Genomic DNA, 43,852 nt, shown 5'->3' on the forward strand with positions numbered 1-43,852 from the left:
ACTGGCCGCATGCTGTCGGCCCATGTGCCCAATTGCGGCGGAACCACCCATGGGTATTTCGAATAGTGCTCCCAAATACCGTCCATGCGTTCCATGAATTCGTCATGCAATGGATGGTCCGGATTCAGCGATTCCGCCGACAGCACGGTGAACAGCTGCACCATCATGCGCCGGCGCGAATTGTGTTTCACCAGGTAGCGCAAGTACGCGGGGAAATGCGGCGCGGACGGGTCGCTGCCCGGCATGCCCGAAGAGAAGAAGTCCTCCGGCGTGCCGGTCTGTCCGTAGTATTCGTCGAACACCAACGCCAGCATTGTGTCTTTGTTGTCGACGTATCGTAGCACGCCTTGTTTGGAGATGCCGACCCGATCGGCCACGTCTTGGATCGAAATGCCGTTGTATCCGCGTTCGCTGATGAGCTGCACTGCCGCATCCAGTACTTCCGCACGACGCTCCTGCGGCGATTTGCGGGTACGTTTCGAAGTCTCTTCCTCTGCCATGGTTCCGAGTCTAATGCCCTTTGCTTCGATTGCCGTTGATTGACGGCGCCGATGACATGTCATCGTGGGGTGTATCTGACCGCATCCATCCGTGACGCCATACGCGGGTCAGGTCCCATGCCTCGAGATTGCCGCCGTTGCGCGGATCTCGCGGCGGTTTTCCCTCACCACTGCCCGGTTTCGCGGAGCGTGCAAGCTGGTAGCTCCAATAGATCTGTCCTGCTGATGCGTTCCATGCCGCGCGTTGCAACCGTGACACTTGGCGGTATGCGTCCGCCCGGTTTTGGCTGCGCGGGGCCCACCGGTTCTCCACGCACCACTCGCCCACAAGCACGGGGATATGGCGGGCCGCCGAACGGATGGCGATGCCGCGCGCGCCCACCAGCATCCGGTACAGCCATGGCAGGTGCCGCGATTGCAGGTACAGTCGGCTCGCTGGCCCCGCGAACAACGGCTCCTCCATCGCGATGAGATATTGATGGGTGTCGAGCATGACGTTGCGCATGCCGGCGCGACGGAACCAATCGCCCCAGCGGAGTAGTCGGAAGCCGTCATGGAATACGATTACGGTTTCCGGACGCAGTACGGCGCGCAATCGGATGTAGGCGTCGCGGTAGAAGCGCTTCAGAAAGCGCAGTGGGATATGCGTGCTGCCGGAGGCTTCGCGGGGGTTCTTCGCCGTGTTCGTCGAGCCATGGAACACCGACCAGCTCACTGGTTCGTTGAGCACTTCGATGCTGTGCAGGGCCGGTTCGTCGCGGTATCGGTGAGCCAATCGTTCCAGCACGCCCAGCGCGTATTCCACCAAGTCCGGATTCTGCGCCCATTTGCATACGCCCGTCAGGCCGCCGTTGTCGAAACCATTCTGTGAACCGGGCACGGTGTGCAGGTCGAGCATGATCTTCAGCCCCGTCTCCCGCGCCCAACGGAACGCACGGTCGAGGTATGCGACGCAACCCGGATGCCCAGGCCAGTCGCCGAAGATGAAATACGGCACTGGGATGCGCACGAGATTGAGCCCATGGTCGGCGATGATGCGGAAATCCTCCAGGGTGATGTAGGTGTCGCGGTGCCGACGTAGCCCCTCGGCAAGATTCCGTTCGGACCAGAGAGCGCCATGTGTGCGGTGCATCCAAATTTCGTCATCTTCGGCAGTGCGGACGAACGGTTCCGGATCCATCCATTTCTCCAGCACCAGCCAGTTGCCGAGGTTCACGCCGTCGATTCGCTCGTCGATGCCCAGCACCATGCGTCTCACCGCCTTTCCACGCGGGGTTTCGCCCGACTTGCCGTTTCCGCCCATTCAAAAACTAAACAGCCCAAGCCCAAAACCCTATTCAGCCCAATGAGCCAAGGAACCGCACGATATCCGCAACGTTCCTTGGCCCATTGTATGCGTCCCGCAAGCGGCCACACGGCCGATCGGAATCGGATTATGGCCGGATCAGGGTCGTTGAATGATTGTGGTGGCCGGGCGGTCGGGATCAGTCGACGGGCTTCTCATAGCCTTCACGGGTCTCCCACTCCAAGCTGACGATGTACTTCTTGCCACATTCAAAACCACTTCGAGATCACATTCAGTCAGCCTCGGCCAACCAAAAAAATTCGAAAAGCAGTTTTACTCTTGGAAGACGTCCGGATGCTTCGGATCGCCCGGCTCGTCGGCGAGAACGCCCTCGAGTCCCAGGAACTCCTGCCAGAATTCGAGCGAATTGCCGTATGGGGAGGCTTGGCGTCCGCGCGCCTGCAGATTCGCCTTCGCTTCGAACACGTCCTCCTCGCGAATGCCGTCGAAGTAGCTTTCCAAACGTTCGAGATTCGCCGGATCATAGAACAATGAGCCGATGATTTCCGTAAGGCGTTCCGCACGAGCCACCGGCAGCGAATCCCAATGACGGAATTCGATGAAGTTCTTCAATCGCACGTCGTTGAAATGGGTGGAGATCACATGGTTGATCTCGTACGCGTTGAGCTCGCGGTCCGGATACACGTCGTTCGCGTTCTCATAGAACGCCGGATGGTGCAGATCGGTGCCGGGCACCGCCAATGCCTCCGGAGTGTGCGTCAAATCGGCGAACATCATCGGCGTGGACAGCACGTCCACCGCGTAATCCTCCCAGCCGAAACGCGGATCGAACAGTCCCGGGATGACGTTCGTACGCTGGAAATCGAGATAATCCCACATACGCTGGCGCAGCAGCGGATACGGATTCTCACGACCTTCGAAATACGGAGTGTTGCGGAAGAACCATGCCAGAATCGGGCCGACGATCGTGCCGAGACGCAGCTTGGTGATAGCGTCCTTTTCCGAAACGTAGTCGATGCTGACCTGCGTCGAAGCGGAGCATCGCATCATGCACGGACCGAATTGGCCGACGCGGCCGAGATAGGCGGTCATCGCCTTGTAACGATCCTTCGGATTCACGGGAATGTCGACGTAGCTGGATTTCGGCTGGTAGCCGTAATTCACCAGTCGGAAGCCGAGCTCGCCGAGAATCGGGTCGACCTCCCTGCAGAACGTGCCGTAGATCCGGGAAAGCTCCTCCGGCTTGTGCAGGATGCCAATCGACGTCTCCAATTGTCCGCCTGGTTCCAGCGAAACGGAGATGCCTTCGCGCGCGAGACCGACCAGACGTCCGTTCTCCCAGTATTCCTTGTTTTCGTCGTAATACGGGCGGATGCGGTTGAGCAGCGCCTCGATGCCGTTTTCCTCGTAATAGTTCACGGCGGTGTCGTCGCTGTTGTGCACTGGAAGATGTTCGATTTCCACACCGAAACCACCGGTGCCACGATCCCGGCAACCGGATTCGAAGAATTTGACCAAGCTTTCCACATGCTTCGGGTTCGGCTCGGTGAGCAGATGCGCATAAGTGATTTTCGGCGTTGTCATAGTGGTCATCCTAACGAAGATCGGTATCCGCAACGCAGACGTCGCTATACGGAAAATCGATAACCGCCCATCACTCCCCGTCGGTTCGTTCGCATGCTTTCTGCCAAACCGACGGTGAGCGACCTCTCAGCGTCGGTTTGGCAGCATGATTGATACCAAACCGACGCTTGCACGCCCCTCAGCGTCGGTTTGGCGGAAAGTTGGCGATTAGGCGGCTTTTTCGCTGTCGCGCGCGGTTTCAGCGGCGCTCTTGGCCTCCTCGGCGGCGCGGGCCGCCTTTTTGGCGGCGGAAATCATCAGCTTGATGCGGTTGAGCTGGTTCGCTTCGGATGCGCCCGGATCGTAGTCGATGGACACGATGTTGGCTTCCGGGTACAGTCGGCGGATCTTGCCGAACATGCCACGGCCCGTCACATGGTTCGGCAGGCAGGCGAACGGCTGCGCGCACACCACGTTCGGGCAGCCCGATTCGATGAGCTCAAGAATCTCGGCGGTCAGCAGCCAGCCCTCGCCGGCCTGCACGCCCACGGATGTCACCTCGCCGGCCTTCTTGACCAGTTCCGGCATCGGCAGATCCTGCGAGAACTTGCCATGCGCCAAACTGATCGCCTCGCGTACCGGCGCGTTGTACAGGTCAAGCCCCTTGCGCATCAGCGCATAGCCGAGCTTGTTGCCGCCCATGCCGAGGTAATGCTCGTTCCAATCGGAAATGTACGGACGGGTGGTCATGAATTCCATGATGCCCGGCACCACGGCCTCGCAATCCTGCGATTCGATGACGTCCACCACGTGGTTGTTGGCGTCCGGCTGGTACTTGACGAGAATCTCGCCGACCACGCCGACGCGCACCTTGCGGGGCTCGTCCTTCAGCGGCAGCGCGTCGAACGACTTGACGATCTCCTTGACAAGCGTCGGATACGGCAGGTATCCCTTGCCGATGAACTTGCGCGCGGTCTTGGAATGGCCGTGGTGTTCGAGCGTCTCGCGCACGATGGTGTCCCACGTATGGTACAGCTTGTTCGCGCTACCCGGCGTCACCTCGTACGGGCGCACACGGTACAGGCACTTCATCAGCAGATCGCCGATGATCAATGCCTTGATGGCGCGGTGCAGCAGCGCCGGCGTGGCTTTGAAGCCAGGATTGTCCTCGATGCCCTGCGTGGAGATGGCGATCACCGGGATCTGCGGATAGCCGGCATCCACCAGCGCCTTGCGGATCAGGCCGAAGTAGTTGGTGGCACGGCACATGCCACCGGTCTGCGTGATCGCAAGCGCGGTGTGGTCCGGATCGTATTTGCCTTCCAGAATCGCGTCCACCAGCTGGCCGATGACCATGATGGCCGGGTAGCAGGCGTCGTTGTTCACGTATTTGAGGCCGGTTTCGACGTCCTCTCGGCTGGCATGCTTGAGGATGTCGAACTTGTAGCCGCCGGAACGAATCACGGATTCCACCAGCGAGAAGTGGATCGGGCTCATCTGCGGGGCCACGATGGTGTAGTCCTTCATGTCCTTGCCGAACGGGATGCGGTTCGCATACTTGGACATGGCGGCCGTGTTGTGGGCGGATCCGCCATTGCCGGCCGCGCGCTTGGATGCGGCGGTGACCGCTTCGGTGAGTTTCGGATTGGCTTTCATGACGGTGTCGAGCATGACCTGACGTCCCGGAGTCGGCGCCTCGGAACCGGTCTTGCGGAATCCACCGTTCTTCTTGTTGCGCTCACGCTCTTCGACGGCCGCCTTGAGCGAGCGCAGACGAATCTTCGCCGCACCTAGGTTGGAGACCTCGTCGATCTTGAGCATGGTGTACACATCGGCCTTATCCGCCAGAATCTCGGACACCTGGTCGGTGGTGATGGCGTCGAGGCCGCATCCGAAGGAGTTGAGCTGTACGAGTTCGAGTCCCGGATAGGACGCCACGAAGTTGGCCGCCGCGTACAGACGCGCGTGGTAGGCCCACTGGTTGGTGACGCGCAGCGGCATTTTGGTGACCTTGCGGTCGTCGACGTGGCGGAAGCCGTTGGCGTTCTTCTTGCGCGGGTCCTCTTCGCCTTCGGCGAGGAATTCGCTCAGGTTGAGCTTCTCCCCCGGCTGCAGCTCGCAGATGGAATCCTCGGAAAGCACCACCATGCCGAGCGCGCAGATGGTTTCCGGAATGCCGTGGTTGATCTCCGGGTCGACGTGGTATGGACGGCCAGCCAGCACGATGCCCTTGCAATCGTGCTCCTTCATATAGGCAAGGGCCTTCAGGCCTTCCATCTGCACGTCATGCTTGAACACCTCGTTTTCGGCGTAGGCGGCCTTGACCGCGGTCTCGGCCTCCTCGCGGGTCACGTTGGCCCAGGCGAATTCCTCGACGATGCGGTCCACCATGAGCTCATGGTTGGCCATGTTGAAGTACGGGCGCATGTAGCGCACGCCTTCCTCGCGCAGTTCGGGCATGTTCGCGCCGATGACCACAGGATAGTTGGCCACCACCGGGCAGTTGTAGTGGTTGTCGGTGTTGGGTACGAAGTCCTCCTCGTAGCTGACGCACGGGTAGAAGATCGTCTTGATACCCTTGTTGAGCAGCCACTTGATGTGGCCGTGCACGAGTTTGGCCGGGTAGCAGATGTTTTCGGAGGCGATCGATTCGATGCCGGTTTCGAACAGTTCGTGCGAGCTGCGGCCGGAAATCATCACCTTGAAGCCGAGCGAGGTGAGCAGCGTGAACCAGAACGGGTAGTTCTCGTACATGTTGAGCACACGCGGGATACCAATTTCGCCGCGGGTGGCCTTCTTGTCGGTCAAACGACGGTAGGCGAAGCAGCGCTTGTACTTGTAGTCGTACAGGTTGGGCCTGTCGGAACGCTGCTTTTTGGAGTCGCCGCCGCGTTCGCAGCGGTTGCCGGTCACGTAGCGGGAGCCATCCTGGAATGTGGTGATGGTGAGCTTGCAGTGGTTCTGGCACAGCTTGCACACGTCGCGTTCGGTGGTCATGGACAGGTTGTCGAGTTCGCTGCCGGACACAGTGGCGGACGCGGTGTGCGTGACGCCGTCGATGGTGACGGTATTACCTTCGGCTGCGTTCGCGTCGCCGTCATCAAGGCCTTCGGCGACGTCGGTGTAGTGCATGCGCGCGGTCAGAGCTGCGCCGTACGCGCCCATCAGGCCGGCGATGTTCGGACGGGTCACCTGGCGTTCGGTGAGCAGCTCGAAGGCGCGCAGCACGGCGTCGTTGAGGAAGGTGCCACCCTGCACCACCACGGTGTCGCCCAGCTCGCCGGAGTCGCGCAGCTTGATCACCTTGTACAGCGCGTTGCGCACCACGGAATAGCACAGGCCGGCCGCGATGTCCTCCATCGTGGCGCCTTCCTTCTGCGCCTGCTTGACGGAGGAGTTCATGAACACGGTGCAACGTGAGCCCAGATCGACCGGGTGCGTGGAGTTGAGCGCGGCCTGCGTGAATTCCTCGATCGTCAATCCCATGGACTGCGCGAACGTCTGCAGGAACGAACCGCAGCCGGACGAGCAGGCCTCGTTGACGGCGATCGAATCGATCACACCGTCGGAAATCGCCAGATACTTCATATCCTGGCCGCCGATGTCGATGACGGCTGTGACGCCAGGCGAAACCATTTCGGCGCCACGGTAGTGGGCCATGGTCTCCACCACGCCCTCGTCCAGATGCAGGCCGGTGGTGATGAGGCCTTCGCCGTATCCGGTGGCGCAGGAACGTGCGATCCACGCGCCTTCCGGCAGCTGGCTTTGAATCTGCTTGACGATGTTGACGGCGGCCGTCAGCGGGCTGCCTTCGTTAGTCGCGTACGACGACCATACGATTTCGCGGTCGTCGTTGACGAGCGTCGCCTTGATGGTGGTCGATCCCGCGTCGATGCCCAGGAAGTGCGGGCCTTGCGCGCCTTCCAACGTGCCGATGTGCACATGTTCGCGATGGTGGCGCTCGTCGAACGCCTCGCGGTCCGCTTCGGTCGGGAATAGCGGCGGCATGGTGGGGGTGTTCGCCGGCAGGTTCTTCAAATCCTCCAGGCTTTTGAGGATGTCGGCGCAGGTGCGCGCCTCAAAATGCTGCCCCTCTTCGAGCTGATCAGGCTCGCCGGCCAGCAGCGCGGATCCGAACGCCACATACAGGTGGGCGTCGGTCGGCACGATGAATTCGTCGACTTTGCCTTCGAGCGCGCGGTGGAACGCCTCGCGCAGTTCGGACATGAAGAACAGCGGGCCGCCGAGGAAGATGACGGTGCCGTGGATCGGACGGCCGGAGGCCAGGCCTGCGATGGTCTGGGTGGCCACGGCCGTGAAGATGGATGCGGCCAGATCGGGTTTGGCCGCGCCGTCGTTGATGAGCGGCTGAAGATCGGTTTTGGCGAACACGCCGCAGCGGGAGGCGATCGGATACAACGTCTCGTAATGCTTGGCCATCTCGTTGAGGCCTGCCGCATCGGTGTCGAGCAGAGTGGCCATCTGGTCGATGAACGCGCCCGTACCACCTGCGCAGGAGCCGTTCATGCGCTGTTCAGGGGTGGGCTTCAGGTAGGTGATCTTGGCGTCTTCGCCGCCGAGCTCGATGATCACGTCGGCCTGCGGATATTCCTCGTCGATGGCGCGGGTTTCCGCGATGACCTCCTGTACGAACGGCACGTGGAGGTTGTCGGCCAGAGCGAGGCCGCCGGAACCGGTGATGGCCAGGCGGATCGGTTCGTCGCCACGACCAAGGGATTCCAGCTCCTTGTGGATGTCTTCCAGCAGGCCCGCCACCGTGGCGCGTACATTGGCGTGGTGGCGCCGGTAATCGGAGAAGAGCACGGCATCAAGGGAGTCGGTCTGATCAAGCACCACGGCCTTCACTGTGGTGGAACCGATATCAAGACCCACACGCAACGGTTTCGCGTCACAGGTTTTGACCGCAGTGTCTGCTGCTTCGACCATGTAATGTACCTCTATCGTTCTCGTCCGCCGGATCGCGTTCATACCAGTATGGAAGCGGTAGAAACGCCCTCTCCCCGGTTATCCAAGCATGTAATCGTAGTCTGTGCCCACGCCTAATCGCGCCCGGCGATGAATGATTCGCACGACACGGCGCATAATTAGACAACGAATTTAGTCAGCATGCATAATTTTCGTCCCGAATCGACCATATCCGCATCCGAAGTCCGGCCGCCCGCCGACGAAGCTCAGGAAGCCGCGCCCTCCCCCGCCGAGCGGTCCTTGCCGTAGATCTCGGGAATGAATCTGGTCTGATCGTGCAGCTTCTCCCAAATCACGACCTCGCCGCGTTCCAGCGACTTGGGCACGTCGATGATGCGCTGGTTGCTGCTGCCTCGGAACTGAAGCAGCGAATCGTGCAGGTCCTTGATATACCGGCCATCCACAAGGATGTCGATCTGTTCGAGCAGCTCGCGTTTGTCAGGGGTCTCACCGTCGCGCATGAGCTCCTCCCACGTGTATCCGGTCCAGCACCAGATGTCCTTGGCATGGCCGAAACGCTCGCGGATCCTATGCGCGAGCGGCAGCAGCACGCCGGTGTTGAGCAGCGGCTCGCCGCCGAGGAACGTGATGCCCTGCACGTACGGCAGGCTCAGATCGCTCATGATCTGCGCCTCAAGCCGGTCGTTGTATTCATGACCCGCGCGGAAATCCCATATCGAGGTGTTGTAGCAGTCCTCGCAATGGAACGGACATCCGGACACGTACAACGAGCATCGGATGCCTTCGCCGTCGGTCATGAGGAACCGTTTGTAATCGGCGATCATGTTGCGGCTCATGGCGTTCGTCCACTGACCAGCCTTGGGATTGCTGGAACGGTTCGTCGGAATGAACGGCCCGCGTCCGGTTTCGCCCGACGCGAAATCCCGGCGGACCACGGAAGAATCGGCGCTGCTTACCATGCGTTGCTCCTGTTGTTCTTTGTTGTATGTGCGATTTGACCGCGACGACCTGCGATGGAATTCCCTACGATCGCATCGAGATCGCGGAAAACCGCTACGGACACACGAAGAGGGCGGATCAGCTCCGTCCTCTTCATCGTTATTCCGTTATCTTTTCCGTCATCACATGACGACCGGCTTACTTGGTCTCCTCGAACCACTCGCGTTCGGAGCCGTCATCAAGGGTGACATGGCCGGTCTCGCCGCTCATGTGCTTGACCCTGTGCGCGATCTCCTCATGACGGCCATGAACCATCGGACGCTGCACCGGATTGCCCAGATAACCGCAGGTGCGCTTGGTCACGTTGCAGCGGTCCGGATCGGAATTGCCGCATTCCGGGCACTTGAAGCCCTCCTCGGTCGGCTCGAAATCACCTTCGAACCCGCATTCGTAGCAGCGGTCGATCGGCGTGTTCGTGCCGAGATAGCCGATGCCGATGTTGTAGGCGTAGTCCCACACCGCCTCGAGCGCCTTCGGATTGGCCTGCAGGCACGGGAACTCGCAGTAGTTGATGAAGCCGCCGGACGCATAGTACGGGAAGTCCTTCTCGTAGTCGAGCTTCTCCATCGGCGTGGGCTGCAGCCATACCGGATAGTGGAAGGAGTTGGTATAGAAGTCGTGGTCGGTGACGCCCTCCACCTTGCCGAACTTCTCATGGTCCATGCGGTTGAAGCGGTCGGTGAGCGATTCGGCCGGGGTCGAGTACACGGAATAGTGGTAGCCTTCCGCTGCGCTCCAATCCTTGCACAGCTGGTTCATGCGCTTGACGATGGACAGGGCGAACTCCTTGCCTTCCGGATCCCAGCTGTGGTCGCGCATCCAGTCCTTGCCATAGAACACGCTGGTCGCCTCATACAGGCCGATGTAGCCGAGGGACACGGTGGCGCGTTCGTTGCGGAACAGCTGGTCGACGCTGTCGTTGGCACCGAGGCGGCCGAAGGCTCCGAAGCGGAACAGGGTCGGCGCGTTGACCGGAGTGGCCTGCTTGCAGCGCATGATGCGGAACTGCAGCGCCTGGTGCGCGACGGCCATGCGCTCGTCGAAGATCTTCCAGAAGCGGTCCTTGTCTCCATGGGATTCCAGCGCGATGCGCGGAATGTTCACGGTGACCACGCCAAGGTTCATGCGGCCGTCCTCGACGTCCTTGCCCGTCTTTGGATCGGTCCAGCCCTGCAGGAAGGAACGGCATCCCATCGGGGCCTTGAAGGAGCCGGTGATCTTCACGATGTTCTCATAAAAGATGACGTCCGGATACATGCGCTTGGTGGCGCATTCGAGGGCCAGCTGCTTCATGTCGTAGTTCGGGTCGCCCGGATCCGCGTTCACGCCATGCTTGATGGTGAACACGAGTTTCGGGAAGATGGCGGTGTGGTGCTCGGAGCCGAGGCCGCGGATGCGGTTGAGGAAGATGGCGCGCTGGATCTCGCGGGCGAACCAGTCGGTGCCGAGGCCGAAGCCGACGGTGACGAATGGCGTCTGGCCGTTGGACACACGATTGGAGTTGATCTGGTATTCCATGGTCTGCATGGCATCGTAGATGGCCTTGCGGGTCTGAATCTTCGCCCAGATCTCGCGCAGCTGCTGCAGACGGTCCGCGCCCTTGCTGAACGGCTCGTCCATAGGCAGCGCCGGACGGTCCTTTTCGAAGTGCAGACGCTTCGGCTCGACCTCCTTGGCCATGCGCACCTGACGTTCCGCGATTTCGATCGGCAGATCGTCCGGCATGATCTCATGGGCCTGCTCGAGGAACTTGTCGTAGTCCTTCTTGGCGTACGGCACGAAGTTCTCGTCGGCGCGGTTCGCGGTCTGGCCGCCGTACTGGCTGGAAGCCACATCCTTCATGATCTGCGTGATCTGTGTGGCCGCGATGGAGATGCTGTTCGGCGAGCCCATCGGGGCGTTGCCCAAGGTGAATCCGTTGGCGAGCATGTCCCAGTAGTTCGGCAGCGAGCAGTTGGACTGCGCGGTGAACGGCGAGTAATCGGCGTCATGGAAATGGATGTCGCCCTTCATGTGGGCGTTGGACACCGCGTCCGGCAGCATGGAGAAGGCGGAGGCCTTGGAGACCGCGCCCGCCAGCAGGTCGCGCTGGGTGGAGTAGACGTTGGAATCCTTGTTGGCGTTCTCGCGCACCAGAGCTTCGTCCCTATCCACCAGGCGGCGCACCGCCTCGTTGATGTCCGTGGCCTTGGCCCGTTCGATGTCCTTGTTCAGACGGTAGTTGGTGTAGGTGCGGGCCACGTCGTACAGATGATCCTCGATCAGACCATGCTCGACCAGATTCTGGATGTCCTCGATCTTCGCCGGACCGTTGTAGCGATCCTTGATTTCGGCTTCGACCTGATTGGCGAGGTCGCGGACCAGCCGCTCCTCCTGAGGACCGATCTTCTTGTCGAGGTCAGCGAAGGCGGACTTCACCGCGCTGATGATGTTGATCGGATCGAAATCCACCACGCGTCCATCGCGTTTTTCGACAAGCACCTTGACTGTTGCCGGCGTAGTCGCCGTTGCGGTTGCGACGCCATCCAGAGTCTGGGTTTCCATGTATTTTTCCTTTCCGGGTCGGTCCCATCCGACCAGGTTTCATGCCTCTTCCGCATGCCAGTTCCTTTGTACAGATGGACACTGTACACCAAGGTCGGCACTAAATATAGTATCGCCACGCCGCCAGAGAAACTATATATTCCATTTTCGGCGCAATTCCGCCATTCTTGGGATTCTGTGACAAAGCTAACGACTGAGACACGGAGTGTCGTTTTGACAGCATCCGTCCGAAACGCTATTTTTCCTCAAGGCGCATCCACAACACTCGAACATATGTTCCATTTGTCCGCAAGATGATGGAATCTTGACCTATGACTTGGAATCCGAATTACGCCCCGACGATGCACCCGCCGCAGACGGCATCGAAGCCCCTGCCACGCCTCGCCGGCGAAACCACGGCGGACAATCCATGGCCGGTGAGCCTTCTGAGCGAGAAATTCCACACCGCGGTCGAACGGTGGCCCTCCGTATGGGTGGCCGGCCAGATCACGCAGATCAACACCCGCCGCCAGGGAAGCGCCTACATCACGCTTCGCGACGACCATCAGGACATCGCGATGGAGGTCAACGGCTTCGGCCAGTTCGCCGCGGCCGCGGCGTCGTTCGTGCAAGGCGACCGCGTCATCATCCACGGCAAGCCGAACGTGTGGATGAAGCGCACGTCATTGTCGCTGCGCGGCGACGCCATCATCGCCGCGGGCGCCGGCGGCAGCCTGAAGGCCATGATCGATGAGCTGCGCAAGAAGCTCAAGGGCGAGGGACTGTTCGACGCCGACCGCAAGAAGCCGTTGCCGGAATTCCCACATTGCATCGGCCTGATCTGCGCGCCGCAGGCGCGTGCGGAGGGCGATGTCATCACCAACGTCCAGCTTCGCTGGCCCGTCGTCGATTTCAAAGTGGTGCATGTGCACGTGCAGGGCGATCAATGCCCGTCGGATGTGGTGGCGGCTATCCGGCAGCTGAACGCCGATCCGGACGTGGATGTGATCATCGTGGCGCGTGGCGGCGGCGCATTCGAAGATCTGATCGGCTTCTCCGACGAGAACGTGGTGCGCGCTGCAGCAGCGGCGAACACTCCCCTGATCTCCGCCATCGGACATGAGGACGATTGGACCCTGCTCGACCTGGCGGCCGACGTGCGCGCCTCCACGCCGACCGACGCGGCGAAGAAGGTCGTGCCGGACGTGCGCGAGCAGATGCAGCTGATCCAGGTGAATCTGGATCGCATGCGCATGCGTATCGACGCCACCGTCTCCAACGAGGCCAGGCTGATCGAAGGCTATGCGAACCGTCCAAGCCTTACCCATCCGCTCACCATGCTGGAGCCGCATCAACGCTTCCTTGACGACGCGCGCGCACGCATGCGCATCGGACTGACACGCATCGTGGACGACGCAAGCCTCACCATCGAAAAGGCACACGCCTCGTTGACCGCGTTGAGCCCGCAGTCCACGCTCGACCGCGGATACGCGGTGGTGCAGAGCGCCGACGGACATGTGATCGACGACGCGTCCTGCGTGAAAGCGGGCGACCAGCTGACCATGACGCTGAAGCACGGCATCGTCGTGTCCGAAGTGAAAACCGTGAAATAGCAAGCAAGCAGCACAAGGAGAAAACCATGGCCAATGAAACGAACGAAGCGACCCCGGCATCCAGCCTGACCGACAAGGAGCGCGAGGCGATCGCGCAGATGCCCTATGAGGAGGCGAGGGACAAACTCATCCAGGCCGTGCAGTCGCTGGAGGCGGGCGGTCTGAACCTTGACCAGTCCATGCGCCAGTGGGAGATCGGCGAGGCGCTCGCCAAGCGCGCACAAAGCCTGCTCGGCGAGGTGCGTGCGAAGCTCGACGCGGCGCAGGCCGAGCAAGCCACCGCGGCCAACACGGCGGGAACGCAGGACAATCTCGCCTGAAAGCGCGATGCGCCGATTCCGGACATCCGCCATGTCGAGTCCGCATTGTGTGTACAATGGTGACTCGTTGCCTCAGTAGCTCAGTGGATAGAGCACTTCTCTCCTAAAGAAGGTGTCGTAGGTTCGATTCCTATCTGGGGCACTTTTTCATATCCGCACCAAGCTCACCATCGTCGTTTCCGGCTCACACCCTATATGACAAAGACGGTGGGGATGACGCCGCCCCAACCGCGGAATCATCCCCACCACCATATCATCGTGCATCGCGACCGGTCACAGACGGATCTTCTGCACCGCATCCTTTAATGCGTCGACCTTGTCGGTTTTCTCCCACGTGTAGTCGGGGTCGTCGTGGCCGAAATGCCCGTAGGCCGCGGTCTTGTAATAGATCGGACGTTCCAGATCGAGCTGGTCGATGATGGAGAGCAGACGGAAGTCGATCACCTGCTCCACCGCTTTCTGGATGATCTCGCGCGGCACCTGTTCCGTGCCATACGTCTCCACGTCGATCGATACGGGAGCGCCCTGCCCGAGGATGAAGCCAAGCGTCACCTGCGCGCGGTGCGCGAGTCCCGCGGCCACGATGTTCTTCGCCGCCCAACGAGCCGCATACGCTTCGGAACGGTCGGCCTTGTGCGGATCCTTGCCGGAGAACGCGCCGCCACCGTGGGAGCCGATGCCACCGTACGTGTCGACCACCACCTTGCGTCCCGTCAGGCCCGCGTCGGAATGTGGTCCGCCTTGGATGAACGGCGTGCGGTTGATGACAATCCTTGCCCTGGAATAGTCGAGACCGAATTCGTCAAGCACCGGTTCGAGCACCTGCTCGCGCACCTGGCTGCGTACATCCTCCAGCGCGATGTCCGGGGAATGCTGGGTGGAGATCAGCACCGCGGCGAACCGCAGCGCGCGGCTCAGATCCTCGTTGTACTCGACGACGACTTCGGTTTTGCCGTCCGGGCGAAGCTGCGGGATGATGCCGTTCTTGCGCACATATGCGAGCCGCTGCGCCAGTTTGGTGGCCGCGACGTACGGCAGCGGCAGATATTCCGCGGTCTCATCGGTCGCATAGCCGACGACGAGACCCTGATCGCCCACGAACGTGTCGTAGATGTGTTCCTTCTCCTCCTCGCTCGACGCGTCCTCCTGACCGAAGTCGCCCAGATCGGACGAGAAATCGCGTGGCCACACATTGTTGATGACGCCCGCGCCACGGGGATCGAGGCCGCTGTCGGCATCCGTGTAGCCGATCTCCTCGGCGGCCTTGCGCGCTATCTCCCCATGGTTCAGCGTGAACGGCGCCGAAATCTCGCCCTGCAGCGAGATGAGCCCCTCCTTCACCACCGTTTCGACGGCGACGCGGGCGTCCGGCTCCTTGGCGAGGTATGCGTCGACGATGGCGTCGGAGATCTTGTCCGCGACCTTGTCGGGGTGGCCTTCGGTGACGGATTCGGAAATGAGATAACGAGACATGATGGAAACCTTTCTTTTTCGGGCCGGCCGTCCATGGCGAAGACCCGGATCATACGGATATGAATGATGTTCTGAGATTTGGATTGCGGATCGAGAATGATGGAATCGGACGCACGTCAGCGTTCCGCAACGGGCTTGGTGGCGATGATGGCCACGTAATTGCCTTGCGTATATCCGGGAATGGGATCCTCGACGGCATCGTTCTGGAATGTGGAGTTCGCCAGCACCGTCTGCCTGAACCGCAGGTCGGTGAATCCGATGCGTTCGAGCAGGTCGATATAGAACGTCGTCACATGCCAGTTCGGCTTGTATGTGGGCACGCCTCCCTGCGCGATGTCGAAGAACGCGGTGCCCGAAAGCAGGTCGGCATATGGGCTTCGGTCGAGTTCCGGATGATTGAGCACCGTCAGCAGCAGAATGCCGAGCGTGCTTTCCTTGGGCACGTCCGAAAGGATGAGCCGGCCGCCGGGACGCAGGGCGTCGTAGTTTTTACGAAACGTAGATTCCAGGTTTTCATCGTCGATGAAACCGTGGCTGGAACCGTTGTAATAAATAGTGTCGAACGATTCCGGCTCGTAGGGATATTCCTCGGCGATGCCCTTCCACGCGTGGAAGCCCTTTTCCAGGATGGCCGGGAACAACGCGTCCGACGGCTCCACGATCTCGTCAACGGTGAACCCGTACCGCTCGCGCAGAGCCTCCTCGACGTCTCCGGTTCCGGCGCCGATCGAAAGCGTGCGTCCGGGAACCTTCGTGGTCAGAGCGGCCCACAGCAGACGCAAACGCGATTCCGTGACGTTCGGACGTTCCGTATAGTGGCGTTCGAAACGATGGTATTCGAATCCGTCGTTGGCACCATCAGTAGTCATTGCAATATTCCTTACCGAATTAAAAATGCGCAGCAAAGCCATTAAAAAACGCATAGCAAAGCTTATTAAAAACGCATATAACATACGAATTAAAAGATGAATCATGCATTGCGAACAGGAGGAGAACCTCCCACGCAATCAGCGAAAACGGCACCGCGTCCGACGTATCGAGCCCCGCACGCATTTCGGGAAGCCGGAGGCAGACACCACGAATCAGCGGTGCCGGAAAAGGTCACACCAAGTGAAACCCTAGCGGATCATGGGCTCCATAGACATCATGCCCATACAGGAATCCGTCATACAACACATTCGCTTGCTTCCTGCGTTGGAAATCATCATCGTACGAGACATGCTACCGGACTCCTTTCTGGAATATCGATTATGTGAACGGGCATCCAACTTTTCCAGCCCGAAATCGACGATAACAGACCGAAAGACGCAACACAAGCGATTTATCATAATTTCTTTTTATAAGGAATCATCTTTCCTGCTTTTCACAAGGAATTGATAAGACAATATAATTTTTAATATTGGCGAAAACGGCGGGCAATACCTTCAGACGTGCTATCATCCATCACACCGGCTCATCCAACAACCGTTCCAGTCCTTTTCGATTCAATCTCGATTCAATTTCGATTCCCATCATCGCCGCGGAGCCATACCTTATCGTCGAACCGCGGCCCATTGAAAGGACTTTCCATCATGAGCGACAATCAGCAGACTTTCACGCAGGCATCCGGACGGACGGCATCGGACGCGGGCGCGTCATTCTCATCACTCGCCCTGCACTCGGGCTACAACCCGGCGGAGCACCACAATTCCAGCAGCGTTCCCATCTATGCGACGGCCGCGTACGCGTTGCGCGATGAGGAGCATGCCACGCAGATCGCTTCGTTCGAACTCGTCGACGACATCTACACGCGCATCTCCAATCCGACGACCGGCATACTCGAAAAGCGCCTGGCGGCCCTTCATGGCGTGGAGGGCGCGGTGGCGACATCCTCCGGTCTCGCGGCGCTCAGCGACACGATCCTCAACATCGCGGCGGGCGGCGGACGGATACTGACCTCGTATCGTCTCTACGGAGGCACGGTCGCGGCGTTCTCCAACATCCTGCCGGATTACGGCATCGATATCGACATAGCCCGGAATCCGGACGACCCGCGGTCCTGGGAGGAGGCAATTCGCCCCGACACCAAGGCCCTGCTCGTGGAAAGCGTCTCGAATCCCCTGAACGCCGTCGCGGATCTCGAATCGCTCGCCAAAGTCGCGCACCGGCATGGTATCGTCCTCATAGTGGACAACACGGTCGCCACGCCCTATCTGCTCAATCCCTTCGATTTCGGGGCCGACATCGTGGCGTATTCGACCACGAAGGCCATCAACGGCCATGGCAATGCGATCGGCGGCATCGTGTTGGAGAACGGCACGTTCGACTACGCGAACAACGAACGCTATCCGCAGTTCTCGCGCAAGGCGTGGTTCTTCAAGACGCGCGACGGAAGGGAGCGCAGCGTGCTGGAGATCGCTCCGAACACGCCGTTCACGACGAGGCTGAGGGCATTCCTCGTCACGCTGCTTGGCTCGTCGCCCAGCCCGTTCAACAGCTATCTGACGCTGATCGGCCTGGAGACGCTGACCGCGCGCCTCGACAAGGAGCTTGAGACCGCGCAAGCCGTGGCGCGCTATCTCGACGGCGACCCCCGCGTGGGAAGGGTGTACCATCCGGACGCGAACGGCTATGGCTATCAGGATTGGGCGCGGAAATACCTCAAGAGGAGCGGCAGCACGATAATCACGTTCGATCTGGACACGGTGGAGCACAAGCGCGCCACGCTCGACGCTTTGAAACTGTTCAGCCTGCAGGCCAATCTCGGCGATTCGAAGTCCCTGGCGGTCGACCCGTTCGTCGTCACCCATCCGGAGCTGACGCTTGACGAGCTCGCCGCAGCGGGTATCCATGACGGTGCGATCCGCCTGTCCATCGGTCTGGAGGAGCCCGCCGATCTGATCGCGGATCTCCGGCAGGCGCTGGACCGGGTATACGGCCCGGTGGAGGATTAGTCCGCGGCCGGCTCGGAACAAGAACCAGACAAGGATCAGACGCAATCCGGACGCGGGCTAGTCGATGCGCACGATCGCCAGCAGCGCCTTGTGGTCGCTGCCATCCACCTTGACCGTGCGCACCTGCCCGGCCCGCATGCCGGAATCCAGCACGATATGGTCGATTCCGGCGAACGTCGGCACGTAGTCGATATTCGCCGGCCAACTGAATTTCAATCCGTCCGCGGCCTGTCGTGCTGCGTCGGAGAAACGCGTTCCCAGGAAATTGCGGAACGGCGTGTGATCGTAGGTCGCGTTGAAATCGCCCATGAAAATATACCGGCGTCCGGTATCGAAACGAAGCTTCGCCAGTTCGTCAAGCGACCGTTTCCACTGCTGCCAGTAGCCGTCCGTCGGCGACGTGGTGTGCACGGACACGAAACGCACCTGCGTGCTCCCTCCGTTGAACGCGACGGTCGCGCCGGGCATGAAGGACGCGCTCGAATCGACGTCATCGTCGGACGGATCGAGCAGCGGGCTCGCCGACCATATTCCGTTGCCATACACGCCGTCCGAGCTGGCCACCTGCGAATACGGCAGATAGGCGGCGATGCCGGCGCTGTTCAAGGCGTTCACGAAATCGTCGGTCGTCTCCTGCAGCGCCAGCACCTCAACATGCTCGCTGCGCACCAGATCCACGATCTCACGCGCGTCCGCACGTCCCTTGTACACGTTGCACGTCATCAGCCGGGCGTAACCGTCGTCCGTGCTGACGTTCTCGCCGGACACCGCCGCGACCGCCGCACGTGGCAGTTGCGCAGATCCACAGAAGAACGGATACTGCCAGAACACCTGCAACGCGATCGCCAGAACGGCCACCACCGTGGACACCACGCGTTTGGAGACGACGGCACAGACCAATGCGATCACGGCAAGCAGGGTAAACCACGGCACCAGGGAAACGACCACCGGCATGTACGGCAGCGCCTGCAACTCCTCCGGCAGGATGTGCGTGGCGGTTCCCAGCAGCGCCGCAAGGGAGAAGACGAAGGCGATCACTGCGCAGATGAAGTTGCGCACGCGGTGCTTCTTTCCTTGTTTCAGCGTGCGCAACGGCTTGACGGGCTTCGTCGCGGATGTTTTGGCCGTTTTTCTCGCGGCACCGGTTTTCGATGCGGACACTCTGGCCGTTCCGCCGCCTTTGCCCGCCGCGGCGCCCTGTGATTTGCGCACCTTTGCCTGAGACATGCTTTTCCCAACCTTCCGAATTTCGCGTCCGCGATGTTTATGGCGCGGAGGCGCTCAGTCGTCGAGACCGAGCTCGTGACGGATGCCGTCGATGATGATGCGGCTGGCGGTGGTACCGCGTTCCCGCGCGTTCTCCTGCAGCATCATCTTCAGGTCGGACGGGATTTTAAAACTCATGAGCACGCGTTCGCCGTTGCCATTGCCATTGCCACGCCTGCGGGTGTCCTGCACGCTGGTCAGCGACGCGGCGACCGCGGCCTTCGCTCCGCCATTCGGTTTTCTGATGGCCATCAGGCGATCGCCTCCTCAAGTTCGAGGTACACGTCCTCGTATCCGTTGAGATTGCTGGGGAACGCATGGCCGATGACCTTCTGCATGCCCACGCGTTTGGGCACGGAGGCGTCGAAGACGCTGACTCCTCTCTCCCTGATGAGGTTGACCGCGTTGCCCGCCAGTTTGTTGTTCTCCACCTTGAGCAGCAGCAGCGCGTACGGCTTGCCGGCAGCGTCGAGGCTTTCGGCGGTTTCGAGCGCATGGCTCAGTTCGAACGGCCCCTGCGTGGCGGGGACGATGACGAAATCGGCAACGTCGCAGGCCACGTCCACGACGTTGCCCGCCGGCGGGCAGTCGATGATGACGAGCTCGTTGTCGGGCATGGTTTTGCGCAGTCTTTTCAGCTTGCCGATATTGGCGGAGTCCACGGCGAACGGCATAGACTCGCCGGCGTCCTCGGCGTCGCCGGCCCATGTGGTGGCGTCGCCCTGGGGGTCGGTGTCCAGCACGGATACGTTGCGGCCGTGCCGTGCGGCGGCGGTGGCCAGAGCCATGGCGGTGGTGGTTTTGCCGCTGCCGCCTTTCAGGTTGATGACCGAAATGATCATGGGCTTTCCTTCGTTCCGACGATGGGTTGATTACATAAATCGTATATACGTTTTATATATCATGCCGGTGACCTCGCCATGGCTTCCACAACCTGCGGTCAATTCCCGATTCGGTTTTCGGAAGGACAGGGCTTTAAAAGGTTCCATCAGCCGGTTCCATATGGCATACGAAAAATCCCGAGGAGCTTGGCTCGACTCGGGATTTGAAAAGAGTAAACGCGGCGACTTGCTACTCTCCCACACCCTCTCGAGTGCAGTACCATCGCCGTGCTAGGCCTTAGCTTCCGGGTTCGGAATGGGACCGGGCGTCTCACCTAGGCTATGATCACCGCAAGAGGAAACAATACGCGCATGGTCTCCAATCGCCAAATTACGGCGTGTCGCACGACGTGCCGGTCAACGATCGGCCAGCAATCGCCGGTAATGATGCGAACCACCATGCCGGTGCGCTACAGTCGAGGCAACGCTTCCATCAGCAACGAAAGAAGGCCAGCAATGACGATCGCCTCCTGCGGTTCCGTTTCCGCAACCACATTGGGTCTACCGAATTCCACTGCGATTCCCGCCGAAAAAGCGACGCTGCCAAAAGGACTTTTCGTGGCGAAGATTCCGGTTTCCGCCAAGACGAAACAGCGTCTGGCAAATGATATCGAAACGATCACCATGCTGTCGCTGCTGCAGGCGCGCAACACGGGACTCGCCGCCGGCACGCGGATTCCCGAAATATTGGTGATCGGACTGCGATTGCGCGGTACGAACGCCGCCGTTCCGACGGACATCGTCGAATTGATCGCCATGCAGCGCAAGTCGGGCATGCTGTTCGCCTGCGTGCGCGATGCCGATTTCGAAGGCACGACGCGTCAGGAATGCGCGTTCGCCGTGCGCCGGTCCCTGCCGGCCCGCGCGGGGCATACGACCACGTCCAAGATATTCGTTTCCGACTGGAAGCCCGCCGGCGAGGCCACGCTAGAGGCCGCGGATCCGGCGGTCGATTCCGTGGATGCATTGTGGGAATCGTTCTGTTCGCAGGTAATTCTGGACGACCCCTCCCCCGTCGATTTGGACGCGCGTCTCGCGCGGCGCATGCAGATCGCACGGCTCACCACGCAGATCGACAAGCTCACGCGCGACCACCAGCGCGCCAAGGACGCCGAACAGCGCAACGAGATCTACGCGAAGCTGCACAGGATGAGGAAACAGCTGGAGGAATTGCAGGTGCAGTGAAACGGATTGCACGTCCGAATCCGCGTATCCGCGAATCCGCCGATACATCCCGCAAAATATGAAGGCGCCCACCCTCAAAAGGAGGATGGGCGCCCAATGGCCGCAACGCAGGAAACGATTGCAGCGGCGTGGAAAAGCTCAGCAGAGAATCTCAGCCGATTGAACGACGGGACGTTTCCACACCGAGGATGCCGGTGACCAGCATGGCAATCACCGCGACGATCGAAATCGCGACGAACACGGAATTCGTGCCAATCGCAACAAGCATCCAGCCGACGATCATCGGCATCAGCACGTTCAGCAGCTTCGCCACGGCATTGGCGAAGCCGACGCAGCGGAAACGCACCTTGGTGGCGAACAGTTCAGGAGCATACACGGCCACCACGGAGGCCATCAGCACATACAGGCACATCGTCAGCAGGAAGCCGCAGATGATCGCGCCGACCGTGGTCGTCTGCGCGGCATAGGCGAGGCCGAACACCGCGGTCAATCCGAATGCCGGCACGATGACCTTCTTACGTCCGATGTGGTCGAGCAGGATGGAACCGATGAGGCAGCCGACAGGGGCGCCGCACATCATCAGTGTGCTCGTCCATAGCGAGCTGGACAGATTGATGCCACGCTTGACGAGAATCGTCGGCACCCAGGAAGTGAACGCATACGAGCACACGTTCGTGGCGGCGACGGCCACCACAGCCACCAACAGGCAGATTCCCAGCGAATGGTTGCGACGTTCGCGCGCGCTCATGGAGGTCACATCCACAGCGGACTCGTCGGAACGCGCAGCGACCTCGTCGTATTCGGAGCCGTTGGCCTCAAGTTGGCGGACGATCGCGTCGGCCGCCTCGTAACGTCCGTGCACGGCAAGCCAACGCGGCGATTCCGGCACGTCACGACGCAGCCACCAGATCACGGCAGCGATGATGCCGATGCCGACGAACAGCGGACGCCACGACCAGCGCGGAATGATCCACGCGCACAACAGCATGGCGACCGGCACGCCGCAGTTCGCCACCAAGGACACAATCGCGCACCAACGTCCGCGGCGTTCGACCGGCGCGAATTCGTTGACCATGGCGAAACCCGTCACGATCTCAGCACCCAGGCCGAGACCCGCGCCGAGGCGGCACAGGGACAGCACGGACATATTCGGCGCGAACGCGCCAAGGAACGTGAATCCGCCGAACAGCAGCAGATTGATCTGGTAGGCGACGCGACGCCCCTTCAAATCGCCGATGAAACCGGCCAGCAGCGAGCCAATCAGCAATCCCAGAAAACCAGCTGACATGAACGTTGAATTCTGCGCCACCGTCGACCAATGCGTGGACAGGGAGCTGTACGCCACGGCCGATCCAATATACACATCAATGGAATCCATCAGCATACCCGCCGCCACCAGCGCGACGATCTTGTGGAACATACGCGTCTCCTTCGCGTAATCCACACGACGGGTAATCTCCTCGACTTGCCTCTCCTGAGCGGCGGACAATCCCTCCGCCACCGACGAGGACCTACGCTTCACATTCTGCACAGCCTGTGCGGTCATGATGCAATACCTCTTGTAATTATGCTCTTCTTCACCCGTTTAAGACGGTGAGGGCAGCCCCATTGTGTAGGACTGCCCTCATCATCGATCAAACGAATCCAAGAATTCGCAAGGAAGGGGTGTCGTGCACCCGTTCCCACTGAGACGGCACCATAAGCGCGCGCCTCCCGAGACAGACGGGAATGACCACAATGTGACCATTCCGGCGGAATGCTCCGGAAAGACGCAGATCAGCCGCGCAGCTTGGCCACGAAATCGCCGATCCTCTTCAAACCTTCGCGCAACGCCTCACGGGAGGCCGCGTACGACAGGCGCACGTGCGTATCGGCGGTCGCCTCGCCGAAATCGCGTCCCGGGGTCAGCGCCACATGCGCCTCCTTCAACGCGCGTTCGCAGAACGTCCACGCGTCGAGACCGGTGCTGAAGATGTTGAAATACGCGTAGAACGCGCCGTTGGGCTCGACCTCCAACGGCAGTCCGATCTCGGACAGGCCGTCCACCACGATGCGACGGCGTTCCAGCAGCTCCTGACGGCGCTCCTCGCATACGGCAAGCGTTTCCGGAGTGAAGCAGGCGAGCGCCGCATGCTGGGTCGGCGTGTGCGCGCACAGGAAGAAGTTGGTGGCGAGGTCGTCCATGGCCTCAAGCGCGTATTCGGGCACGACCATCCAGCCGAGCCTCCAGCCGGTCATGCCGAAGAACTTGGAGAAGCTGGAGCATACGATGGCGTCCGGATCGCAGGCGAGCACCGATTTCACTTCGGATCCGTCCGGTTCGCGGTCGGCCAAATCGAGGTAGGTTTCGTCGACGATTCGCCATGCTCCACGTTCGCGGGCCAGGTCACACACCGCTTTGAGCGTGTCGAAGGCGATGGTGGTGCCGGTCGGGTTGGACGGCGAGGTGATCATGACGGCCTTGGTGCGGTCCGACCAGTATTCCTTGCACAGCTCCGGCGTCAGATGGAAGCGGTTCGCCGCGGATGTCGGCACGTCCACGACTTTGCCGCCGAACGCGCGCACCAGCTCTCGGTTGCAGGGGTATGACGGGTCGGCGATGAGCACTTCGTCGCCGTCGTTGACCGTCAGCGCGGCGGACAGCAGCAGCGCCGTGGAGCCGCCTGCGGTGATGGCGATGCGCTTCGGATCGACGTCCACATGGTGACGGTCGCGGTAGAAGTCGGAGATCGCCTGGCGCAGTTCGGGCAGGCCCATCGCGGCGGTGTACGGCAGCGGACGTCCGTCGTACTGTTCGCGCATGGCGTCATGTACTGCCGGCGGGGCGCCGAAGTCCGGCTCGCCCAGGCTCAGCTTGACGACGTCGGTGCCGTTGGCGATCATCTCATCGGCCAGGGCTCCGAAGACCATGGCACGGAACGGATTGGCGATCTGCGCGCGATGCGACATCTGCGGCCGCGCGCTGTTTTCAGTGTTTCCCATGCTTCCGTTTCTACCACGTTCCGTGTCACGCCGTCCGCCGTCGCTCACCAGCCGATTCGAATCGGTTTCAATCTGCGAACGTCCGGCATGGATCCCGTCACGCCGGACGTTCCGTTCGTCCACGATTTCGTGGTAGAGGCGTTCCAATCGTTCGTCGCGCGTCTTTTTGCCGAGTTCGCATTCCCAGACCACGATGACGTTCCATCCGTCCGCTTCGAGTTCGGCGTGCTGCCGCATGTCGCGTTCGCGGTTGCGCAGCAGTTTGGCGGTCCAGAATTCCACGTTCGATTTCGGGATACGCGCGGATTTCGGGCATCCTTCGTGCATGTGCCAGAAGCAACCGTTGACGAACACCAGCGTATGGTATTTCGGCAGCACCACGTCCGGATGGCCGGGGTATCGCTTGTCGTTTTTGCGGAATCGCAGGCCTTTGGCGAACAGGAAGCTGCGCACCATGCGTTCGATGGATGTGTCCTTGCCGCGGATGTGGGACATGGTATAGCTGCGCGTGCCACGTTCGTATTTTTCGGGCCTCGCCGTTTTCCTGGGCTTCGTTTTGCTGTGCGCCCGCTTGCTATTTCCTGCCGTCACGGCTTCCCATTATGGCAAAAGGGTCGATCAAATGAGCGGTCGCGCGGCTCCCACAGACTTGTATGCCGGCGCACGCCGGATCGTACGCCGATTCGTACGATTGCGCTCCGCAGCCTTTCCGTCACTGCTCCCGCGCCACTTCCACACCGCTCCGCACCATCGTTTTCGGCGCGTGCCGACATCGCATGGCGTACGCTGTTCGTAGCAACGTAGCAAAGCAACATAGGCAGTTTGGAAGGCAAGGAGATTCCTTGGCACAGATCAATGCGGCAATTCTTGGCGCGGGCCGCATCGCGCAGAGCATGGCTAAAACGTTGGTGGCAATGGCGGTGGACGAACGTTACCGCGATTTGGTCGCCCCGTATGCGGTGGCGGCACGTGACGGCGAGCGCGCCGCCGAGTTCGCTGCGAAGTACGGTTTTCCGGTATCGTACGGATCGTACGAGGAACTGGCGGCCGATCCGAATGTGAATCTGGTGTATATCGCCACCCCACATAATTTCCATGCCGAGCAGGCGGTGCTATGTATGCGTGCCGGCAAGGGTGTACTAGTGGAGAAGGCGTTCGGCGCGAATGCGGCGCAATCGCAGGAAATGCTGGATGTTTCGGCGCAAACCGGCATGCTGTGCACGGAGGCAATTTGGACACGGTACATGCCGTCTCGCGCGATGATCGACGATATCATCGCATCCGGCGCGATCGGCGAGGTGCAGGCGATCGAGGCGAACCTGTGCTACCCCACCACGGCGAAGGCACGTATCACCGATCCCGCGCTGGCGGGCGGCGCGCTGCTCGACGTCGGCGTGTATCCAATCAATTTCATCGATATGATCATGCACAATGCGCCGATTGCGCGCATCGAATCATCGATGCAGCCGTTTGAGACGGGCGTCGACGCGCATGATTCGATGACGTTCTACTACGAGAACGGGGTGATGGCTACCGCGCAAAGCTCGATTCTATGCCATTCGGATCGTATGGGCGCGGTGTGGGGCACGAAGGGGTATCTCACGTGTCAGAACATCAATAATGTCGAATCAATCGACGTGTTCGACGGCACGCATACAGTCACCGCGCATTACGACGTTCCCGCTCAGCTGACCGGCTACGAGTATGAAGTGGCTGCGGCCGCGCAGGCCGTGCTTGACGGACGCACCGAATGCGCGGAAATGCCGCATGCCGATACGATGCGCATTATGAAGCTTATGGATTCGCTGCGTGCGGATTGGGAGCTCACGTATCCGTTCGAAGCGTAACAGAGGGCTTCTCCCCCGCCATTCCATAATCGACGAATCCACGGCTGCCCGCAGCTATCTGCCGCTCTTCGGTAGGACGGCTTTCGGTAAGCGGCTTACCGAAAGCCGTCCTACCGAAAGCCGTCTGCCATCCACGAATCATAGATGACACCAAAACCGCGCCAAAACGTGCGCTACGCACGTGCGCTACGCCATGACGGTCAGGCGGCTTTCGCCGTTTTCACTCACACGCGAGACGGAAACCCGCGCACGCACACGGTCTTTCAGCTGCCCCACATGCGAAATGATGCCGATGTCGCGTGTGCGGGCGATGCCGTCGAGCACATCCATCACATCGTCCAAATATTCGTCCGACAATGAACCGAAACCTTCGTCGATGAACAGTGTTTCCATGGAAATTCCGCCATTTTCCGCTTGGATCACATCAGCGAGTGCGAGGGCCAAGGCCAGCGATACGAAGAAGGTCTCACCTCCGGAAAGGGTGCTTGGTTCGGTGGAACGTTCGGTGCGGCGGTCGAACACTTCGATTGGAAGACCGGTTTTGCCGCCCGCACGCCCTTCGTGCGTGCCGAGGCGCAGTTCATAGACACCGCCGTGGATGTCTTTGAGCAGTTCGTTGGCACGGTCGAGCACGTCGCGGAAACGTTCGGTCACAGCGAAGGTGATGAGCGACACTTTCTGCCCCGACGGAGAGTCCTTACTTGCGGTGGCGAGTAACGCCATAGTGCGTACCGGAGCGAAATCGGTCATGCCTGTCTGCCAGGTTTGCGCGGCTTTAGTAAGTTGCGTTGCGATTTTCGCACGGTCCTTGTTCAGGTCAAGTGCAGTCTGTTGTGCGCTGATGGCGTCGTCCCGCATTTGCAATGCGTTGTTTTGTGTTTCGGCGAGCGCCGCAAAATCAAGCGATTGCAATAGTTGCGCGGCTACTTCGATGGTGTCCGCACTTCCAGCAACGTCCGTAATCGCAATGTCATGCAACGTTTTAGCGAACAGCTTTCGGCACGTTTCCAATCGTTCCGTCAACCGTTCGCACGCCTGCTTCATATTGGCGTCGGTTGCGGCGCACGCTTTGCCGAAATCGTCAATCCGCGACTGCAATCGCTCGATCTCATCTTCGTCCAGCGCGGCGGCCGAGGCCGATTCACAATCCGCGAAATCGCTGTTTTCCAGCAATTGCGCAACAGCCTGCTTCATGGTATCGCGTTGCTCGTTCAGCGTTTTAAGCATGGCTTGCAAGGAGACGTTCCGCTGTTCCAAAGCATCACGTTCGGCGATGCGCTTGGATAGCGTCTCGGCTTCTTGCGCTTTGGCTTTCGCCTCCGCCCGCTTGTGTTCAGCGTCCGCACGTTCGGCGTCCACGCTTTCCTGGGTGATGCCTTCCGCGGCTTTCGCAGCAGTTTCCGCCTGGTCGGAAGCCGCTTGTGCCACAGTTCGCGCCTGCGCCAATGCGTTGTGCGCATCCGTCAGCGTTTTCTCGGCCGCGTCGATTTGCTTCTGCCGCGTTTTAAGCGCGCGTTGTTGCTGCCCCAACGTTTCCAGTCCGTCCAATGCGGTCTGCGCGTTCGTGACGCCTTGTTCGGCGGCAGCCTCGTCCAGTCCGTGCGATTGTTCTCGTTCGCCGTCAAGCCGTGCGCGCAGTTTTTCCAACGCAGCTTTGGCGTCCGATTCACGGTCGGCGCACGCGGACGCCTGTTTTCTCAACGTTTTTACGGCTTTCTCACTAAGCACATCAGCTGGACGCACCGCCAAATGGGGGTGCGTGGTCGAACCGCATACCGGACATTCCTGCCCTTCGTCCAAATCTTCGGCGTATCTCGCCGCACCCGCCAATCGCAAGGCTTCTTCGGCATGCTGAACATCCGTTTCGGCTTCCGACCGCGCCTGCCGCGCCGCTTGGCATGCGGATTTGGCGGCCTCGATCTGCTCGGCCAGCTGTTCCGCCGTCTGCGCATGCTGGAGTACCGCTTTCGCCTGCGTCAGAGCATCCTCCAATTGTCCGCGCGCGCCCAGTTTTCCGGCGATTTCCTCCAGCTGCGACGCCGTGGCTTTTGCGTCTGGCAATGCCTCTCGCTCCTGCTGCGCTTTGGTTTGCGCAGCTTCACATGCTTCGACTTTCTGAGACGCCTGTTTCACCTGTTCGGCAGCTTTCGTAGCTTTCCGAAGGTTTTCGGCATGCGTTTGCGCGATTTCCAGCGCCTTATTCGCCGCTTCCTCGCCTGCGGCCGCGGCAACGGCTTCCTGATGCCGCTGCTGCAGTGTTTTCTTCGATTCGAAGTTTGCCAATGCGGTTGCAATATCCGCAATACGCGCGTTGCAGTCGTCCAGTTTCGCTTGTGCGGCTTCGCATTCAGCTTGTTTTGCCACGATTGGGGCGGCCTGTCGGGCCTGTGCGATTTGCCGACGTTGCTTTGCTATGTCCGGTTTGTGCGATTCCAGTTCGTCGGCGCGATTGCGCGCGGATTGCGTTTCCTCATACGATTCGTGCAGTTCGCATGCGGCTTCGTTGCGCCGCTGCGCTTCTGCCAGTTTGCCGTCGGCTTTGCTGACTTGCGATTCCGTCTCGGCCAGAAGCCGTTGCGCATCCGCCTCCACGTCACGCAACGTGACGTTCAGCTGTTCCACGATGTCGGTTTCGCTACGTGCCGGCTCGTCGATGGCACCGGATTCGTTCAAACCCCAGCGCCATGCATCACCGCGCGTTTCCGAGGTTTCCTGCTCATCCGGAGTGTCCGATTCACCAGAATCGGACACGGAAGGTCGGCCGGATTCCAACCGTTCCACAATCCGTTCCGCATTCTCGCGCGCGGCACGAATCCGTTCCTCTAGCGCAGCCCGCTGTCCGTCGACTTTATCTCCGAATTCCTTACGTTTCGTATCCAATTCGTCCTGAATAGCCTCGTATTCCTCAGCCCCGAACAGCTCCTTCACCAGTTTGGTACGATCTTCCGGACCCATCCGCAAAAACTGCGCGAACTGGCCTTGCGCCAGCATAATCGTCTTCGAAAACTGGCTGCGATCCAATCCCAGCAGTCGCACAACTTCCTTGCCCACTTCGCTTGCACGGGAGGCGACAGCAACTGTATGACCTGGCTCGTCAAGGAAATCGAAATACCGATCAACGGCAGCCAAACCGCCAGTCGAGCCGGCATCAGACGAAACAGCCGAATCGTCGGTAAGCGCTGCGAAAGCCATTTCGTAATCGTTCGCGACCCGCGCCATTTTGCCGGTCGCGTTCTGCTTTGTCGTGCCTTCACCACGCTGTTTCGGCCGCTCGTATTCGGGTGTGCGCCGCACCGCGTAATAGTGCCCGCCTTCCTCGAATATCAGATGCACGTAAGTTTCGTCGGCCGAAGCTTCCAGAAACCGCGAGCGCAGCCTGTTGCGGTCGCCCACGCCGATTTTGTTCTCAGTATTGCCGGAAATCGAACCGTACAGCGCGAAGGTGACGCAGTCGAGCAGTGTGGTTTTGCCGGCTCCCGTTTCACCGTCGATGAGGAACATGTGCGATCGGGTCAGCGCCGCGAAATCGATGGCGTACTCCCCTTTATATGGGCCGACACCGCGGAATTTCAATGCGATGAGTTTCATTGCGCGACCTCCTTGCCGGCGTTCTTGCGTACCGTTTCCATGGCATCGCGCAGCACGCGTTCCTCCTTGTCGGTCGGTGTGCGGCCGAGCGAAAATTTCACGAAATCGCGCAGCACGTCCATTTCGTCCGTCGCCTGCTTCAGATCGACCATTTTCCGGCTTTCTTGCGATTGCGTTCGTTGCGAATAATCGAAATTCTTTTCCAAAGCGTGCGTGTAGGCACGGTCGATTTTCTGGTACGCGCCGTGCGGCAATTCCGGCACTTGCACCGTAATCGACACCCACATGTTTCTGTATTGTTCGGCGAGCGGACCGAGGACATCGTCCATGGTGCCTTTGATTTGCACGAATGGCGGCTCACCGGATTCCACAGGCATGATGCGCGGTTTGGCAAGATGGCCGTCCGTAAAGTCAAGTAGCACCACGCTTTTGCCGTTGCCTTCCACCGGCAGCGTCTGCGATTCGGAGAATGAGTATGCGAGCAGCGATCCGCTGTAACGCGCCTGCGGAGTGCGGTCGAGATGAAATTGCGATTCGGTTGTCGGTTTCGTGGGAATGGTGATTTTCTGCGGCCTGTGCAGGTGGCCGAGCGCCAGATAGTCGAGGCCGGAATTGGAGAAAAGTTCCGCAGGCACGCTGTCGACGCCGCCGACGGTGATGTTGCGTTCTGAATCGGAGGCCGTGGCACCGGATACGAAGACGTGCGCCATAAGCATAGCGTTCAATTTGGGGTTTGCCTTGCGTCGGGCGGCCAAATCGGCGGTGATGAGCTGTAATGCGGCGCGTATAACCCCTTCGTGCGAGCGACGGATGGTGTTCGTTTCTCTCCGTTTGTCCGATTCTGCAGAATCGGACAACTGAAGCATGTCCAACGTACCCTGCATGTCCGATTCACCAGAAGCGGACAACTGAGGCGCTTCCAACCCACTCTGAGTGTCCGATTCTGCAGAATCGGACACTTTAGCGGACGAAGATAATACGTCCGCGCTGTTCAGCAGCCCCTGCAATGCAGGACGCGCAAGATCGGGGTCGAGGTACGGCAGCGCGTAGATCGCAAGTTGCTCGCCATCCGCGGAATCGACCATGATGGGAGTGGCGATGTCTGCGATATCGCAACGCATGTGCACGTTCGGCAGCATCAGCGCGGCGGCGAAGCCGAGTCGAGCCGCGGAATCGTGGTTGCCGGGCGTGAATATGATATGGAGCCGATGCCCATTGACTTCCATCAGCCCAAGTTGTTGGAACATCTCGTTGAACAGGCGCACCGCCTCGGCTGACGGCCTCGGCGCATCATACACGTCACCGGACACACACAACACATCCACCTGTTCTCGTTTAATCAGCCCAATCAGCCATTCAAGCGCCTTACGCTGGTACTCCAGCAAATCGATGCCTTTGAATCGTCTGCCAATATGCCAATCGGAAGTATGTAGCACGCGCACGTGTCTTCCCTTTCCTGCGTTCCGGACCTCCACACATTATAATTACCCCTTGCAGCGGCTTGGGGACGGCACGAAAGGAGCGCCATGGGATTGCTGAGAACGCTGAAATACATACTTGGCCCAGATGACGAGACGCATCCGGCGAAGCAAACGCGACCTTCCGGCAAAAGTGCCAAACCCACGGCGACAACCAAGCCCGCCGCAACAACCAAATCCACACGTACCGCACGGCCGGCCCAGCGCGCCACTCAAACGCAACAACGCACGAAGCTCCGTCCGCAACCGCTGCTTCCGGCCGAGCGAATCGAGCAGGCGCGCGAAACAATCGGCGCAATCGAAAAGCATGAGCTGAGCGACGAACAGGTCAGCGCAATCGCCGGAGCCGGCCATAACACCCTCGTGCTCGCGGGTGCGGGAACCGGCAAAACCACCACCATCGTCGGCTACATCGCATGGCTGCTCGCCACGAATCGTGCCACGCCCGAGGAGATCCTCGTGCTGTCGTTCACCCGGAAATCCGCGGACGACATGTCGCATCGCATCATGGCAAGCACCGGCAAGACGATCCGCGCTTGCACATTCCATAGTCTTGGGCTGGAGATCTGCCGCGCATCCACCATCGCGGAACGCCCCATCATCGACGGACACGCGTCGAATGGCGTGATACGCGCCACGTTCGAACGGCTGCTCGCACAGAATATCAACTACCGTCTGCTGGCGTTCAAGCTCATGTCGAAGGAACTGTTCGGCAAGTACGGCAGAGCCGCGAAAAACAAGGATTTCCAACTGCCGACGGACGATTACGACTTCAATCAGTACAAGCAGAGCCTCATCGAAAACGCGCAGACCATCATCCAGCACATGCGGCAGAACAACATCGACGTCGACGGCATGCGCGAGCTCAACGAGCGGCGCGGCGGCAAGCATGTCGGCCGCAACCGTGAGATGCTGCAACTCGTCGAACCGCTTTACAACGCGTATCTCGACAATTTCCGCACAACGCAGGGCATCGATTTTCCCGGCATGATCATCGACGCCATCCGCTGCGTGCGGCGCAACGACTACCGGCATCCATACAAATACGTGCTCATCGACGAATACCAGGACATGTCGAGGCCGCGCTACGAGCTGATCCGCGCGTTGCGCGAACAGAGCGATTTCACGTTGTTCTGCGTGGGCGACGACTGGCAGTCGATCTACCGCTTCGCAGGCAGCGACATCCATCTGATTCTCGATTTCGCCGCGACCTGGCAGCCATGGGGACCGACCCGCATGTTCCAGATCACCACCACCAGGCGTTTCCGTCAGAGTCTCATCGAGGCGAGCGGTAAGTTCGTCATGCAGGACGGCAATCTGTACGTCAAGCATCTGCATAATCCGAGCGACAAGAAGGATTATTCGCTCAAAGCACTTGGCGGCGCCACGCAGGAGGAACGGTTCAATGCGATCGTCGAACAGCTGCGCAAGCTACCAAAAGCCGCGTCGGTGCTGATGCTGGGGCGGTACCGAAGTGACCTGAACCTGCTGCTGCGCAACGACCGCGATGGTTTGCTCCAGATCGACGAGCATTCCAGCAAAATCACGTTCCTCGAGAAGCCGGACATGGATATCGAGTTCATGACCGCGCACAAATCCAAGGGCCTGCAACGCGATTTCGTGTTCCTGCTGTGCTGCTCCGGCGGTTTGAAGGGCTTCCCGAGTGCGATTCCCGATGAGCCGCTGCTTGGCTTGCTGCTGCCGGAGGTGGAGCGCATGCCGCACGCGGAGGAACGTCGCCTGTTTTATGTGGCGATGACGCGATGCAAAAAGAAGCTGTTTTTCGTGGTCGACCAGACGCGACCGTCACGCTTCATGTATGAGCTGCACGATCGGATCTGTCCGAATATTTTCCGGGGTGTGAAACTGCCTCCGCAATGCCCGAATTGCGGGGAAGCTTTGCGGCTGCGACATGCCGGATCCGATCCGTCACGCGCGTTTTACGGGTGCACCGGTTTTCCGAATTGCCGGTTCACGCAGCAGTGCAAATGAAAGAGCGGCAACCAAGATAGATACCCCCTTCATGTCGCACGATTCTATTTTTCGGCTCTTTTTTGGAATCGTGCGACATTCGCCCGTCCCCCAACACCCCCGAACTTCAATTTTCATCGCAAAATCGCATGAAAAACAGACTTAGGAGGCATTGACGAAGCCGCACTGTAGCACGATGCACAATTCGGCCCCTTTTTTGGGATCGTGCGACATTTTCCCTGCGAATCACACCATGAAACCACCATTCCGCCTAGGCCTGGCGAAAGCTCACCGTTGTATCCTGGACCTGTTCACCAGTCAGGAGAAAACAATGACGGATAACGACCGCAACCCGCAACAGTCCACACAACCAGCACCACGCAAAACCATCAATGTCGTCGGCGCCGCCATCGTCAAGGATGGCAAAGTGTTGTGCGCGCAACGCGGAGAAGGCCGATCACTGGCCGGTTTCTGGGAATTTCCGGGCGGTAAGATCGAACCGCATGAAACGGCACGTCAAGCATTGCACCGCGAAATCGAAGAAGAGCTGCTGTGCGAGGTCGAAGTTGCCGACGAAGTGTGCACATCTTCCTACGATTACGATTTCGGTACCGTCGTGCTCACTTCGTTCGTCTGCCATCTGCTAAGCGGCACTCCACGTCTGACCGAGCATCATGAGATCCGTTGGCTGGCGCCCGCCGATATGTCTGCTTTGGATTGGGCACCCGCCGATCGAGAAGCGGTGCGATTGATTTCCGCTATGGATTTTGCCAACGGATCCGCAAAAGAACAGTGACTCAAGAACGATAAGCATGGATAAGAAATACGATTCTTCACTGGTTGACGCATTGCTTTCCGGTTTCATCGAAAAACGCGACAACGCCAATTCGGAGTACGAACCGATGCTGATCGCCAATCATGATGGCCGGACCATGGAGCACGCCCTCAAAGACGAACTGCAGCGCAGCCAGGATTTCGACATGTCCGTCGCATTTGTCAGTCAAGGCGCATTGCAGGTTTTGAAACAGTATTTCCTTGATTTCGCCGACAACAACGATCATCAATCCGGACGCATCATCACATCGACGTTCAATTATTTCAACTCTCCCAAAGCATTCAAAGAGTTGCTGAAACTTCAGCGAGAAACCGGCATCCAAGTGCAGGTCTGGCAACCCACCCAGCCCGGTCAGAACGATGACACCCCAGCCACTGCAGACTATCCTTACCATCCCAAAGGCTATGTTTTTCACCATATGCAAGGCGACGAACCGCTGTATTCCACATATGTGGGCAGCTCAAACCTCACCATCAACGCGTTGAATGCCAATCGCGAGTGGAATCTTAAGGTAGCCACCACTGATAACAGCGGTTTGGCACAACAGCTTACGGAAGAAATCGAATCACAGATCAGCGAATCGAAACCTCTTACCGACGCCTGGCTGAAACTCTATGAAGAGGATTTCAAAAAATACGCGCCACTGCAGCGGCCGGATCGCAAGCGAATCAAGGAAACGGAACAATCGCAAGACATACAGCCGAACGCCATGCAGGTAGAGGCGCTGATGAATCTTGCGCAACTGCGTAAACACGGCGAAAGCCGCGCGATCATCATTTCCGCAACCGGTACCGGCAAAACATACCTGTCCGCATTCGACGTACGACAGGTCAAGCCACGTCGCATGCTATATATCGCGCAACAGGAACAGATCCTCAAAAAAGCAGAGGAATCATTCCAAAAAGTGCTCGGCTGCTCGGAGCACGAACTCGGCCTGTTTTCCGGCAATAGCAAGGAATCAGATCGTAAGTACGTGTTTGCCACCGTGCAAACGATGTCGCGTCCAGACGTGCTCGCACAGTTCAGCAAGCATGAATTCGACTACATTCTCGTAGACGAGGTTCATCACGCGGCTGCCGATTCGTACAAACGCGTCATCGATCATTTCGAACCGGATTTCATGCTCGGTATGACCGCAACGCCTGAACGTACGGACGGTGCGAACATCTTCGAATTGTTTGGCAATAATGTGGCCTATGAGATCCGCTTGCAGAAGGCGCTCGAAGAGAACATGCTCTGCCCGTTCCATTATTACGGCGTGCACGAGTACATTCAGGACGCGCCCGACGAGAATCTCGCCGGCAAGGACGTCAAAGCCGATACCATGACCGACGAGGAACGCAACGAGCTGGGCCATTGGCTTGAAGAGCTCTCCGATCCGAATCGAGTGCACTATATCATCGATAAAATCCAGATTTATAGTGAGGCCGGCACCCCGGTGCAGGGGCTTGTGTTCTGCAGCCGACGCGAGGAGGCGAAACGGCTTTCCGCCCTGTTCAACCAACAGATGAATCAGCAGGCGGAACGGCCGTACCGCACGAAAGCCATTACCGGCGAGGATCCGCAAGCGGCGCGCGACGAGGCCACGGCACAATTGGAGAACGGCGAACTGGATTATATTTTCACCGTCGATCTGTTCAATGAAGGTGTGGATATTCCGCACGTCAACCAGATCGTGATGCTTCGGCAAACGAAATCCAGTATTGTTTTCACGCAGCAGCTTGGCCGTGGCCTGCGCAAAGCCAGTGGCAAGGACTGCGTGGTCGTCATCGATTTCATCGGCAACTATGCGAACAACTATCTGATTCCAATCGCCTTGTATGGCAACACCGGCGACCGTGATGTGGCGCGCAGGAACCTGCAACGCGAGACCATCGGCATTTCATCCATCAGTTTTGACAAGATCGCCCGCGAGCGCGTGCTCGCCTCACTCGGCACGGCCGATTTGTCGAATATGAAACTGTTGAGTCAACAATACCAACAGATGCGTTATGAATTGGGGCGTGTGCCGATGCTGATGGATTTCGCCCGGCGTGATGCTTCGTTGGTGTTTACGATGGCGTCGAAGAGCGATGACTATTTGTCGTTCGTGCGTTCTCGTGAAAAGAGTCTGTCCCGTGGAAAGCACGCGACTGCTTCATATGTCGAACAGCTTGAGCCGACTTCCGATGCACAAAACGGTGTGCTGAAGATGTTGACGGCCACGCAGTTGCGCGGTTTGCGTCCGCATGAATTGCTGGTTTTGGCTGTGCTGTGTGATTTGGATTGGCGGATGATCGATCCGGGATGCCCCGAAGACGCTTTGGCCGTATTCCGTACCATTGCTTCACGGCATGCGATTTCGACCCGCGATTTGCAAACGCTGCTTTCCGCGTTGTTCCCGGATGCGGATCGCGATAATGCGCAGTGTCGTTCGGCGTTCTCCACGTTGGATTATTCCTATTTCATCGCAGCGAACCGTAGAAGGTTCGGGCAGACTCCGCTGGTGTGGCTCGGCAATGATGGCAAGTACCGGCTAACTGATGAGTTCCGTTCGATGCTTGAACAGATGACGTTCCGCACGTTCTTCTCGGATACCGTTGAGGCTGGCTTGATTAACGCATTGGCTTTGGCGGAATCATCACGCAAGCACCATATCCGTCAGAATCATGGTTTCTTGTATGGGGAGAAGTACAGTGTGTTCGATGTGATGCGCCTGTGCGGCTGGCCTGCGGAGCAAGTGCCGCAGAATGTCGGCGGATACAAATTGGATGCCGAAACCGGCTCGCTTCCGATTTTCATTAAATACGAGGCGAGCCAGTATAGCGACCGGTTCCTTAATCCCGGCGAGATCGAATGGTTCAGCAAGAACAACCGTTCGTTGAAATCGAACGAATTCCGATGGCTGCTGGATGGGACGGAACGTGGTCCGGAGTGGAGGAATCGTCATTTCATGCCGATTTTCATCCGTCGCAAAGCCGAGGAACAGGAGAAATCCTACTATTTTGTAGGTAATGCGGTCGCGTTGGATAACGTGCGTGAATCAGTGAACCGCAGTGCGGATGGCAGCGAGTCGCCAGTGGTCGTTTCCACACTCAAACTCGGCAAACCGGTCGATCCGGAACTCTACCGTCACCTCACCGGCAAGTCCGCGCTGTAGACCATGTTTTTCGTACCCATTTTGCCTATATGTGGCAGATTCGAACCCTGAGAAAAACGATTTGCGTTATATGTGGCAGGTCTCTTGAGCAAATCCGAATCTAGGGGGCAAGAATCGCACCCCCTAGATTGGCTATCCCGAAGAAAGCTGCCACATATAAGCGAAATCATTACCCCTCCACTCAAAAAAGGCTTGCGTATAACGCTGTATGTACGCAATCCATTCGAATTGAGAGCAATCGAAACGACAGAAGGATCACTTACCGACCATCGGCGTAACCACCCATGTCGGGACCATCGAAACCGCCGTCGAAGCCAGGACCGTCAGGACCCGGACCGAATCCCGGACCTCCCAGGCCAGCAGAACCGCCCGGCCCGCCCAAAAACTCACGAGCCGACATGCCATTCTCCCTGCGGGAGGCGTCCACGGCCTCCTGCAGCACTTTGCGCACCTCGAATCCGTTGAGCACGTTCTTCAGCGCCACCGTGCCATTGCCGGACGACTGGTCTCGCGTATCCAGCACCAGTGTGCTCATGCCGAATATGCGCTGCAGCAGCGTGCGTTCGACACTGATGTCGACGATGCGGAACAGTTTGATCAAGTTGAAATTCTCGTTCAGCATGCCGGTTTTGATGCTCAGCTCCTGATCGGTGAGCGTGTATACGGTGAATGTGAACGGGGTACGGCACCAATTGCGCTTGCGCTGATGCCATAGGACATTGCCGCTTGCAACCTTCATATGATTTCCTTTGCGATCAAAACCGGAGGACCACACTGTTGTGACATCCGGTTTCATCCTACCGCCACGCCAGCCGCAGCGCCGACACCCACCTCCAAACGGCATGCCTCACAACATGTTTCACAAGATGTTCCACGCTACGTCCGCCACATACCCGGTGCGCATCGCACCATTCCTCGCCGCACGCTGCACGGACAAACCGCCGTCAGTTATACCCCTTCACCTCACGGAAGATGCCGCTCATATCGCCGGTACGACCATCGAACACCTTGCCGTTCGACAGCTTGGCCAAAGCATCAAGCTGTTGCGAATCCGCATCGCCGAACATGACGGAGAAGATCGGAACGCCCTTGCCCTCAGTTTCATATTGGCGTGTGAACGCATCCCGATTGGCGGTCTTCGACCGGCCGTCGGTCAGCAAGACGATCGCCACCGTGTAATCATTGCGATTGCCGGGCAGGTTGCTCAACGCGACATTCAACGCATTGTAGACGTCGGCGCCACCTGCGGCGATTCGCCGTTCGCCGGCGGCGAGCAGTGGAGCGGTCTGCTTACCCCGCACGGTCTGTTCCACCTTGGCCTGTTCGTTGAATGGGATGAACACGTTGACATCGTCATCACCTGGCTCGATATGCGATGCCCTGGCCTGATCGGTGTCGAGCGCCGCCTGCAGACCCTTCACCGCACCGCTTTTGCCCTTGCCGGACATGGAACCGGAATAATCCACCACCCACAGGGTGTAGGACGGCTTGCGCAGGACGGTCTGATACAGGTCAAGCGCCTGCTCGATGACATCCGCCGAAGGCATGGCGATGGTCCGCAGCACCGAGGTGTCCGTAACGATGCCCCATGCCTTGCGGAACGAATCCTTCACTTTCGAGGCCTGCCCATATGCCAACGAACCATCCGAACCGGTTCTGCGTCCCGCTTCCTCAAACAGTTTTTTGGCGTCTTTCGACGTCACCGCCGCGCTGAACCGCGTAAAAGCCCGTTCTTTGCCCTGTCCGCGGTCCACATAGCCAAGCGGCGAATCGGCGATCGCGATGCCATCGGAAGGATAGATCGCCAGCAGCGGCTCCTTGCCTTTCACCGTCAGCTCCTTGTCTGCCTGAATGACAAGCGATTCGTAGTTCACCATGGCATCGTATGAATCCGGATCATTGACCAGCATATCCTTGAGCCAGTCGGACGAGCCGGACGATCTGCTCACGCCAGACAGCAGTGCCGTCATGCGCGACCGCAACGCGGTATCGTTCAGGTCGTCTTTCGTCAACGCAACGCCACGCCCGCGCAACGCCGTGAGGAAGGCCATGTACGCCGACGCGCCGGAATTCGACTGCGTGGCGGACGTCATCGCGAATGACAGTTTCCCGCTCCGCACCGCGTCGATGATGTCTTTCATGGACACCGATTTCGTGGAGCCGTCCTTGTCGGCCCAGCCGAGGTGCTCCGCCTTGCTTCGCTTCACGCCGAACACCACCGGCGTGGTGGATGTGGAGACTTGGTCCTTGACGATGTGCCCGGTGTCTCCCAATGTGATCCACATGCTGCTGGCCGGCCATACCGCGTCATAGTCACGGCCCGCATGGTGGCCTTTGTTGCGCAACGCATCCATGATATCGAGCGATCCCATGTAGTCGACGGTCACTGACACGTTTGACCGCTTGGCCGCCTGCTCGATGGCACTGCCCACTTCCTTGTTCTCGGATCCGGAGGCGATGCGAATGGTGTCTTTCGCGCCATCCACGGTATACGTTTCGGTTCTGCCATCGCCTGTGGAGGCGCCGCCCGACGCACCGGAACCATCATTCGCCGAACCGCACCCCGCGAACAGACCCATTGCCAAAGCGACGGCTCCCACCGCCGCGACTATGCCGCGCATGTTCATCTTCCGTTGGCCTTCCGTTCATTTTGCGCCAAAAAACAGTTCAGCGCACCCGGAAGCTTTTCCGGATGCGCTGAACACAGTTTTTCTATATATATCCTTCACTATCGTAGAACACCATGGCGAGCGCCGCCATCGCGATTCCACCACGGGACTTTCCGTGTGGCCCACGCCGTCCGTTCCGATGCACGGACAGGTAGCCGACGCCATCTATACTGTGTGCTGCGGCCACCGCGCATGCGCGCAGTCGGCGGCCGGCGCAGTGCTTCGAAAAGGAAAGGCGGACGTATGGGCAGCGGCTTCAACCGCCGGCAGGAAGTAGACGATCTCACCGACTACGTCAACAACGGGTGGCTGAGTTCCGCCGAATTCGACGGTCCGACCTTCCTGTGGAATCACATGATCCGCGAGGCAAGCCAAGAAGACGCCGACCAGCGCAACGATGTGCCGGTCGCCAGCCTGTCCGACGCTGACGTGGTCATCAACATGCCTATGCAGTGGTATTTCGACGCCGTCGCATCCATGGTGCCCACCGCCGAACGCACCGATACGGGCGTGGAGATCCCACGCATCGATATGCCGACGTTCCAATTGGATTCGCAGGCATTGTCCGGCGTGGACGCGGTGGTCGGCAATGCGATCTCCAGCACGCGGTGGCTTGACGCCGTCGGCAATCTCGCCAAGGCTGTGGAGATGACCGCGCGATTCGTCGGCAATGTGGCCGATCGCGACAACGAGGGCTTCGACTATCTCAAGGATCTCATTCAAACCGTGCGCATTTATATGGATGCCGTCGCCTGTAATGCCGATCCGATGACCGGCGAGCAGGCGTTGCGCATGATCACGCAGGTGGCCTGCAATGAGGATTTCCGGCTCAATGCCATGCAGATGGTGGAGCTGCTGTCCTGTGGACTTTCCTTCGCGCAATGGGACGATACCCGCATGTTCGCGTATGACGCATTGAACAAGGGTATCGCCGCGATGCGTGATTTCGCCGCGAAATCCGGCACTGGCAGTCACAGTGACGACAATGGTGCAGGCAATACGTCCACTCAGGCACGGGATACCATCACGGATTCGAATGCCACGGATGGCACAAAAGGCGAGAATACGACGAATTCATCCGCACATGACGGCAATGGTTCCGCTGCCGACGATTCGTCAGCGCTCTCCCCCGAGGAATTGAACGATCTCGCGATGCTTGACCCGTCGCTGCTTTCGCAACGGCAGCTTGCGCAGACTGCGCAAAACCAGTTCGACCATGCCGTGCAGTTTCTGCGACACGATCTGATGCGGATCAGCGGCGACAGCGATGAGGCCGACCGATTCCTGCGCGACAACCATACTTCCGAACCGCTTGCGGACGCGTACGCGGCACGCTTGATCGCCGCCGAACGATGGCAGGATCTGCTGAATTTCGTTGATTTGGTGGAACGCGATGCGCCGAACCAGACCACGGTGATGTTTCCCGAGGAAGTGGTGCCGTACGAATGGGAGACGATTCGTGAGGCTGCTTTGGAGGCGCTTGGCCGCGATGACGATTTGGTTGCGATGTATCAGGAACGCTTGGATGATACGTACGATCCGAGCACCGAGCTCAATCACATGAAATTGCAGGCCTGGCTGCATCCCGGAGCCGGTGACGCCGACGACGATTCCCCCAGATCCGACCGGTAAATCCACACACATCCATTCATGCCGAGCCAACGCCGAATCAGCATTGAATGGGTCTCCGTTCAGGAATTCTCGGCACGCTCGTGCAGTTCCTCGGCTGTCCGATACCAATGCTGCACGGTGTTCTCCAGAAAGAAATAATGCCGAAGATAGAAAGCCAGAAGCACCAGCAGAATTAGGTAGATTACCAGTGACACGGGCATGGTGGACGGCACCAACGTCACAAATGCCAACGCGACCAGAAACAGCACAATCGTGATGAACAGCACGATCAGATGAACCAGCCGCTCATGCTGCAGCCATTGCAGTTTGCGCACATGCCAGTCAAGCAGCGATTTCGGATCCGAGCCCTGCGCAAGTCTGCTTTCGATGTCGGCTTCGTGCCGTGCCGCCCATCGTCTCATGTTCAGCCCGTACCGGTCCTTTTTCGAGTGTTCGGCGGTTCCATGATTGACAGCTTCACCGTTCGGCATTTCCATCGTCGCATCCCCATCCATCGTTGGCCTTCCACCGCCATAAACGGTTTTCATAAACCATTATCGCCGATACGGGCATGCATTGTTCAAGATGTTTGAAAATCCGTGGCAACCACCACTTTCCCGCTTGCATGGCTCGAAAGCAGGTAGCGTATCGCCTCCGCCGTTTCGCTTGCGGAATATACGCTGTCGATGTAGACGCGCAGTGTTCCAGCTTCCACGAGTTCCTTCGCGTACTGCAGATAATCCGGTTGCCTGGTGAAGGCTCCCGCATACATGTGTCACGTTCTCGCCCGCCTGCACGACGATTCCCGAGATTTCCGACCCCAAGGGCTTTCCGACGTATCCCATCATCGCATTGGTGATACGCGTCGATACCGGTATCTTCCCGTTCTTCGTCTGGAATCGCTGGTAGTCGCTGATGTTCAGCGCGCATGCCTTCACCGCCACCAAAACCTGGTCGCTGTTTGGGGATGGTTTTCCATCGAACGCCGCTGTACCGTTTCAAGCCCGCCTGTCGCCGTATAGACCATTGCTTGCATACGTCAGTGCCCATCTTCTATTGCCATTAAACAATTCGATTTGATGAAACAGATTGTATCAGCGAAAAACGTGGAAATCACCAACAAAGCTGATTCAATGCATGCTGTTTCATCTTATTCTTCACTTTTTGGAGATATATAAAACGTGCAATAAGATACAGTCTGTATCACAAAGAGGAGGAGCATCCCATGTCAAAAGCGTCCATGGACAATCAACGGGTGAAGAAGCGGATAGCCGAGGGGCTTTTTGCGTTGCTTCGGAAGAAAGCTTTCTCTGAAATCACGGTTACGGATATCGTACGTGAGGCAGACGTTGCAAGGGCTTCCTATTACAGGAATTTCGATAGCAAGGAGCAGATCATAGAGGCTGCGATGGATGATCTGAGGGATCAGCTTCTGGGCGATGTTGATTATGATGACGACGAGCAGATCTTCGACCGGGAAAACGCAAGAGCTGGATTCGAGAAGGCGCTGGCGATCTGTCTGGTCAGGAAAGCGGATCTTCTGGCCTTATACGACAACGGTTTTGGAAGTATGATTCAACAGACCTTCAACCGGTATATCGTAGAATTCGCTGGAAACGTATCCGCTGATTCCTTGGAACGCTACAAGCTGTATTTCATATCAGGCGCAGTCACCAATGTGCTCATCGAATGGTTGAGAGAAGGCGCAAAGGAGCCTCCCCGAGAAATAGCCGCTTTATGCGTCGACTATTTCTCCATCGGCGTACTACATGCATAATGCAAGAAAAGCCCCTGAGAGCCTAAAGTGAACCGCACCCCGATTGTTGGACTGAAGAAATTCAGATTCGATGATCGGAGGTGCGGTTCTTTCGCATGCGTGAGGATCGAAGGAGACGTTACGACGACGGGTTCCGGCGCGAGGCGCTGGAGCCCGTCAAGGCCGGAGCCGGCAAGGACACGCTCGCCAGACGGCTTGCCATACCGGTGTATACCGCGAGAAACCGGATCAGGCCGTACAGGTCCGGCGGCGAGGAGGCGGTCATGGGAGGCGGCGGCAGCAGACACTACGACTGGGAGACGAAGGTCTCCGCGGCGCGCGACCACGTCGAGAACGGCATGACCAAGACGGAGGTCATGGCCAGACACGGGATCGCGAGCATCGCGCCGTTGGAGCGCTGGTGCCGCGAATACCGGGCGGGCGGCCCGGAGGCGCTGCGTCCCAAG

Annotated in this window: 30 protein-coding genes, 1 tRNA gene, 1 rRNA gene and 2 pseudogenes (1 of these 34 running past the window's edge); 12 read left to right on the plus strand and 22 right to left on the minus strand. The window is 59.1% G+C overall.

What is annotated here, in order from left to right:
* From OU26_RS05435 to nrdD, 6 genes are all read right to left on the minus strand, one after another.
* Positions 1-500, minus strand: partial view of a TetR/AcrR family transcriptional regulator gene (locus tag OU26_RS05435; protein ID WP_026646737.1) — the 5' portion only. It extends 136 nt beyond the left edge of the window; 500 of the gene's 636 nt are visible here — the first part of the coding sequence; the start codon lies at positions 498-500; its stop codon lies off the left edge, out of view.
* Between the two features lie 10 nt (positions 501-510).
* A complete protein-coding gene (locus tag OU26_RS05440; RefSeq protein ID WP_026646736.1) occupies positions 511-1,749 on the minus strand; it encodes a glycoside hydrolase family 5 protein in 1,239 nt (412 codons plus the stop codon).
* A 369-nt stretch (positions 1,750-2,118) separates the two neighbouring features.
* Complete coding sequence (locus OU26_RS05445; protein WP_026646735.1) at positions 2,119-3,390, minus strand: glutamate-cysteine ligase family protein; 1,272 nt, start codon at positions 3,388-3,390, stop codon at positions 2,119-2,121.
* Positions 3,391-3,597: 207 nt separating this feature from the next.
* Positions 3,598-8,316, minus strand: coding sequence for an acyl-CoA dehydratase activase-related protein (locus OU26_RS05450; protein WP_026646734.1), 4,719 nt, complete (start codon positions 8,314-8,316; stop codon positions 3,598-3,600).
* A gap of 245 nt (positions 8,317-8,561) precedes the next feature.
* Complete coding sequence (nrdG, locus tag OU26_RS05455) at positions 8,562-9,275, minus strand: anaerobic ribonucleoside-triphosphate reductase activating protein (protein ID WP_081815649.1); 714 nt, start codon at positions 9,273-9,275, stop codon at positions 8,562-8,564.
* Between the two features lie 178 nt (positions 9,276-9,453).
* Positions 9,454-11,859, minus strand: a complete 2,406-nt coding sequence (gene nrdD / locus OU26_RS05460; RefSeq protein ID WP_026646732.1) for an anaerobic ribonucleoside-triphosphate reductase — start codon at positions 11,857-11,859, stop codon at positions 9,454-9,456.
* A gap of 311 nt (positions 11,860-12,170) precedes the next feature.
* Here nrdD and xseA point away from each other — a divergent pair, with 311 nt between their 5' ends.
* The 3 genes from xseA (at position 12,171) to OU26_RS05475 (ending at position 13,913) form a co-directional block, all read left to right on the plus strand.
* Positions 12,171-13,451, plus strand: coding sequence for an exodeoxyribonuclease VII large subunit (xseA, locus tag OU26_RS05465; protein ID WP_026646731.1), 1,281 nt, complete (start codon positions 12,171-12,173; stop codon positions 13,449-13,451).
* A 26-nt stretch (positions 13,452-13,477) separates the two neighbouring features.
* Positions 13,478-13,771 carry an exodeoxyribonuclease VII small subunit gene (locus tag OU26_RS05470; protein ID WP_026646730.1) on the plus strand — a complete coding sequence of 98 codons (294 nt, stop codon included), beginning with the start codon at positions 13,478-13,480 and terminating at the stop codon, positions 13,769-13,771.
* A gap of 69 nt (positions 13,772-13,840) precedes the next feature.
* A tRNA-Arg gene (locus OU26_RS05475) sits at positions 13,841-13,913 on the plus strand.
* A gap of 131 nt (positions 13,914-14,044) precedes the next feature.
* Here the strand turns inward: OU26_RS05475 and metK are convergent.
* Both metK and OU26_RS05485 read right to left on the minus strand, forming a co-directional pair.
* Positions 14,045-15,244, minus strand: coding sequence for a methionine adenosyltransferase (gene metK / locus OU26_RS05480; protein ID WP_026646729.1), 1,200 nt, complete (start codon positions 15,242-15,244; stop codon positions 14,045-14,047).
* A 116-nt stretch (positions 15,245-15,360) separates the two neighbouring features.
* Entirely contained in the window at positions 15,361-16,113 is a 753-nt protein-coding gene (locus OU26_RS05485; RefSeq protein WP_026646728.1) for a class I SAM-dependent methyltransferase, read from the minus strand.
* 702 nt (positions 16,114-16,815) lie between these two features.
* On the opposite strand from OU26_RS05485, the gene OU26_RS05495 reads away from it, so the two are divergent.
* Positions 16,816-18,177, plus strand: coding sequence for an O-acetylhomoserine aminocarboxypropyltransferase/cysteine synthase family protein (locus OU26_RS05495; protein WP_152571330.1), 1,362 nt, complete (start codon positions 16,816-16,818; stop codon positions 18,175-18,177).
* A 57-nt stretch (positions 18,178-18,234) separates the two neighbouring features.
* On the opposite strand, the gene OU26_RS05500 is transcribed toward OU26_RS05495, so the two are convergent.
* The 4 genes from OU26_RS05500 to rrf all read right to left on the minus strand — a co-directional run bounded on the left by OU26_RS05500 (position 18,235) and on the right by rrf (position 20,618).
* Positions 18,235-19,404 carry an endonuclease/exonuclease/phosphatase family protein gene (locus tag OU26_RS05500; RefSeq protein ID WP_033498950.1) on the minus strand — a complete coding sequence of 390 codons (1,170 nt, stop codon included), beginning with the start codon at positions 19,402-19,404 and terminating at the stop codon, positions 18,235-18,237.
* Between the two features lie 54 nt (positions 19,405-19,458).
* Complete coding sequence (locus tag OU26_RS05505) at positions 19,459-19,695, minus strand: hypothetical protein (RefSeq protein WP_026646724.1); 237 nt, start codon at positions 19,693-19,695, stop codon at positions 19,459-19,461.
* Positions 19,695-20,285: an AAA family ATPase gene (locus tag OU26_RS05510; protein WP_026646723.1), complete on the minus strand. Its 591-nt coding sequence runs from the start codon at positions 20,283-20,285 to the stop codon at positions 19,695-19,697. Before OU26_RS05510 ends, OU26_RS05505 begins: the two co-directional genes overlap by 1 nt.
* A gap of 216 nt (positions 20,286-20,501) precedes the next feature.
* Positions 20,502-20,618 (minus strand): 5S ribosomal RNA (rrf, locus tag OU26_RS05515).
* A 162-nt stretch (positions 20,619-20,780) separates the two neighbouring features.
* Between rrf and OU26_RS05520 the strand changes: the two genes are divergently transcribed.
* Positions 20,781-21,509, plus strand: a complete 729-nt coding sequence (locus OU26_RS05520; RefSeq protein ID WP_026646722.1) for a DUF4391 domain-containing protein — start codon at positions 20,781-20,783, stop codon at positions 21,507-21,509.
* A 151-nt stretch (positions 21,510-21,660) separates the two neighbouring features.
* Here the strand turns inward: OU26_RS05520 and OU26_RS05525 are convergent, their stop codons facing one another.
* From OU26_RS05525 to OU26_RS10625, 3 genes and pseudogenes are all read right to left on the minus strand, one after another.
* The gene (locus tag OU26_RS05525; protein WP_081815647.1) at positions 21,661-23,055 is read right to left on the minus strand and encodes an MFS transporter; all 1,395 of its coding nucleotides are present in this window, start codon (positions 23,053-23,055) and stop codon (positions 21,661-21,663) included.
* A 230-nt stretch (positions 23,056-23,285) separates the two neighbouring features.
* The gene (locus OU26_RS05530; RefSeq protein ID WP_026646720.1) at positions 23,286-24,491 is read right to left on the minus strand and encodes a pyridoxal phosphate-dependent aminotransferase; all 1,206 of its coding nucleotides are present in this window, start codon (positions 24,489-24,491) and stop codon (positions 23,286-23,288) included.
* Positions 24,492-24,608: 117 nt separating this feature from the next.
* Positions 24,609-25,082: pseudogene (locus OU26_RS10625) on the minus strand (very short patch repair endonuclease); the annotation flags it as partial.
* A gap of 251 nt (positions 25,083-25,333) precedes the next feature.
* On the opposite strand from OU26_RS10625, the gene OU26_RS05535 reads away from it, so the two are divergent.
* Positions 25,334-26,338, plus strand: a complete 1,005-nt coding sequence (locus OU26_RS05535; RefSeq protein WP_026646719.1) for a Gfo/Idh/MocA family protein — start codon at positions 25,334-25,336, stop codon at positions 26,336-26,338.
* 186 nt (positions 26,339-26,524) lie between these two features.
* On the opposite strand, the gene OU26_RS05540 is transcribed toward OU26_RS05535, so the two are convergent.
* Together OU26_RS05540 and OU26_RS09460 are read right to left on the minus strand one after the other, a co-directional pair.
* Positions 26,525-29,926 (minus strand): AAA family ATPase, encoded by a 3,402-nt coding sequence (locus tag OU26_RS05540; protein WP_026646718.1) that lies wholly within the window; start codon positions 29,924-29,926, stop codon positions 26,525-26,527.
* The gene (locus tag OU26_RS09460; protein ID WP_160257601.1) at positions 29,923-31,362 is read right to left on the minus strand and encodes an exonuclease SbcCD subunit D; all 1,440 of its coding nucleotides are present in this window, start codon (positions 31,360-31,362) and stop codon (positions 29,923-29,925) included. Before OU26_RS09460 ends, OU26_RS05540 begins: the two co-directional genes overlap by 4 nt.
* A gap of 90 nt (positions 31,363-31,452) precedes the next feature.
* Between OU26_RS09460 and OU26_RS05550 the strand changes: the two genes are divergently transcribed.
* The 3 genes from OU26_RS05550 (at position 31,453) to OU26_RS05560 (ending at position 37,349) form a co-directional block, all read left to right on the plus strand.
* The gene (locus OU26_RS05550) at positions 31,453-33,396 is read left to right on the plus strand and encodes a UvrD-helicase domain-containing protein (RefSeq protein WP_152571331.1); all 1,944 of its coding nucleotides are present in this window, start codon (positions 31,453-31,455) and stop codon (positions 33,394-33,396) included.
* A 310-nt stretch (positions 33,397-33,706) separates the two neighbouring features.
* Positions 33,707-34,171 carry a (deoxy)nucleoside triphosphate pyrophosphohydrolase gene (locus tag OU26_RS05555; RefSeq protein ID WP_033498951.1) on the plus strand — a complete coding sequence of 155 codons (465 nt, stop codon included), beginning with the start codon at positions 33,707-33,709 and terminating at the stop codon, positions 34,169-34,171.
* 16 nt (positions 34,172-34,187) lie between these two features.
* The gene (locus OU26_RS05560; RefSeq protein WP_237743765.1) at positions 34,188-37,349 is read left to right on the plus strand and encodes a DEAD/DEAH box helicase; all 3,162 of its coding nucleotides are present in this window, start codon (positions 34,188-34,190) and stop codon (positions 37,347-37,349) included.
* 259 nt (positions 37,350-37,608) lie between these two features.
* Here the strand turns inward: OU26_RS05560 and OU26_RS05565 are convergent, their stop codons facing one another.
* Together OU26_RS05565 and OU26_RS05570 are read right to left on the minus strand one after the other, a co-directional pair.
* Positions 37,609-38,088, minus strand: a complete 480-nt coding sequence (locus OU26_RS05565) for a PH domain-containing protein (protein WP_026646714.1) — start codon at positions 38,086-38,088, stop codon at positions 37,609-37,611.
* A 205-nt stretch (positions 38,089-38,293) separates the two neighbouring features.
* Complete coding sequence (locus OU26_RS05570) at positions 38,294-39,970, minus strand: substrate-binding and vWA domain-containing protein (protein ID WP_033498961.1); 1,677 nt, start codon at positions 39,968-39,970, stop codon at positions 38,294-38,296.
* Between the two features lie 291 nt (positions 39,971-40,261).
* Between OU26_RS05570 and OU26_RS05575 the strand changes: the two genes are divergently transcribed.
* Positions 40,262-41,650 carry a DUF6880 family protein gene (locus OU26_RS05575; protein WP_152571332.1) on the plus strand — a complete coding sequence of 463 codons (1,389 nt, stop codon included), beginning with the start codon at positions 40,262-40,264 and terminating at the stop codon, positions 41,648-41,650.
* 59 nt (positions 41,651-41,709) lie between these two features.
* Here the strand turns inward: OU26_RS05575 and OU26_RS09675 are convergent, their stop codons facing one another.
* The 3 genes and pseudogenes from OU26_RS09675 to OU26_RS10750 all read right to left on the minus strand — a co-directional run.
* On the minus strand, positions 41,710-42,126 hold the full coding sequence (locus OU26_RS09675) for a hypothetical protein (RefSeq protein ID WP_152571333.1): 417 nt from the start codon (positions 42,124-42,126) through the stop codon (positions 41,710-41,712).
* An 83-nt stretch (positions 42,127-42,209) separates the two neighbouring features.
* Positions 42,210-42,401, minus strand: a complete 192-nt coding sequence (locus OU26_RS10745; protein WP_033498952.1) for a zinc-binding dehydrogenase — start codon at positions 42,399-42,401, stop codon at positions 42,210-42,212.
* Between the two features lie 7 nt (positions 42,402-42,408).
* Positions 42,409-42,576: pseudogene (locus OU26_RS10750) on the minus strand (hypothetical protein); the annotation flags it as partial.
* Positions 42,577-42,854: 278 nt separating this feature from the next.
* Between OU26_RS10750 and OU26_RS05590 the strand changes: the two are divergent.
* Both OU26_RS05590 and OU26_RS05595 read left to right on the plus strand, forming a co-directional pair.
* Positions 42,855-43,406, plus strand: a complete 552-nt coding sequence (locus tag OU26_RS05590) for a TetR/AcrR family transcriptional regulator (protein ID WP_026646712.1) — start codon at positions 42,855-42,857, stop codon at positions 43,404-43,406.
* A gap of 95 nt (positions 43,407-43,501) precedes the next feature.
* Positions 43,502-43,852 (plus strand): helix-turn-helix domain-containing protein (locus tag OU26_RS05595; RefSeq protein ID WP_033498964.1); only part of this gene is annotated, 351 nt, incomplete at its 3' end.

Source organism: Bifidobacterium ruminantium DSM 6489 (assembly GCF_000770925.1).
GTDB classification, from domain to species: Bacteria; Actinomycetota; Actinomycetes; order Actinomycetales; family Bifidobacteriaceae; genus Bifidobacterium; species Bifidobacterium ruminantium.

Bases quoted from the DNA above. Each gene is read 5' to 3' on its own strand.
- OU26_RS05525 (WP_081815647.1), bottom strand. From the start codon at position 23,055: ATGACCGCACAGGCTGTGCAGAATGTGAAGCGTAGGTCCTCGTCGGTG.
- OU26_RS05505 (WP_026646724.1), bottom strand. From the start codon at position 19,695: ATGGCCATCAGAAAACCGAATGGCGGAGCGAAGGCCGCGGTCGCCGCG.
- OU26_RS05550 (WP_152571331.1), top strand. From the start codon at position 31,453: ATGGGATTGCTGAGAACGCTGAAATACATACTTGGCCCAGATGACGAG.
- nrdG (WP_081815649.1), bottom strand. From the start codon at position 9,275: ATGGTAAGCAGCGCCGATTCTTCCGTGGTCCGCCGGGATTTCGCGTCG.
- OU26_RS05560 (WP_237743765.1), top strand. From the start codon at position 34,188: ATGGATAAGAAATACGATTCTTCACTGGTTGACGCATTGCTTTCCGGT.
- OU26_RS05470 (WP_026646730.1), top strand. From the start codon at position 13,478: ATGGCCAATGAAACGAACGAAGCGACCCCGGCATCCAGCCTGACCGAC.
- OU26_RS05570 (WP_033498961.1), bottom strand. From the start codon at position 39,970: ATGCGCGGCATAGTCGCGGCGGTGGGAGCCGTCGCTTTGGCAATGGGT.
- OU26_RS05500 (WP_033498950.1), bottom strand. From the start codon at position 19,404: ATGTCTCAGGCAAAGGTGCGCAAATCACAGGGCGCCGCGGCGGGCAAA.
- OU26_RS05540 (WP_026646718.1), bottom strand. From the start codon at position 29,926: ATGAAACTCATCGCATTGAAATTCCGCGGTGTCGGCCCATATAAAGGG.
- OU26_RS05520 (WP_026646722.1), top strand. From the start codon at position 20,781: ATGACGATCGCCTCCTGCGGTTCCGTTTCCGCAACCACATTGGGTCTA.
- OU26_RS05510 (WP_026646723.1), bottom strand. From the start codon at position 20,285: ATGATCATTTCGGTCATCAACCTGAAAGGCGGCAGCGGCAAAACCACC.
- nrdD (WP_026646732.1), bottom strand. From the start codon at position 11,859: ATGGAAACCCAGACTCTGGATGGCGTCGCAACCGCAACGGCGACTACG.
- OU26_RS10745 (WP_033498952.1), bottom strand. From the start codon at position 42,401: ATGTATGCGGGAGCCTTCACCAGGCAACCGGATTATCTGCAGTACGCG.
- OU26_RS05440 (WP_026646736.1), bottom strand. From the start codon at position 1,749: ATGGTGCTGGGCATCGACGAGCGAATCGACGGCGTGAACCTCGGCAAC.
- OU26_RS05450 (WP_026646734.1), bottom strand. From the start codon at position 8,316: ATGGTCGAAGCAGCAGACACTGCGGTCAAAACCTGTGACGCGAAACCG.
- OU26_RS05590 (WP_026646712.1), top strand. From the start codon at position 42,855: ATGTCAAAAGCGTCCATGGACAATCAACGGGTGAAGAAGCGGATAGCC.
- OU26_RS05445 (WP_026646735.1), bottom strand. From the start codon at position 3,390: ATGACAACGCCGAAAATCACTTATGCGCATCTGCTCACCGAGCCGAAC.
- OU26_RS09675 (WP_152571333.1), bottom strand. From the start codon at position 42,126: ATGGAAATGCCGAACGGTGAAGCTGTCAATCATGGAACCGCCGAACAC.
- OU26_RS05565 (WP_026646714.1), bottom strand. From the start codon at position 38,088: ATGAAGGTTGCAAGCGGCAATGTCCTATGGCATCAGCGCAAGCGCAAT.
- OU26_RS05530 (WP_026646720.1), bottom strand. From the start codon at position 24,491: ATGGGAAACACTGAAAACAGCGCGCGGCCGCAGATGTCGCATCGCGCG.
- metK (WP_026646729.1), bottom strand. From the start codon at position 15,244: ATGTCTCGTTATCTCATTTCCGAATCCGTCACCGAAGGCCACCCCGAC.
- OU26_RS05555 (WP_033498951.1), top strand. From the start codon at position 33,707: ATGACGGATAACGACCGCAACCCGCAACAGTCCACACAACCAGCACCA.
- OU26_RS05575 (WP_152571332.1), top strand. From the start codon at position 40,262: ATGGGCAGCGGCTTCAACCGCCGGCAGGAAGTAGACGATCTCACCGAC.
- OU26_RS05485 (WP_026646728.1), bottom strand. From the start codon at position 16,113: ATGACTACTGATGGTGCCAACGACGGATTCGAATACCATCGTTTCGAA.
- xseA (WP_026646731.1), top strand. From the start codon at position 12,171: ATGACTTGGAATCCGAATTACGCCCCGACGATGCACCCGCCGCAGACG.
- OU26_RS05495 (WP_152571330.1), top strand. From the start codon at position 16,816: ATGAGCGACAATCAGCAGACTTTCACGCAGGCATCCGGACGGACGGCA.